Below are 52729 nucleotides of genomic sequence, written 5' to 3'. Positions count from 1 at the left end.
CTTATAATTCGCGTCCTTTTTTAACGGGGAGCCGATTGAGTAACGTGACTCTGCAACGTTACGAGGCGTTAAACCCACAACAGAGGTAACTATCATGGCGAAAAAAGTATCAGCCATTATTAAATTACAGGTAGCTGCTGGTTCAGCTAACCCGTCACCACCGGTTGGTCCTGCATTGGGTCAGCATGGTGTGAACATCATGGAATTCTGTAAGGCGTTCAACGCACAGACTGACAACTTGGAAAAAGGTGCGCCTGTTCCAGTTGAAATTACTGTGTTTGAAGACCGTTCTTTCACGTTCATCACGAAAACTCCACCAGCGTCTTTCTTGCTTAAGAAAGCAGCTGGCATCAAAAGTGGTTCTGGCCGTCCTAACACTGAAAAAGTGGGTACGGTAACTCGCGAACAGTTAGAAGAAATCGCGAAAACTAAAGAACCAGACTTAACTGCTGCTGATTTAGACGCAGCTGTACGCACTATCGCCGGCTCTGCTCGTGCGATGGGCTTGAACGTGGAGGGCTAAGACATGGCTAAATTAACTAAGCGCGCTCGCATGATCCGCGAGAAAGTAGAAGCCCGTGACTACGATGTAAACGAAGCTATCACGTTGTTGAAAGAATTGGCGACCGCTAAGTTTACCGAGAGTGTTGACGTATCTGTTAACCTAGGCATTGATGCACGTAAATCGGACCAAAACGTTCGTGGCGCAACTGTATTGCCAAATGGTACAGGTCGTGACGTTCGCGTTGCTGTTTTCACTTCAGGCGCTAACGCTGATAAAGCGAAAGAAGCCGGTGCCGACATCGTTGGCATGGAAGACTTAGCTGAGCAAGTTAAGAAAGGTGAAATGAACTTCGACGTAGTTGTTGCTTCTCCTGATGCAATGCGCGTTGTTGGTCAGTTAGGCCAAATCTTGGGTCCACGTGGCCTGATGCCTAACCCTAAAACCGGTACTGTAACGCCAGACGTTGCAACGGCTGTTAAAAATGCTAAAGCAGGTCAGGTTCGCTATCGTAACGATAAAAACGGCATCATCCACGCGACGATCGGTCGTGTAGATTTTGACAACGACAAGTTGAAAGAAAACTTAGAATCGTTGTTAGCCGCGCTGAAGAAAGCTAAGCCTTCTTCTGCTAAAGGCGTATACATCAAGCGCATCAGCCTTTCGACTACGATGGGTGCTGGTGTTGCGATTGACCAGGGTACTGTCAGCGCTGGTTAATAAAGGTTTGTGGGTTGGAGCTGCGGTGGATTGCTCAAAAGGCATGAAGCATAGCTCCCATCCAAGACCGTAGGTGTACCGCAGGAATATTGCGGCACTTAATGTCCTACGCAGATGGTGATATCCGACTCAGGCTCTCTGGGTAGAGAATCACCGTGACAACGTGGTGAGTTTAGGCTCACCTAATTGTAACGAGGGGCTTAGGCTCCAAAAGAAAACGAGGTGATATCAGTGGCAATTGGTTTAGCCGGAAAGAAAGCAATCGTTAAAGAAGTTAACGACGTCGCTTCAAATGCGCTAGCCGTCACCGTTGCTGAATATCGAGGCATCGAAGTAGCCGACATGACCGCGTTGCGCAAAAAAGCACGTGAGCAAGGTGTGTTTCTTAAAGTAGTACGTAACACACTTGCAAAACGCGCCTTTGAGGGCACGCAGTTTGAGGATATGAGCGAAGCGCTTAAAGGACCTCTTGTTTATGGATTCTCTTTGGACGCACCGGGCGCATCTGCTCGTTTGTTCAAAGATTTCTCTAAAGAGAACAAGAACCTTCAGGTAACGGCTCTATCTATCGGTAACGGCATCATGGGTCCTGAAAAATTGGACGCAGTTGCTTCACTTCCGACTCGTGATGAAGCATTGGCTAAATTGCTCGCCACCTTCAAAGCACCGGTTAGCAAATTCGTTAAAACAGTTAACGAAGTACCTGCTAAGTTCGTGCGTACGTTGGCAGCAATTAAAGACGCTAAATAAATCGTTGGTTTTAAAACCGTTTTTTGTAATTATCAACCCAGGAGTTTAGAGTAATGGCTCTGACTAAAGAAGATATCTTAAACGCGATCGCTGAAATGCCAGTAATGGAATTGGTAGAGTTGATCGAAGCAGCTGAAGAAAAATTCGGCGTTGACGCATCTGCAGCAGTAGCAGTAGCAGCTGGCCCAGCGGCTGGCGGCGAAGCAGCGGCTGAAGAGCAAACTGAATTCGACGTTATCTTGAAAGGCGCTGGTAGCAACAAAGTTGCAGCTATCAAAGCTGTTCGCGGCGCAACTGGCCTTGGCTTGAAAGAAGCTAAAGCTATGGTTGAGTCTGCACCTGTTGCTGTTAAAGAAGGCATCAGCAAAGACGACGCTGAAGAGTTGAAGAAGCAGCTTGAAGAAGCTGGTGCGGAAGTTGAAGTTAAGTAATTCAACTGTTGCACGAAATCTGGCCTAAGGGCCATAGGCTGGTGGTTAAATAACCACCAGCCTTTTCGCGCTTTAACGCTTGTACGATTTTTGCCCGTATTTCGTTGCAGTCGCGTGAAAAAATAAAACGGGAACGACAGATTTTTGTTATCTGTTTTTAACCATCGAACCACTCGTTGGTTAGGGTCATCAATCAGCTAGCTGAGGAACCCCATGGCGTACTCCTACTCAGAGAAAAAACGTATTCGTAAGGACTTTGGTAAAAGACCTCAGGTCTTAGAAGTGCCTTACTTGCTGTCAATGCAGCTTGATTCATTCAAAAAATTTATTGAAGTCGATCCAGAGGCTAATAATGGCCTTGAAGCGGCTTTCCGTTCGGTCTTTCCGATTGCCAGCTATTCCGGTAATGCGGAACTGCAGTACGTCAGTTACCACTTAGGTGAGCCGGCTTTCGATGTTGAAGAATGTCAAATCCGCGGCATCACTTACTCTGCACCGCTGCGCGTTAAACTTCGCTTAGTGTTGTTTGATAAAGAAGCGGCTGCTGGCACAGTTAAGGACATCAAAGAGCAAGAAGTCTACATGGGCGAGATCCCATTGATGACAGAAAACGGTACTTTTGTCATCAATGGTACCGAGCGTGTGATTGTCTCTCAGTTACACCGTTCGCCAGGCGTGTTCTTTGATCATGATAAAGGTAAATCACACTCGTCAGGTAAAGTCCTGTATAACGCGCGTGTTATTCCTTACCGTGGTTCTTGGCTCGATTTTGAATTCGATCCTAAAGACAACGTATTCGTACGTATTGACCGTCGTCGCAAGTTACCTGCGTCGATCATCTTGCGTGCATTAGAGTATACCACCGAAGAAATCCTTGAGATGTTCTTCGAGACGACATATTTCGAAATTCTGAAAACCAAAGTTAAGATGCAGTTGGTTCCAGAACGTCTTCGTGGTGAGACTGCTAAGTTCGATATTAAAGACAGCAACGGCGAAATCGTTGTTGAGAAAGGTCGTCGTGTAACGGCTCGTCATATCCGTCAATTAGAAAAGTCGGAGATGAAAGAGTTAGAAGTGCCTGTTGAATACATGGTCGGCAAAGTGCTTGCCAAAGATTATGTCAGCAAGGAAACCGGCGAAGTTGTCGCAAAAGCGAACGATGAATTAACACTTGAGCTTATCGCTAATTTAAGCGAAGCGGGCGTGAAGAAGATCGAGACACTGTTCGTCAACGATCTCGATCATGGTCCTTACATGAGCGAAACATTACGCGTTGATTCAACGACCAATCGCCTCGAGGCATTGGTCGAAATCTATCGCATGATGCGTCCAGGTGAGCCGCCCACGCGAGAAGCTGCCGAAGCACTCTTCGATAACCTGTTCTTTAGCGAAGAACGTTACGACTTATCGACTGTTGGTCGAATGAAGTTCAATCGTCGTTTAGGTCGCGAAGACTTATCAGGGAAAAATACCCTGACCAACGAAGATATTATTGACGTCATGAAAAAGCTCATCGAGATCCGTAACGGTCTTGACGAGGTTGACGATATCGATCACTTGGGTAACCGCCGTATCCGTTCAGTCGGTGAAATGGCAGAAAACCAATTCCGTGTTGGTTTGGTACGTGTTGAACGCGCGGTGAAAGAGCGCCTTTCATTAGGTGACCTTGATAATACAATGCCGCAAGACTTGATAAACGCAAAACCTATCAGTGCTGCGGTTAAAGAGTTCTTTGGCTCAAGCCAATTGTCACAGTTCATGGACCAGAATAACCCATTGTCAGAAGTAACGCACAAGCGTCGTATTTCTGCTTTAGGTCCAGGTGGTTTGACGCGTGAACGTGCGGGCTTCGAAGTACGTGACGTACATCCAACTCACTACGGTCGTTTATGCCCAATCGAAACGCCTGAAGGTCCAAACATCGGTTTGATTAACTCGTTGTCGACCTTTGCACGCACCAATGAATACGGCTTCCTTGAGACGCCTTATCGTCGGATTGAAAACGGTGTCGTGACCGATGAGGTTGAATACCTCTCTGCAATCGAAGAAGGTAACTACGTAATCGCTCAGGCTAACGTTGCGTTGAACGACCAAGGTGAGCTCGTTGACGATCTCGTACCGTGCCGTCATAAAAACGAATTCACCTTGATGAACCGTGAACAAGTTCAGTTCATGGACGTTGCGCCACAGCAGATCGTATCGATTGCGGCAAGTATGATCCCGTTCTTAGAACACGATGATGCTAACCGTGCCTTGATGGGCTCGAACATGCAACGTCAAGCCGTACCAACGCTACGGGCTGATAAGCCGTTAGTAGGTACCGGCATTGAGCGTACGATTGCGGTTGATTCAGGCGTTACTATCGTCGCTAAACGCGGCGGTGTTGTAGATTACGTCGATGCTGCGCGTATCGTTGTTAAGGTAAATGAGGAAGAGATGGTACCGGGTGAAGCAGGTATCGACATTTACAACTTAACCAAATACAAGCGCTCGAACCAGAACACATGTATTAACCAAAAGCCAACGGTACGTCTTGGCGAACCGGTAATGCGTGGTGATGTGTTAGCAGACGGTCCATCGACTGACTTAGGTGAACTCGCTTTAGGTCAAAACCTTCGCGTGGCATTTATGCCATGGAATGGTTATAACTTTGAGGATTCGATTCTTCTTTCTGAGCGTGTTGCTCAAGAGGATCGCTTGACCACGATTCACATTCAAGAATTGAACTGTGTAGCGCGTGATACCAAGTTGGGTGCGGAAGAAATTACGAGCGATATCCCGAACGTAGGTGAGTCTGCGTTGGGTAAATTGGATGAAGCCGGTGTTGTTTATGTGGGTGCTGAAGTTAAAGGCGGCGATATCCTCGTAGGTAAAGTAACACCTAAAGGCGAAACCCAATTAACGCCAGAAGAAAAACTTTTGCGTGCAATCTTTGGTGAGAAAGCGTCTGATGTTAAAGACAGCTCATTACGTGTGCCAAATGGTGTTAACGGTACGGTTATCGATGTTCAAGTATTCACCCGTGACGGTGTTGAAAAAGATAAACGTGCAGTCGCTATCGAAGAGATGCAATTGGCTAAGGTTAAGAAAGATTTAACCGAAGAATTCAAGATCCTCGAAGATGGCATTTATGGCCGCGCACGTAGTTTGTTATTGAACAACGGTTTTGACGAAGCCAAGCTGGCAAGCATGGATCGTTCAAACTGGTTAACACAAGGTTTGGCAGACGAGAGTGCTCAGGAACAACTTGAGCAGATCGCTGAGCAATATCAACAGACGCGTGAAGATTTCGATCAGAAGTTTGAGATGAAACGCCGCAAGATTACCCAAGGTGATGACTTAGCACCGGGTGTCCTTAAGATTGTTAAGGTCTACCTCGCTGTACGTCGTCGCATTCAACCGGGTGATAAATTAGCGGGTCGTCACGGTAACAAAGGTGTTATCTCGACTATCATCCCGAACGAAGATATGCCTCATGATGAAGAGGGTAATCCGGTCGATATCGTACTAAACCCGTTGGGTGTACCATCGCGGATGAACATTGGTCAGATCCTTGAGACCCATTTAGGTATGGCAGCTCGTGGTATCGGTACCAAGATCGACAAGATGTTGAAAGCACAACGTGCAATGGCCGAGTTACGTGACTTTATCCAACAGGTTTATGACTTGGGTGAAGGACGCCAGAAAGTAGATTTAGCCGAGTTCAGTGATGACGAAGTACTTCGTCTAGCAGGCAACTTACGTGCAGGTCTACCGACAGCAACCCCGGCATTTGACGGTGCGATTGAAGAAGAAATTAAAGCACTTCTTAAATTAGCGGATATCCCTGAATCAGGTCAGATTCCGTTGATTGATGGTCGTACAGGCGAACGTTTTGAGCGTGATGTAACAGTCGGTTACATGTACATGCTGAAACTGAATCACTTGGTCGACGATAAGATGCACGCACGTTCAACCGGTTCTTATAGCTTGGTTACGCAACAGCCGCTGGGTGGTAAAGCTCAGTTCGGTGGTCAGCGCTTCGGTGAGATGGAAGTATGGGCCCTCGAAGCATACGGCGCAGCTTACACCTTGCAAGAAATGTTGACCGTTAAGTCGGACGACGTAAACGGTCGTACGAAGATGTACAAGAACATCGTGGATAACAACTTGCAGATGGAAGCGGGTATGCCTGAATCCTTCAACGTATTGCTGAAGGAAATCCGTTCACTCGGTATTAATATCGAGTTGGAAGAAGGCTAATCGAGCTTTTTGTTATTGAATTTGGGGAGTGCTTGCACTCCCCGTGGTTGAACTCCGACAGGAGATAAATCGTGAAAGACTTGCTTAAGTTTTTAAAACCGGCTAACCAATCAGAAGAATTTGATGGAATTCGTATTGCGTTAGCGTCACCAGACATGATCCGTAGTTGGTCATATGGTGAAGTTAAAAAGCCGGAAACCATTAACTATCGTACGTTCAAACCTGAACGTGATGGTCTTTTCTGTGCGCGTATCTTTGGTCCAGTTAAGGATTACGAGTGTCTTTGCGGCAAGTATAAGCGCCTGAAGCACCGTGGTGTTATCTGTGAGAAGTGTGGCGTAGAAGTTACTTTGACCAAAGTTCGCCGTGAGCGTATGGGCCATATCGAATTGGCGAGCCCAGTGGCGCACATTTGGTTCTTGAAATCATTGCCCTCACGCATTGGCTTGATGCTTGATATGACTTTGCGCGACATTGAGCGCGTATTGTACTTCGAATCATATGTCGTGACCGAGCCAGGTTTGACGACGTTAGAGCGTTATCAAATCTTGACTGAGGAAGAGTACCTCGATGCACTCGAAGAGCACGGCGATGAGTTCGATGCGAAAATGGGGGCGGAAGGTATACTTGATTTGCTGCGCACTATCGATATCGATGGCGATATCCAGCAATTGCGTGAAGAGTTACCAGAGACAAACTCTGAAACTAAGCGTAAGAAAATCAGTAAACGTCTGAAGCTGCTTGAATCTTTCCAGATGTCAGGAAACAAACCTGAGTGGATGATCTTGCGCGTATTGCCGGTGTTGCCACCTGACTTGCGTCCATTGGTACCACTTGATGGCGGCCGCTTCGCAACATCAGACTTGAACGACCTATACCGTCGTGTCATTAACCGTAACAACCGTCTTAAGCGTCTACTTGACTTAGCCGCACCAGACATCATCGTTCGCAACGAAAAACGTATGTTGCAAGAAGCGGTTGACGCGTTGTTAGACAACGGTCGTCGTGGTCGTGCGATCACAGGTTCTAATAAACGTCCTCTGAAATCTCTTGCTGACATGATCAAAGGTAAGCAGGGTCGTTTCCGTCAGAACCTTCTGGGTAAACGTGTTGACTATTCAGGTCGTTCGGTTATCACCGTAGGTCCTAAACTACGTTTGCACCAGTGTGGTCTGCCTAAGAAGATGGCACTCGAATTATTTAAACCATTTATCTACGGCAAGCTTGAGCGTCGTGGTTTAGCGACCACCATCAAAGCGGCTAAGAAAATGGTTGAGCGTGAAACTGCAGAAGTTTGGGATATCTTGGATGAAGTGATCAAAGAGCACCCGGTGTTATTGAACCGTGCGCCAACACTTCACCGTTTGGGTATCCAAGCTTTTGAACCGGTGCTCATCGAAGGTAAAGCGATTCAGTTACACCCATTGGTGTGTGCGGCTTATAACGCTGACTTTGACGGCGACCAAATGGCGGTTCACTTGCCATTGACGCTTGAAGCGCAGCTCGAAGCGCGCGCGTTGATGATGTCAACCAATAACGTACTATCGCCTGCGAGCGGTGACCCGATCATCGTTCCATCACAAGACGTTGTCTTAGGTCTTTATTACATGACCAAAGAGAAAATCAACGGCAAAGGCGAAGGTATGGCATTCAAGAACCCTAAAGAGGTCGAGAAAGCCTATCGTAGCGGTGCAGTCGAATTGCACACGCGTATTAAAGTGCGTATCGCGGATACAATTATCCATGAAGATGGCACCCGTGAAAAACGCTTGATGTTGCGTGACACCACTGTAGGTCGTGCGATTTTGTCATTGATCATGCCAGAGGGCTTACCATTTGAGCTGATCGATCAGCCAATGGGTAAAAAGCCAATCGCGCGTATGCTTAATCAAGCGTATCGCGATATCGGTTTGAAAGAGACGGTCGTATTCGCTGACCAAGTGATGTATACCGGTTTCCATTACGCGATGATTTCTGGTGCGTCTGTCGGTATAAACGACATGGTGATTCCTGAAGCGAAGAAAGAAATCGTTGCCGCCGCGGAAGAAGAAGTCGCTGAGATTCAAGAGCAGTTCGAATCGGGTTTGGTAACCGCAGGCGAAAAATACAACAAAGTTATCGATATCTGGTCAACGGCGAACGAGAAAGTCTCGAAAGCTATGATGGAGAACCTGTCGAAAGAGGTCGTCAAAAATAAAGAGGGTGACGACGAAGAACAAGCTTCGTTCAACTCAATCTTTATGATGGCAGACTCAGGCGCTCGTGGTAGCCCCGCACAGATCCGTCAGCTGGCCGGTATGCGTGGTTTGATGGCGAAGCCAGATGGCTCAATCATCGAAACGCCTATCGTCGCGAACTTCCGTGAAGGTTTGAACGTACTTCAGTACTTCATTTCAACTCACGGTGCGCGTAAAGGTTTGGCCGATACCGCATTGAAGACAGCGAACTCAGGTTATCTGACACGTCGTCTGGTCGACGTTTCGCAAGACGTGGTTATCATGGAAGAAGACTGTGGTACACACGATGGCTTGTACATGAAGCCGTTGATCGAAGGTGGTGATGTTGTAGAACCACTGCGTGAGCGTGTATTAGGTCGTGTTCTATGTGAAGACGTCATGCAACCAGGCAGCGAAAAAGACGTGTTATTACCACGTAACACGCTGCTTGATGAAAAGAACTGTGATGTTCTCGAAGAGAACTCAATCGACGAAGTTAAAGTTCGCTCGGTAATCACGTGTGATACTGACTTCGGTGTTTGTGCACACTGTTACGGTCGTGACTTGGCGCGTGGCCACATGGTTAACCAAGGTGAAGCTGTGGGTGTTATCGCTGCGCAGTCAATCGGTGAACCAGGTACACAGTTGACGATGCGTACGTTCCACATTGGTGGTGCGGCATCACGTGCGACAGCAGAAAACAACATTCAGGTGAAGAATCCAGGTACCTTGAAGCTGCACAACGCGAAATGGGTTGTTAACAGCGATAATCAACCTGTGATCACTTCACGTTCAACTGAATTAACGCTTATCGACGAGTTTGGTCGTGAGCGCGAGCGTTACAAAGTACCTTATGGTGCGGTGTTGAAGAAAGGCGAAGGCGACAGTGTCGACGGCGGCGAAACCGTTGCAAACTGGGACCCGCATACGCACCCAATCATCACCGAGGTAGAAGGTCGCTTGAAGTTCGTTGACCTGATTGATGGTGTTACCATGACCCGTCAAACCGACGAACTCACCGGTTTATCAAGTATCGTTGTACTGGAGACAGGTCAACGTACCAGCGCCGGTAAAGATATGCGTCCAATGGTTAAGTTGGTCGACGGCCAAGGCAATGATGTAAACATCGCGGGTACAGACATTCCTGCGCAGTACTTCTTGCCGGGTAATGCGATCATTAACCTTGAAGATAACGCTGAAGTTAAAGTGGGTGATACGGTTGCTCGTATCCCGCAAGAAGGTTCGAAAACGCGCGACATCACGGGTGGTCTTCCACGCGTTGCCGACTTGTTCGAAGCACGTCGCCCGAAAGAACCTGCAATTTTGGCAGAGAAAACAGGTACCGTATCCTTTGGTAAAGAAACTAAAGGTAAACGTCGCCTGATTATCACGCCAAACGACGGTACTGATCAGCACGAAGAGATGATTCCAAAATGGCGTCAGCTGAACGTGTTTGAAGGTGAACAGGTCCAAAAAGGTGAGGTGATCGCCGATGGTCCAGAAGCACCGCATGACATCTTGCGTCTACGAGGCGTTAGCGCAGTAGCTAACTACATCGTTAACGAAGTACAAGAAGTCTACCGTTTACAAGGTGTTAAGATTAACGATAAGCATATCGAAACTATCGTTCGTCAAATGCTACGTAAAGCGCTTATCTTGCGCGCCAACGATACCAACTTGCTTGAGGGCGAGATGGTAGAAATGGCAGAAGTGCTAGCAGCCAATGCGAAAGCAGAAGCTGAAGGCAAACAGCCAGCTACCTTCGAGCGTCAGTTGTTGGGTATTACGAAGGCATCATTGTCGACTGAATCATTTATTTCAGCGGCATCGTTCCAGGAAACAACACGCGTGCTTACCGAAGCCGCTGTTGCTGGACGCAAAGATACCTTACGCGGCTTGAAAGAAAACGTTATCGTAGGTCGCTTAATCCCTGCTGGTACAGGTTACTCGTACCACAAGGAGCGTATGGAGCGTCGTCAAGCAGAGCTTGAAGTCGAAGATACAGCACCTAAGATGACAGCTGAAGAAGCCGAACAGCAGTTGGCCGATGCGCTAAATGCAGGCGGTGACAGTGGGTCTACATCTGAGTAATTCACTCGATTAAACCCTCGCTCAGCGATTAAGCCGGTGCTCATTGAGTGCCGGCTTTCTTATATAGCCTTGACAGGTGAAAATATGACCATTAAAATTCCCGCTCCCGAATTTCGGGATCTGGTCCATTTATTGGTCAGAAACCAAGTGATTTTTCACTGGTGTAAGCGACATCAACAAAACTAGGAGTATTTAATGGCAACAGTTAACCAGCTGGTGCGTAAAGGCCGTCAAAAGCCCGTTGTGAAAAGCAACGTTCCGGCTCTTGAAGCGTGCCCTCAAAAACGCGGTGTTTGTACCCGTGTTTACACAACAACCCCAAAGAAGCCGAACTCGGCGATGCGTAAAGTGTGTCGTGTGCGTCTTACTAACGGTTACGAAGTATCTTCGTACATCGGTGGTGAAGGCCACAACTTACAAGAGCACTCGGTTGTATTGATCCGTGGCGGTCGTGTAAAAGACTTGCCAGGTGTTCGTTATCACACCGTTCGTGGCGCACTTGACTGTTCAGGTGTAAACGATCGTAAACAAGGCCGTTCTAAATACGGCGCGAAGCGGCCTAAATCTTAACGGTTCTCCGTTAGTAAGGCCAAACTGTTTGTACGTTTTGGGGAATACCCTGAATTAATCGGAGAATATTGAGATGCCAAGAAGACGCGTCATAGGTCAACGTAAAATCCTTCCAGATCCTAAGTTCGGATCAGAGTTGTTGGCCAAATTTATCAATGTCGTCATGGTAGACGGCAAAAAAGCAGTCGCTGAAAAGATTATCTACGGTGCACTAGACATTCTTGCTGAGAAATCTGGTAAAGACCACTTAGACATCTTCGAGAATGCGCTTGATAATGTTCGCCCAACCGTCGAGGTTAAATCTCGTCGCGTAGGTGGTTCAACCTATCAGGTTCCGGTCGAAGTACGTCCTGTGCGTCGTAATGCACTGGCAATGCGCTGGTTAGTTGATGCAGCGCGCACCCGTGGTGAAAAATCAATGTCGCAGCGTTTGGCAGCAGAAATGCTAGACGCATCTGAAAACAAAGGGTCTGCTGTGAAGAAACGTGAAGACGTTCACCGCATGGCTGAAGCAAACAAAGCGTTTGCTCACTATCGCTGGTAATTTCACAGTTAACCGACTAAGGAGTTTATTGTGGCTCGTAAAACTTCCATTGAGCGCTATCGTAATATTGGTATCTGCGCTCACGTAGACGCTGGTAAAACAACCACCACTGAACGTGTGTTGTTCTACACTGGCCTGTCTCACAAGATTGGTGAGGTGCACGATGGTGCAGCTACCATGGACTGGATGGAACAGGAGCAGGAACGTGGTATCACCATCACCTCTGCCGCAACGACATGTTTCTGGCAAGGTATGGACAAACAGTTCCCTGAGCATCGTATCAATATCATCGATACTCCCGGACACGTTGACTTTACCATTGAGGTAGAGCGTTCATTACGTGTTCTTGACGGTGCAGTCGTCGTATTGTGTGCTTCATCAGGTGTTCAGCCTCAGACTGAAACTGTATGGCGTCAGGCGAACAAATACGAAGTACCACGTATGGTATTCGTGAACAAGATGGACCGTGCAGGTGCGGACTTCTTGTCAGTTGTTCATCAAATGAAAACCCGCTTAAATGCAGAAGCAGTGCCAATGCAACTGCCTGTAGGCGCAGAAGACAACTTCCGCGGCGTGGTTGATTTGATCAAAATGAAGTTCATCAACTGGAACGATGAAGACATGGGTACTTCATTCACATATGAAGATATCCCTGCTGACATGGTTGACGAGTGTGAAGAACATCACAACAACTTGGTTGAAGCTGCGGCTGAAGCTAACGAAGAGTTGATGAACAAATACCTTGAAGAAGGTGAGTTGACTGAAGCAGAAATCAAACAAGGTCTTCGCGCACGCACGTTGGCGAACGAGATCTGCTTGGTTGCTGCTGGTTCAGCGTTCAAAAACAAAGGTGTTCAAGCAGTGCTTGACGCGGTCATCGAGTATCTTCCGTCACCGACAGAAGTTAAGCCTATTACAGGTATCCTTGATGACGAGTCTGAAGGTGTTCGTAAGTCTTCTGACGACGAGCCGTTCTCAGCACTTGCGTTTAAAATCGCGACTGACCCGTTCGTGGGTACACTGACGTTCGTTCGCGTATACTCTGGTGTACTTAATCAGGGTGACGGTGTTGTTAACCCAGTTAAGAACAAGAAAGAGCGCGTTGGACGTATGGTTCAGATGCACTCAAACAGCCGTGAAGAGATCAAAGAAGTGCGCGCGGGCGACATCGCGGCCTTGATTGGTCTTAAAGACGTGACAACCGGTGACACGCTGTGTGATCCAAGCAACAAGATTATTCTTGAGCGTATGGAATTCCCAGAACCGGTTATTTCTGTTGCAGTAGAACCGAAAACTAAAGCCGACCAAGAGAAAATGGGTATTGCCCTTGGTAAGTTGGCCGCAGAAGATCCATCATTCCGCGTTAAAACGGATGAAGAGTCAGGTCAAACTATCATCTCTGGTATGGGTGAGCTTCACCTTGATATCATCGTTGACCGTATGAAGCGTGAATTCAAAGTTGAATGTAACGTTGGTCAGCCTCAGGTTGCATACCGTGAAGCAATCCGTAACGCGGTTGAAGTTGAAGGCAAATTCGTTCGTCAATCAGGTGGTCGTGGTCAATTCGGTCACGTATGGCTGAAGCTTGAGCCAATGGCGATTGAAGAAGATGAAAACGGTGATGACATCACTTACCAATTCGTAAACGAAATCGTTGGTGGTGTGGTACCTAAGGAATACATTCCTGCGGTAGACCGTGGTATCAAAGAGCAGATGGAACAAGGTGTTCTTGCTGGCTACCCAGTATTGGGTGTTAAGGCAACCTTGTACGACGGTTCTTACCACGATGTTGACTCATCAGAGATGGCGTTTAAAATCGCCGGTAGCATGGCTTTCAAAAAGGGTGCATTGCAAGCGCAACCTGTATTGCTTGAGCCTATGATGAAAGTTGAAGTTATCACTCCAGAAGAGTCAATGGGTGATGTTGTCGGTGACCTTAACCGCCGTCGTGGTCTTATCGAAGGTATGGAAGAGGCACCAGGTGGCTTGAAAGCAGTTAATGCTCAAGTTCCATTGTCAGAAATGTTCGGTTACGCGACTGACTTGCGTTCACAAACTCAAGGTCGTGCATCGTACTCAATGGAATTCTTGAAGTATGCTGAAGCACCTAACAACATCGCTGAAAAAGTGATGGCTGAGCGTAACGCTAAATAAGTAAGGTCTGGTCCGGTTTTTTGCGAGACCGGGCTTTTAACTTAAGTTTGAGGAACTATCATGTCTAAAGAAAAATTTGAACGTTCGAAGCCGCACGTAAACGTCGGCACCATCGGTCACGTTGACCACGGTAAAACTACTTTGACTGCTGCTATTACTACTGTATTAGCAAAAGTCTATGGTGGCGCGGCGAAAGACTTCGCAGCCATCGATAACGCGCCAGAAGAGAAAGAGCGTGGTATCACCATCTCAACTTCACACGTTGAGTATGACACGCCAACTCGTCACTACGCGCACGTAGACTGTCCTGGACACGCTGACTACGTTAAAAACATGATCACTGGTGCCGCTCAGATGGACGGCGCGATCTTAGTAGTAGCAGCTACAGACGGCCCAATGCCACAAACACGTGAGCACATCTTGTTGTCACGTCAGGTAGGCGTACCTTACATCGTTGTATTCATGAACAAATGTGACATGGTAGACGATGAAGAGTTGTTGGAATTGGTAGAAATGGAAGTTCGTGAACTGTTATCAGAATACGAATTCCCAGGCGACGACTTGCCAGTCATCCAAGGTTCAGCACTTAAAGCGCTGGAAGGCGACGAAGAGTGGGCGAAGAAAATCGTTGAATTGGCTGACGCACTAGACAGCTACATCCCAGAGCCAGAGCGTGATATCGACAAGCCGTTCATCATGCCAATCGAAGACGTATTCTCGATTTCTGGTCGTGGTACGGTAGTAACAGGTCGTGTAGAGCGCGGTATCGTTAAGACCGGTGACGAGTGCGAAATCGTAGGTATGAAAGATACCATGAAGACCACTGTTACAGGTGTAGAGATGTTCCGTAAGTTGCTAGACGAAGGTCGTGCAGGCGAGAACATCGGTGCGTTGTTACGTGGTACTAAGCGTGACGAAGTAGAGCGTGGTCAAGTATTGGCGAAGCCAGGTACAATCACTCCGCACACCAAGTTCGAAGCCGAAGTATACGTACTGAGCAAAGACGAAGGTGGCCGTCACACGCCATTCTTCAAAGGCTATCGTCCACAGTTCTACTTCCGTACAACTGACGTAACGGGCGCAGTAGAATTGCCAGAAGGCGTAGAAATGGTCATGCCAGGCGACAACTTGAAGTTCGTTGTAGAGCTAATTGCTCCAATCGCAATGGACGAAGGCTTGCGTTTCGCAATCCGTGAAGGTGGTCGTACTGTAGGTGCAGGCGTTGTATCTAAGATCATCGACTAATGTAACTTGCGCCTAAGGCGTAAGCGACAGAGAGTCCAAAACCCGGCTTCGGCCGGGTTTTTTTATGGTGAATTATTTTGCACTGCCGTAAGCCTTGCTTCCGTGATTTGGCCTCGATTATTGACTTTTATCAGGTTTAACCTCAATATATCTGTCCAGTTTCAACGTAAATAAGTGCAGTGAAAAGAAGTTTTTTTCTACTCATAACCTGCTTTCTCGCAAGCGTTTCATTCGTAAAGGATGTAAGCGCGCAAACGCCTGTGTATGTTGCAGCGTACGATTATCCTCCCTATTTTTCTACTGGACTTGAAACTGACGTAACCCGCGAACTCATTCAGATTTTGAATGACTATCAAGATACCTACGACTTTCAACTTCAGGTGATTCCACCGAATGCTCGATATCAAGCATTATCAAAGGATGGGTGTTGCGATGTCATCTTTTTTGAGTCAGAGGAGTGGGGTTGGAAAGGCAAAGCGGTAGATGCAACGATTCCTATTATTCGCGGGCGCGAACGGTTTATCGCAAAGCGAATACCGGGTCGGACGCAGGCATTTTTTAGCTCTTTAGACGATAAAACTGTTGGTGCAGTTAAAGGTTATCATTATAACTTTGATGGTAACGAGCGAACCGCGGATGAACTAGGTAGTAGTTATCGCGCCTACCTTTCTCATTCGGCATTGACCAATCTACGCATGCTCATGGGAGGACGCATTGATATCATGCCGATTAATGATGAACTGCTATCAGCCCTACAAAATGCCGGGGACCAGTATGAAAAAGACTTACTTGTCTCTGATCAAATTTTTGATGACTACATGTTGAGCATGATAGTGGGTCATAACAAACGCCTTACCCGAGAGACTATGCAACAATTGGTGCGTGAACTCGCTCGCCAAGGTCATATCGATAAGTTGCTGCAACGCTTTAATCTGTCTCGCTTCCAAGTTTATCGTATTGGTCTGAGACGCTAGTAGACGCTCAATCCTAAACGATTAGCGAGTTCGCGCACCATGAACATGCCGCGTGCGCTGTTGCCAAATTCATTCAGTTTTGGGCTCCATGCTGAAATCACCCCAAAATCAGGCACTATCGCGACAATACCGCCACCGACACCACTTTTCGCAGGCACGCCAACGGTAAAAGCAAACTCACCACTTTGGTCATACATACCGCTCGTTGATAGCAACGCATTGATGCGTTGAGCATCTCGCTTAGTAATGATTTCGCGCTGAGAGAATGGACATACACCGGCATTTGCGAGGAATGTAAACGAGCGCGCGAGGTTTTCACAGCTCATGCTAATCGCGCATTGCCAGAAATAATGATCAAGGACTTCATCTACATCGGACTCAATGTTGTCGAAGCTTTTCATTAAGTGAGCGGAAGCCGCGTTCCTATGACCATGTTCTTTTTCCGATGCATGTACTGATTCATCAGCATATATTCGGTCATTACCACACAGGCTTCGTACAAGGCTCATTACAGCGTTTTTACTGGTCGAGTAGTGGCTAACTAGCACATCGCTAATTAAAATCGCTCCTGCGTTGATCATGGGGTTACGCGGAATGCCCTTTTCCCATTCTAACTGCACAATGGAATTAAACGCCTGTCCTGAAGGCTCCATTTTGACTCGTTGCCACAAATCGTCACCCAAACGATCCATCGCCATCATTAAGCCAAATATTTTGGAGATGGACTGGATCGAAAACAACGTGTCCGTGTCACCGACGTTGAACACCTCTCCATCCAGTGTCGTCAGAGTCAGCGCACATTGCTCCGGCTCGACAGCAGCAAGCGCAGGAATGTAGTCGGCGACGTTGCCCGACTGGATCTGCATCGCTTGCTGATGAATTTCTTTCAATAACCGGTTGAGATCATCGGGGGCTTTTATTTGCTGGCCACCGCTTACTAAATCACGCGTCAATGGGCTGCTCCGGATGTTGTAGTTCAACTAAGCGCTGTCTCAGCTGTTCGCTTAAAGTGACCGAACGTTGTTGCTCAAAATCGAAATAAACAAGTACGGTTTTGCCCTTCGCGCAGAGCTCGCCCTTTTGCCAGATTTCGGTGCCAATATCAAAAGAACTGCCGCCAAGACGTTGAACAAAAGTCTTCACAGTCACATTCGAGCCAAAGAAAATGGGTCGTGCGAAATCAACTTCAAGACGAGCAACGATCAAACTTTTTGTTTTTGGCGACATTTCACCAAAGAACTCAAATATAGGTAACCGACCGGTCTCAATCCACATAGGCACAACGGTATTGTTTACATGACCTAAGGCATCGGTTTCATAAAAACGAACTTTAAACTGCTCTTCTAACATCCTGTCTTCCTATGACGATTTAAGCATGGGTTTAAGAAAGCGTGCGGTGTGAGACCGCGTTTCATTAACGATTTTTTCAGGAGCGCCCTCGGTGAGGATCTCACCACCGCCCGAGCCCCCCTCAGGACCTAAGTCGACAATCCAGTCAGCGGTTTTAATCACATCTAAGTTGTGCTCGATAACGACCACGGTATTCCCATGGTCACGCAGACGATGAATCACCGCCAGTAATTGCTTGATATCATGGAAGTGAAGTCCTGTAGTGGGCTCATCCAGAATATAAAGCGTGCGCCCAGTATCTCGCTTCGACAATTCTCGCGACAACTTCACACGCTGCGCTTCACCACCTGACAACGTCGTTGCCGATTGACCAAGGCGCACATAAGACAAACCTACATCCATTAAGGTCTGAAGTTTGCGTGCAATCGCGGGAATCGGATCAAAGAACGCGCGCGCCTCTTCAATGGTCATATCTAATACTTCATGGATATTCTTGCCTTTATACTGAATATCCAGCGTTTCACGATTGTAGCGTTTACCCTTACAAATATCACAGGGTACATAGACGTCCGGCAAGAAGTGCATTTCAACTTTAATGACCCCGTCACCCTGACACGCCTCGCAACGTCCGCCTTTAACGTTAAAGCTAAAGCGTCCTGGTTTATAACCGCGTGCTCTGGCTTCTGGTACACCGGCAAAGAGTTCCCGTATTGGCGTGAAGATCCCCGTATAGGTCGCTGGATTAGAACGAGGCGTACGCCCGATGGGACTCTGATCGATATCAACCACCTTATCCAACAGCTCCATACCTTCAACACGTTGGTGTGGAGCTGGCTCACTGGTGGTTGCACCGTTAAGCTCGCGGTGAGCAACTTTGAATAAGGTATCATTAACTAACGTCGACTTACCTGACCCCGACACGCCCGTCACACAGGTCATTAAACCTAAAGGAATGTTTAAATCGACATTTTTTAGGTTGTTACCCGTGGCGCCAATAATTTTTAGCCAACGGCCATCTGGCTCATGCCGTTGACTTGGCACATCGATCAATTTGCGACCCGATAAATAATCACCTGTTAAAGACCGCTCAGTTTTGACGATATCATCGACCGTTCCCTGTGCCACGATCTCGCCGCCATGCACACCGGCACCGGGACCGATATCAATTACATGATCCGCCTGACGAATTGCGTCTTCATCGTGTTCGACGACCAATACGGTATTGCCTAGATCACGCAAATGAATCAGTGTATTAAGAAGACGTTCGTTATCACGTTGATGCAAGCCAATGCTCGGTTCATCCAGTACGTACATCACACCCACCAAGCCGGCGCCAATCTGACTGGCTAAACGAATTCGCTGCGCCTCACCACCGGATAAGGTTTCTGCACTACGTGACAGGCTCAGGTAATTCAATCCCACATTGACCAAGAAGCCGAGCCTATCGTTAATCTCTTTCAATATTTTTTCAGCGATTTTTCCACGCTGACCGTCAAGATCAAGGCTTTGGAAAAAGTCTAATGCATCGCCAATCGAACGCTCTGAGACCTGAGGTAAGTTTGTATTTTCGATAAATACATGACGCGCCTCAGTACGCAAACGGCTACCGTGACAGCTTTTACAGGGTTGTACGGCAATGTATTTTGCCAACTCGTCGCGTACCGCTTGTGATTCGGTCTCACGATACCGGCGTTGCATATTAGGGATAATCCCCTCAAACGGATGCGCACGAACGACCTTATCGCCTCGATCATTCATATAAGTGAACTTGATTTCTTCTTTGCCGCTGCCGTAGAGCAACACTGCACGAGTATCTTCGCTTAATTCATTGAATGGCACCGACAACTTAAAGTCATAGTGCTTAGCCAATGACTGTAGCATCTGGTAGTAATAAAAATTGCGTTTATCCCAACCGCGAATAGCGCCGCCGGTGAGCGATAAGTCGCCATTGACGACCACCTTACTCGGATCAAAAAATTGCTCTACACCCAAGCCATCGCAGGTTTGGCAAGCACCGGCTGGGTTATTGAACGAGAACAAGCGTGGTTCTAATTCTTGCATACTGTAACCACAGTGCGGGCAAGCAAAGTTAGCCGAGAACACCAGTGTTTCACCTTCTTCACCCGGCATTGGTGCAACAAACGCCGTACCGCCGGTCATATCAATAGCGGTTTCAAACGACTCGGCCAAGCGTTGTTCGATACCCTCGCGCACTTTAAAACGGTCAACAACCACCTCAATGGTGTGCTTCTTTTGTAACTCGAGTGTCGGCGGATCGCTTAGATCACAAATTTCACCATCGATGCGCGCCCGGATAAAGCCTTGTAAAGCAAGGTTTTCTAACACCTTGACGTGTTCGCCCTTACGGTTCTGTACGATGGGTGCCAATAACATGCGTTTTGATTCCGCAGGCTCGGTAAGTACTTGGTCAACCATTTGTGAAATGGTTTGCGCCGCCAACGGGACATCATGTGTTGGGCACCGAGGTTCGCCCACACGGGCAAATAATAGACGTAAGTAATCGTATATCTCGGTAATGGTACCCACCGTCGAGCGCGGGTTATGAGACGTCGACTTCTGCTCAATGGAGATCGCAGGTGATAAACCTTCAATGCCGTCTACATCAGGCTTTTCCATCAGTGACAAAAACTGACGAGCGTAGGCGGAGAGTGACTCAACATAACGTCGTTGACCTTCCGCATATAACGTATCAAACGCCAGCGACGACTTGCCTGAACCGGATAATCCCGTAATGACTACGAGCTTATCGCGCGGTATGGTTAGGTTAAAATTCTTTAGGTTGTGTGTTCGCGCACCACGTACTTCGATTTTGTCCATAGTAAACTTTTTTCTCCGCGCATAGGCGTCAATGATTCAACCGAGTGAGCCGAGTATTATCGCACAGACTTGGGTATCTGGTACAATGCCCGCTCGGTCGTTCATAATAGCGAGCATTATGAGTCAGCAACAGTTAAATAGAACAGAAAAGCGCGCAGCGTTCGCACTTGCCTCCGTCTTTGGCATACGCATGTTGGGCCTGTTTTTGATCATGCCTGTCATGGCAATTTATGCCCACGAGTATCCGGATTACACACCCGCGTTGATGGGAATCGCTTTAGGAGCTTATGGTTTAACTCAAGCTTTTTTCCAAATTCCGCTGGGTATGTTATCGGATCGAATAGGGCGTCGTCCTATCATCGTTGGCGGCCTTTTGGTGTTTGCTCTAGGTAGTATGATTGCTGCGCAAGCAGATAGTTTGGTGGGGGTCGTCGTAGGTCGCGCCGTGCAAGGTATTGGTGCCATTGCAGCGGCTATTTTAGCGATGGCTGCCGATGTTTCACGCGATAATCAACGCTCGAAAGTCATGGCGATTATCGGTATGTGTATCGGCTTGGCATTTGCGCTAGCGCTGATTATCGGTCCGTTACTCGCCGACCATATTGGCTTACAAGGCCTATTTTGGTTTACTGCCGCGAGCGCCCTCGTGGGGATTGGCCTATTACTCGTCGCAGTGCCGAAAGCATTGACTAAATCAGCCCGTCGCGAGGCGTTGCCTGTTGCCACGGAACTTAAACATTTGGTGAGACACCGCCAACTTTGGTTACTCAATGGCGGCGTATTCGTACTGCACGCGGTACTCACGTCTTGGTTTATTAGCTTACCCACTTTATTAGCAGCGCATGAGATACGAACGGAATACCATGCCTTATTTTATTTACCGACCTTAGTGCTATCGATCGCGTTAATGGTGCCCATGATAATTCACGGCGCAAAAACCAATCAACATGTCACTTGGTTTAGGTTGTCGATTTTATTGTTGATGGTGGGTGCGACACTGATTACATGGTGGGGGGCTTCGCTGATTGTGATAGCCATCGCGTTGGTGGTTTTTTTCACAGGCTTTAACTTCTTAGAAGCGACACTACCTTCATTGCTTACACGTATTGCCCCTGCAGGCAGTAAAGGGAGCGCCAGTGGCATCTATTCGACCTGCCAGTTTAGCGGGGCGTTCGTCGGTGGCGCGCTAGGCGGTTGGCTCTTACAAACTTATCAGCTTAAAGGGATTGGTGTAGCGAGTTTAGCTATACTAGCGTTATGGTTTGTTTTGAGCCGTTTGATGCAAAACCCTAAAGCCGTAACAAACGTGGTGATTAGTTTGAAAGGGCTTGAGCAACAAACCCTTGATCAGTTTAATGACGCGCTACTTGGAATATCAGGCGTCGAAGAAGTTCGCTACGCGCCTGATGATGCTACAAGCTATTTAAAAGTTGATAAAAAGCAGTATGATGAGCATGCAGTCGAAGCATTGATCGAACGTCACAAATCGGCCCAATAGCGTGTTAAACTATTAAAAGAGAAAATTTTAGAACAGGAGAGAAATATGGCCAGTCGCGGTGTGAATAAGGTAATTTTGGTCGGTAACTTGGGCGCCGATCCTGAAGTTCGGTATACCCAGAACAGTACCGCTATTGCTAATCTCTCAATCGCAACCAGCGAAACGTGGAAAGACAAGCAAACAGGTGAACCCCGTGAACAAACTGAGTGGCACCGTTGTGTTGCTTATCGTCGCTTAGCAGAAATCGCCGGTGAGTATCTTAAAAAGGGCTCAAAAGTGTACGTTGAAGGTCGCTTACAAACACGTAAATGGCAAGGTCAAGACGGCCAAGATCGCTACACGACAGAAATCGTAATTAACGAAATGCAAATGCTCGATTCTCGTGGCGGCTCTGGCATGGGTCAAGGCCAAGGTATGAATCAGGGCATGAACCAAGGCATGCATCAAGGTATGAACCAGGGCATGAATCAAAACCAAGGCGGCAATCAGCCTGCGCCTAATCAGCAGAGCAATCCGAACCAAGGTTTTGGACAGCAGCAAGGTTTTCAAGGTGGCCAGTCAAACCAAGGCAATGCGATGCGTTCTAACCAAAATCAGCAGCCTTCACAACCAGAACCGTTTTCACCCGATAACGATTTTGATGACGATATTCCGTTCTAGGTCACGACTTCACTCGCTGTTTATCGAAAGCCCTCAGTCGAGGGCTTTTTTGTGTCTGTCTCTCCGATTAGACCCATCGAAATCACCTTAATTTACTTAGCTTGCTAACTTTGTTAATATACTTAGCAAGCTAACTAAATGAGATCAGGTTATGACACTCTCACAAGAGCAACTCAAACAACTGTCCGTGCCCGAACGTTTAGGACGGGTGGCACGGCAATGGCAATCTGTCGCAGATCGTGAACTGGCACCCTTAGGCTTAACTTACCCACGCTGGAGTGCGATGTGGAAGCTGGTGCGAATCGGTGATGGCGCAAGTCAAAAGCAATTGGCAGAGGCGTTGGAGATAGAACTCGCATCATTAATGCGAACGTTGACACAGCTAGAGCAACAGTCACTTGTTGTACGGCGCGTATGCCCAGACGATGGCCGCGCTAAGCGAGTTTATCTAACCGACGCTGGTCATGCGTTGGTGAAAAAGATGGAAGCCAAAATCCTAAAGGTACGTCGTACGCTGATGGCTGATATTGCCGACGAAGATATTGAAACGGTTAAGCATGTATTGGCGATAATTTCGCGTAACGCCCACCAAATGTGCAGTGAGCAAAAGAAGCACGACGATAAGCAAGGAGGTGACACACAATGACGGCTGATGAAAAATTCGCGAAGTGGGTTAAGCGAGCGCTTATTGGCTTTATCGCATTGTTTGCTTATTTCCTATGGGCTGATTTAGCGTTACCGCTCACACCGCAAGCAATGGTGACTCGCGTAGTCACTCAAGTTGCGCCGCAGGTTAACGGTACGGTAGAACAAGTGTTGGTTGACAATAATCAGTATGTGGATCCGGGCGACCCTTTATTTACGCTAGATCCTCGACCGTTTCGTTTGCAGTTACAGCAAGCTGAATTAGCTTTGCAACAGGCACAACAGTCGAACCGTCAACTGGATGCACAAATTCGTGCTGCTCAAGCAAAGCTAAAGTCAGCACAAGCGACTGCTGATGAGCAAAGTCGTGAGGCGCAGCGAATCAAAGACTTAGTGCAAGAAGGTAGCACATCGGAGCAAGCGTTTGATCAGGCGCAGAGTGCGGCGCTGCAAGCACAAGCGAATGTCGATGCGGTTAAATCGCAGTTAGAAAGCCTCAAAGTTCAGCGCGGTGACTCAGACAATGCCTACAACCTGCTTATTCAACAGGCTAAAAATGCGGTCGATAATGCCGAGCTGAACTTGAGCTATACCACTGTACGAGCGCAACACGCGGGTCGTGTAAGTAACTTAAAACTCAGCGAAGGTGTATATGCCCGACAAGGTAACCCATTACTGGCGTTGGTATCGCCTCACGCGGATATTGTAGCTGATTTTAGGGAAAAGAATTTGCGCCATGTAAAAAAAGGTCAGCGCGCATTGATTGTCTTTGATGCCGAGCCAGGTACCGTTTATGAGGCGACGATTGATAGCGTTGATGCCGGTGTTAACGCAGGTCAGTTGAGCGCGGATGGCACACTCGCACAACCGATTAACTCGAACCGCTGGGTGCGAGATGCCCAACGTATGCGTGTGCACCTGAGCCTTGCCAAAGGTATTGATAACCCCCGTCCAGCGGGCGCTAAGGCAACGGTACAAATTGTGCCCGATAGCCGCTTTAAAGCCGCCGTTGCACAAGCCCAAGTACGTCTACTGGGTTGGTTACATTACATTTACTAGCATGGGAGCAGCGATGAAACCGCTCGGATTAACTGAAAATGGTCTAAGGCAATGCTTGCGCATTGCCTTCGGGGCGTCCATTGGCTTCTTAGTCACCACGCTGTTTGATTTATCCTATGGTGTGTTCTTTACCGTACTGCCCATGCTCTTGCTGGGTTTAGTGCCGGTCATTAACGGACATGTGGCGCGCCAATTATTGGCCGCATCAGTCATGTGTGGGGTTGAAGTCGGTATCGTGGCGCAGTTATTAGGTGGGCACCCGGTACTCATGACGATGGTCGCATTTTTGTTGTTTCTGTATCGCTTTGCTTTCATGGCACGCGGCACTGCGTTTTTATTTGGCGCCAATGGTGTGTTGATGCTAAGCATCATGTTGCACTATGCGAGCTATCCAACTACCGACGTCAATAACCTCATTGCGAGTAATTTTTTCGCGTCATTGTTGGCTATCGCTATTGCTTTTATGATGCATACATTGATTCCCAACAAAGCAGAGCCCAGTGCGCCTCCCGTAGCGCCTGAAAAATCATCCAACCGCGTCCGTCATGAGGCGATTTTAGGTGCCACGGTGACAACCTTGTCATTTTTAGTCTTTCAGCTGTTTGATTTGCAAGACTCAATATCCGCGCAAGCAACCACTATTTTGGTGTTGTTCCCCATGCATTGGAATGGTGCGCTGACTTACGCGCGTAAACGCGCGATGGGCACGCTGATTGGCGTCATGTTTGGGCTTTCAGTACAGCTATTACTTTATGATTGGTACGACGCATTATGGCTTATTGTGCCCTTATTTTGGATTGGTGTGATGTTGTTTGCTCGGCTTCATGTGCTTGAGGCTTCCGGCGCTGGTGTCGGCTTTGGTGCGCTCACAACGTTAGGTATTCTTTTTGGGCAGTACTTATCGCCTACGCAAGATCTTGTGTATTCAGGTCTCTACCGGCTTAGTAGTACCTTGGTTGCGATTATTGCGGCAATGATGGTGTGTTATATCGTGCATAAGGCTTTGAATCAGTTTGTCGCAACGCGTTTTGGCAGTTAATGAAGAAAAAAGACCGCTGAGTGTTGATTAAATTTAGTGAAGCCGCATAATTCGCGTTAATGATATTTAATATCTGTTTTCAGCGATGGAGCGCCTCCCATGGCATCGATGTCAATTAAGTTTTTTCAACGACTAAGCACCCAAATCTCGTTATTGGTGGGCTTTGTTGGCGTTGCGATGTTTGTCAGTTTAGCAACCTTCACGATTACGGAACAGACGACTGAAAACAGACACGTGGTCGAACAAGAGGTTTTAACGACTGCGCGCATGATGCAGGCAACGTTCGATCGCGTGGTCCGTTATGAGCGCACCGATCTACTCCATGAAATTCTTTCCCAGCTACAAGACCAACCCAATGTTCTAGCCGCGTTTATCTACAACCGAGAGGGGCGTATCGAGTATGCCGCTGATCATCATTGGCTTGATAAACCCTTATATCAAGCATTGAATATCGCGCCGCAAACTTGGCATGAACTCAATGCAAACAGCGATATCACGCTACATCACGTTGAGGACCAAGGTCGCTTGATTGTTTACGTGCCGCTGACGGTATCTTCGGACTTTCCTGAATTTCGACCTTTCTCACTCATGATCGCGTTCGAGCAAAAGCATACCTTTTGGAGTGTGGCTCGGTCACGTATTACCACGTTGACAATTCAGCTCATTATCGTGCTGTTGTTGGTTGCACTTCTGCACCGATATCTGAATTACCGTATTAGTAAACGGCTTGGCTACATGCAAACCGGTGTTCAGGCGATGCGAGATGAGCAACAGCGGGTTGCTATTGACGTACGCGGCAAGGATGATATCGCGGCGCTGGCGCGTCAGGTTGAAGCGATCGCTGCCGAGCGTCATGCGCATTGGTCGAAACTTAAAAACCTAGAAACCGCCGTAGACCAAAGCAATGAGTGCATTATTATTACCGATGCCAAAGGTCAAATAGAGTATGTAAATAAGGCGTTTGAGTGGATTACCGGGTATCAACGAGACGAGCTGGTTGGCAGTAATCCCCGTATTCTCAAATCAGGTCTGACGCAACAATCGGTGTATCATGAACTTTGGGACACCCTTAACCAAGGTAAAACGTGGCGCGGTGAGTTGCTCAACCAACGCAAAGATGGGCGAGTTTATACGGTATATTCGATTATTACGCCGGTTTATAACGAACAGGGTGAATGTACTCATTATATTGCAGTTGAAGACGATATTACCGAGCGAAAAGCCGATGAGCAGCGGCTTCACTATATGGCTTATTACGAAACACTGACCGGCCTGCCCAATCGATTGCATATGACCCAAATCATCGACCAGGCACTCGCATCGTTAGAAGAGGGTGAACTGGGCAACTTGCTACTCGTCGACATTGATCGATTACAACAGATTAATGATGCGCGTGGCCATGAGTTTGGTAATCGCTTGGTCCAAGCTTTTGCTGAGCGAATGAAGCAGTGGACGGAGCAGCAGGGCGTGCAGCTCGCGCATTTGGGCGCTGACCTGTTTGCTGTTCTGTTCCCTCCGCAAGTTTCTAAACGCGAAGTGGCCAAAGAGAAGCTTTATGAGACCTGCGAGGCGTTGCTCACGGTCATCCGCAAACCGATCCCGCTAGACGGTGATGTACTGACCATGTCAGCAACCATAGGCGCGGTCGTCTATCCACAAAAAGGTGGTAATGCAGAACAATTGTTACGTCGTGCCGAAACAGCCCTGCATAAGGCAAAACGATACGGGGGCAATCACTTCGCCGTCTATCGTCAGCAATACGGAGAGGAGATTAAGCGGCAATTCGATGTTGAGAGAATGCTACGGCATGCGCTAAAAAACGATGAGCTTGATTTATATTTGCAGTCTCAGGTGGATGCGACGGGTAAAGTGGTCAGTGCCGAAGGCTTGGTACGGTGGCATCATCCAGAGCAGGGGCTCATTAGCCCGGGTGTATTTATACCGATTGCTGAACGCTCAGATTTGATTCTATCGATTGACCGTTGGGTACTGCAGCGTGCCGCACAGATTCTTGCTTCTAAGGAAATTGCTGAGAACCCCATTGATGCATTGTCAGTGAACATCTCTGCTCGACATTTTGTTCGGGGTGACTTAGTCCATGTCGTGAGTAAGTTGCTAGAAAACTATCATTTTAAGCCCCAGCAGTTGATGATCGAGGTCACCGAGGGCGTATTGATAGAAGATACAGATAAAGTCATCGAAGTCATGCGCGAGTTAAGCAAACTCGGCATCCGTTTCTCGATTGATGACTTCGGAACCGGCTACTCGTCGTTAGCGTATATCCAAAAGCTACCAGTGAGTGAGCTCAAGATAGACCAAAGTTTTGTTCGCAGTATGGGTGAGAAAACGACCCATGATGCGCTCGTTGAGACGATTCTCTCGATAGGTGAACACTTAGACTTACGCATGATTGCCGAGGGTGTTGAAACAGAGCATGAGGCGCGCTTTTTGACCGAGCGCTGCCCCACGATTGTTATGCAAGGGTATTTATTCGCTTATCCTGTTCCCGCTCAAGAGTGGCTGGCGTCTTTTAGTCCAAATTGTTCAACCACACGATCAAAGTAAGCTAAGTTTTTCTTCGCATACTCGCGCTTAGCCACATAGTCGCCTGGGAAGAAGTTCTTTTTAAAACCGTAGGCGACCATGTCTTTTAGACGTTTTAGCGAGATATCAAAATTATCGACAGCTAATTGATATTCGTTGCTGACGGTCGTGCGCGATACCAATCGGTTATCGGTACAAATAACCGTAGCTAGACGGTTGTCGAGCATATGCTTAAAGTTGTGGTTCTCGATACCACCGATGCTTGGGTTGGTTTGAAGATTACTGGTAAGGCAAACCTCAACAGCAATACGGCGATCGGCAATATATGAAGCTAAGTTTTCGCCATACGCTTTAGGATCTTCAATCGACGGATCCTCGGTCATTTCAGGCGAGAATAACGAGTAGCCATGACCTAGACGATCCGCGTGGCACTGTGTGAGCGCTTCGAAGATACTTTCCGCGCCATAGGCTTCACCCGCGTGTACGGTTTTTAACAAGAAGTTTTCGTGGGCGTATTCGTACACATCTTTGAACTGTCTTGCCGGATAGCCGATTTCTTGTCCTGCGATATCTAAACCGACGATAGGTAAGCCTTCATCGTCGCGCATTCTGACGCTGGCGCGTACCAATTCCATCGCCGCCGTGCGAATCACTTGCATCGGTTCAAAGTCGCGTAGATGTTGGAAGAGCTGAGTATAGTAGGGTGAGAAACCTTTCTTACCGAACATGCGCATGGCGCAGTTGATGATGCCATAGTCAAAGGGTGGCTTTTCGCCTTGTTGCACAGTCGGCTGTTGGTTGTATTCGTTTTTAGCTCGCTTTAAACCATCGTTGACCACATGCATGATGGTATCAAAAGTCACACCTGCAGCTGGATTCATTAATAACTGAGGGGCAAAGCGAACCTCGATATAGTTGACACCTTCTTCCTGGTTATCGATAGCAAGCTCGTAGGCGGCTTGTTCGAGGTTTTCGAGGTTGCGGAGCGCTGCACAGGTATATTGAAAGCCGTTTAAGTACTCACCTAAATTGTTGTAGTGAGACTTAAAAACCTGATCAAATAACCCTTCTTCTGTATAACTGGGGAGTTCGATACTGGCGCGTTTAGCCATATCAATGAGGCTTGATGCACGTAAGCTACCATCTAAGTGCAAGTGAAGATCAGCTTTAGGAATGGCCTTGATAAAATCGGCAGGGTATTGCATATCGAAAACTCCTCGGTAACATTTGCTTGGCATTATTTTGGCACAGAATTGACTTGGATAATAAAAAGAATCCCACTATGGCATCACTTTATTTTACCTATTCGGCGATGAATGCCGGCAAAAGCACCTCGTTATTACAGGTGGCACATAACTATGAAGAGCGTGAGCAGCAAGTGTTACTCATGACCCCCGCGATTGATAACCGCGCAGGACAGGGGAAAATTGCCTCACGTTTAGGTATAGCGCGTGATGCCCTCCAGTTTACGCAGGGCTGTGATCTCGTTGAACTGATTTTAAAGCAGTACCATCAGCGTCGAATTGACTGTGTTTTGCTTGATGAGGCGCAATTTTTAACGGAACAACAAGTTTGGCAGCTAACGACCATTGTCGATACACACAATATTCCGGTCATGTGCTACGGCATCCGTACCGACGCTTTTGGTGATGCGTTTCCTGGTAGCGCTGTACTGCTCGCCGTCGCGGATAAACTGGTTGAAATGAAGACGATTTGTCATTGTGGACGCAAAGCAACGATGTCGCTTCGGGTGGACGAGCACGGCAATGCTGTGAAAATGGGTCAACAAATTGCGATTGGTGGCAACGACCGCTATATCTCATGTTGTAGAACCCATTGGAAAGAAGCGATGGGTATTCGTTAACGAGGTTCTGTTGCTGACTTGACGAACACAGTATACTAGGGGTGTGTATTCGCTTCCATGAGGTAACTTGATGAACTCAATTACGATCCGCCGCCCCGATGATTGGCACTTACACTTACGCGATGAAGAAATGCTGGCGACTACAGTGCCGCATTCTGCTGAAGTGTTTCACCGTGCTGTGGTTATGCCCAACTTAGTACCCCCGGTGACAACCGTGTCTGCCGCGTTAAGTTATCGTGAACGCATCATGGCCCAGCTCGGCGCGGATCAGCGCTTTGACCCTCGTATGGCACTTTATTTAACAGGCGAGACGACGGTCGAAGAAGTAAAAAAAGCAGCCACTGAAGACAAAGTCATCGGCTTTAAACTCTATCCTTCAGGCGCAACCACTAACTCAGCCTCTGGCGTAAAATCAGTCGAAGCTTTAGCCCCCGTACTCGAAGCGATGCAGGCGCACGGTGTGCCGTTGCTGGTTCATGGTGAAGTGACCGACGCTGATATCGATATTTTTGACCGCGAGAAAGTGTTCATTGAGCGTCATTTGATCCCGATTACTCAGCAATTTCCTGAGCTGAAGTTGATTTTGGAGCACATTACGACCGGTGACGCAGTCGACTTTGTGACTTCGGCTCATGACAATGTGGCGGCTACGATAACCCCTCAGCATTTGTTGATGAATCGCAATCATCTGTTAGTGGGGGGAGTGCGTCCGCACAACTATTGCTTACCGATTTTAAAACGTCGTGAGCATCAGGAGCGTTTACAAAATGCGGCTTTATCGGGGAGTGCCAAATTCTTTCTAGGAACAGATTCCGCGCCGCATGTAAAAGCCAACAAAGAGACCGCATGTGGCTGCGCAGGCTGCTATTCGGCCCCTGCTGCAATTGAACTCTACGCGGAGTTTTTTAGTCAGCATAATGCGCTCGATAAGTTAGAGAATTTTAGTTCGGTGTTTGGCGCGCAGTTTTATCAACTACCATTGAATGAAGAGCGCTTAACCTTAACGCAGGACACTTGGCAAGTACCTGAGCAAGTCGCAACCGCGACAGGGCCTATTGTACCTTACTATGCCGGTCAAACGTTGCACTGGAAGCGTTCATAATAAGCGCGTTTGACCGCAGCCCTGAGTTTACTATGACATTTCTCAGGGCTGAAGTTATCTTTTGATTGACCGATACTAGATTAAGTATTCTTAATTTTGGTATTGGTCAAGCCCATGAAACTAACCCACAAGCTGTACACGGCATTTGCTGCCATCCTCCTAGTCCTCGTTGTATTGATCACAACGACGCTATTCAGTATTCGATCACTCGTAAACACAACTTCTCAAGCAGAGCAAACGTTTACTGTTATTACTGTTGCGGAAGATTTGGTTAAGCAATTATTGCTGATTCAAAGCGGTCAACGTGGCTATGTCATCAGTGGAAACGACGAGGACAAGGTGCCCTATGATGAAGGAAAGGCACACCTGTCTAAATCATGGGAACAGCTAAAACAACTTAGCCAGAGCTCATCGGCGCAATTAAAACGTTTAGAAGAGTTTAATGAGCTGTACCAGCGCTGGCTAGAAGAAGCGATGGAACCGGTTATCTCAATACGGCTGCAATACGGTCCTGGAGCGATGGGCTTGGACCAGGCTGCATATCTTGTAAAACAAGGTCGTGGCCGCGAAGACATGCAAGCGATGCGTGAGTTAATGGATAGCTTTATCGCTTTTGAGCGCACGCAACTCACGGAACGCCATGCAGAGGCCGATCAGGCGAGCCTATTGGCGGAATGGACAACATTATTGGGTGGTTTAGTGGTGGCACTTGTTGCGATTGGTTCGGCTTGGACATTCAAAAAGCAACTTCAGAATCGTTTGGCCGATGCGCAACAGGCGATTGATGCCATTGCCGACGGGCAATTAAACTATCGAATTACCACGGACGGTAAGGATGAAATAGCGCAGGTGCTCACGACCTTAAAGTCGATGCAAGACAAGCTGAAAGCGATGCTAAATAACATCCGACACGCCGTTAATGAGCTGAATGATTCCAGCGGCGTGGTGGCGAGTACCGCCGAACAATTGTCTGCATCTTCGGATGAACAAACACAAGCATCTGATTCGGTTGCGACTGCGATACAAGAATTAAGTGCGAGTATTGAGCAGGTGTCAAACAATGCCGAGCAAGCACGAAGTATTGCTCATCGCTCGAGTGAGGAAGCCCGCGAGAGCAGTACGGTCATTGAGCAGATGACACAAGCGATGGATCGTATTAACCAAGCTGTCACGCAAGCTTCACAACGACTGACTGAACTTGATGCTCAGTCAGAGAAAATTAACGATATTGTGTCGGTTATCAAAGGTATCGCTGATCAAACAAACTTGCTGGCGTTAAATGCAGCGATTGAAGCGGCTCGTGCGGGCGACCAAGGACGGGGCTTCTCAGTTGTAGCAGATGAGGTCAGAAGCCTGGCACAACGTACTGCAGAGTCAACGGATGAGATTGAACACATGGTTGGAGAGATTCAACGCGGTACGCAAAGTAGCGTTAAGCAAATGAAGCATGGCGTCAGTGAAGTCGAGGAAGGCGTTGAACTTGCGGACATGACTGGACAAGCAATGAGACGGATACGCGACAGTTTTAATGACGTGATGCAGGTCGTACAAGAGATTAGCGAAGCGTTGAATGAGCAGAACCGTGCCAGCGATGAGGTCGCTGAAACCGTTGAGCGATTTGCCGGTATGGCGCAACAAAACCAAGAAGCGACACGCCATTCAAGCGGTACTGCGCACACTTTGCAGTCACTGGCGGCAAAACTCGAACAAACGGTGAAACGTTTTTCTTTAGATTAGTGAGAGGATAATCAAAAAACGGGGAAATAACGCGCATTTTTGTTCCAAAAGGCGTATGTGGTTTGATAACATAAACAAAAAATAAACAAAGGAATGCTCAGTGCGCTTTTTGTTCGGGAAAAAAAACGCTTCAAATTATCAGCTTGTAGTCAGTATTAATGCGACTGAGCTTCGTTTCCTTGTCCTTAAAATAAAAACAGAGCAAGAGCCTGAGTTGATCGTGAATGATGTTGAACCGATCAAAAATAATCACATTGACCATGCGTTAAATGCCTTTAACGAACGTTATAAAAAACTGTCTTTAGAGCATGCACCCGTTACTGTTGTGCTGCAGCCCGCTCATTATCAATCAACCACTGTTGAACGTCCCGACGTACCTGAACAGGATCTTGCCGCAAGTTTACGGTTTCAATTAGATGAGCTGACCGATATGAGTCCCGATGAGATGGTGACCGATTATTACGATCTGCCATTAAATGCGAGTGGACAAGATAAAATAACGGCCGTTGTTGCCTCCAAGACATTGCTGAGTCAAATCGTTGAGGCGGTCGCTTCGCAGTCGTGGCAACTCGATAGCATTACCGTCAGTGAAGTGGTGTTGAAGAATTTATTTCAAACCACCGACAATGCTTGCTTGGTGCTTTACGGTTTGAGTAAAAGTCGCTACGTGGTGCAAATATATCGCGCTGGAGCGTTGGTGTTCACACGTGAACTGAGAGGCGTCCGAGACTTGTCTAAGTATTCAGCGCAAGAGATTGAACTCGGCGCCTTGGAACCTTTGGCGACAGAAATACAGCGCTCGATGGATTACTATGAAGGGCAGCTCCGTCAAGCGAGTCTACGCCGAATTGTGTTAGCGATAGCCGGTCCACAACGAGAGGCCATGGCAGAATCATTGCGTGACTTGCTAGCAGCTGATGTTGAGTTGTTTGAGTATCCGAGCTGGATGAGCGAGCTATGTGAGGGAGACTTCTCGGACTTAGAAGCGCTGGGTGCTAGCTTATCCTCACGGATAGAGGGGGCGGCACAATGAAGCAGTTCATAAATTTATATACCGATGAGCTCAAACCCATTGTTCTCCGACTCTCGCTTGCTCGCAGTTTAGTGGTAGCTGTAGCACTGGCTATTTTATTACTTGTTGCGTGGATAGTGTTAAAGAGCTTAGCCAGCGAACGGCAAGCGACCGCTGATGAGATGAATCAGCAGTTACAGCAGTTGCAGCAGCAACAAACACAACTTCAGGCGCAAGTTCAGCAGAAAAGCCCCAATCAACAATTGATCGATCAGTCCGATAAATTATCTCGTCAGATCCAACAGCAAATGGAGCTTAACGACCGGCTCACTAATCTCGAATCGCGTCAATTGATTGCGCCTCAGCAGTTGATGTCGGAATTAAGCGCCATTGATATGGATGGACTCTGGTTAACCGAGTTTGGTATTGAAGAGGGTCGGATTAACTTGCACGGTAAAGCTATAAAGGGGCACCTCATTCCGAAGTGGATGGCGCGTTTTGAAGGAAAGCCTGTACTCGAGAATAGTCGCTTCTCGGTCGTCGATTTGTCTCAAGATGAACAAGACAATCAAAGCTTTAGCCTAGCGAGTGAGCGAGGTTCAGATGAATAAGCGCTGGCAACAGTTAAATCAATGGTTTCAGCAACAGCCTCGGGATAGACGCATTTTAATTGCGATATTAGTGTGGGTGCTTATTGCCGTATATATGGGGAGTACATTATTACTTCCAAACATTAAAGCAATGAATTCCAGCAAATTACGAACCGAACAGTTGGCTCAGCAGTTGAGCCAAGTACGCGCGTTGAACGAGCAATTGAAGTCACAGTTACAACAGGATGTAAACCAGCCGATTCGTGATGATATTGAACGTAAGCAGGCGCGTTTGACGCAACTAGTAGAGCGCGCAAGCGGCTATAGCGTATTAGGCGCGGCACAACGGAAAGCGTTTTTACGCGCCGCATTGAATTATCCTGATGACATGCAACTGGTTTCGTTGACGACACCTCAGCCTGAACGCATCACAGATGAGCAGAGTGGTGCTTTGTATCAGCATCGCGTCGATGCCGTATTCAAGGGTGACTTCGAACATATCATGGGCTATGCAGAGCAACTTCAAGCTGAGTTTCCTGAAGTTGAATGGCTGAAGTTTAATTATCGTGTGGATAGCTATCCCGAAGCTGAACTGAGTATCGCATGGCGTATTATCAGTATGGATAAGGAGTTTATCGGTGCAAACTAGTCCTTATCGTTTGACGTGGCTACTGGCGACCGTCGTATCAGTCGCTTCATTTACAGCGCAAGCTCAAGATCCAACTCAACCATACGGTTGGACTGCAGGGCGTGGGGTAAGTTCTCAGCAGGATACGAACTTAGTATTAGCGCAAGTCGTTGTCTCGGCTACGTCGCAGCGTGCCCTAATAAACAATCAATGGCTAAGTCTCGGTGACACTATTGCAGGGTTTCGTGTTGAGGACATCGGTTCGAACAGTGTTACCTTAAGCAATGGCTCGGTTCAACGAATACTTAAATTATTTCAGCCATTGAATATAAAGAATATCGAATCTCAGGGAGATCAACAATGAGAGTGCTTTGGATAGCAGCGGTGGCAACGTTGCTGACGAGCTGTGCCTATCAGCCCGATGAAAAACCGCGCGAGGCTTATAAGGCGATGCAGCAAGATACCCCTGTGCAAGGAAAGCAACCCGCATCATCAGCGGTACCGGACGATGTGGCCGCTTTCTTGAACCAGTCAGTAGAGCGCCAAGCAGGCGAGTCCCGTGCTCTCGTTGGTAGCGAACCTCGCTTTGTATTACAGGCTGATGGTGTGGCCGCAAAGCAATTTTTTTACAGTCTTACAGTGGATACACCTTACAATATCGTAGTTCACCCAGATGTCTCAGGTGATATTTCGCTTGATCTAAAAGATGTGACTATCGATGAAACGCTCGATGTTATAAGCGATATCTATGGTTATGAGATTCGTCGCGATGGTCGTATGATCCAGGTATACCCTGCCGGTGTTCGCACGCAAACCTTTACGCTCGATTATCTTTCGTTGAAGCGCTTTGGCTTATCGCAAACGCAAATTACGAGCGGCGGTGTTAGCCAAGAGCGAAATAACAATAATACCTATGGAAACAATAACAGCTACAATAATAGCGGTTCATCCAACATGGGTGGATTAGGTGGTCTCAACGGTGGCGGCCAAAATCAGAACTTCGGCAATATGAATGCCGGCGGTGCTAATGGCGCATCGGTCAATACGCAGTCAGAAACGGATCTTTGGGGTAGTTTGGAAGATATGATCCAAGGCATTGTCGGCGGTAATGGCAGCGTCGTGCTCTCGCCACAAGCTGGGCTTGTAAGTGTCACTGCACAACCATCAAAACTGCGTGCAGTGGGTCAGTTTCTCGACAATTTACAGTCCCGTTTACAAAGACAAGTGATTTTAGAAGCACGCATTGTTGAAGTAACACTAGGCGACCAATATCAACAGGGTATTCGCTGGAATGAATTAAACATGAGCGGGCGATTTGATTTCGGATTTAATGGCTCTGTCCCGAACGATATCGCTGCCGCGACGGCGGATGGTGTGTTCGGTTTAACCTTTAACTCTAATCGCTTTACCGGCTTTCTTGAATTGCTGCAAACGCAAGGCAGCGTGCAGGTGCTTTCAAACCCGCGTGTCACCGCATCAAATAATCAAAAGGCGGTGATAAAGATTGGTGAAGACGAATATTACGTCACGGATGTAACGTCGCAGACCAATACCACGGTCACACAAGACGCGTTGACGAGTTCAAATGTTGATTTGACGCCCTTTTTCTCGGGTATTTCGCTTGATGTCACACCGCAAATAAGTGACGACGGCGAGGTCACACTGCATGTGCATCCGTCAGTCGTTGAGACGAAGGAACAAGAAAAAGTAATTACGATTGGCGATGAAACACTGCGTTTGCCATTGGCGCGCAGTAATATTCGTGAATCTGATACGATTGTACGAGCGCGCAGTGGCGAGATCGTTGTACTCGGTGGTTTGATGCAAAACTCAACGTCAGAAAACGTAGAAAAGGTACCATTGCTCGGCGATCTGCCGCTGGTAGGGAACCTATTCAAAAACAAGAGTAACGATGCATCGAAAAAAGAGTTAGTGATATTGATCAAGCCAACAGTTATTGGCGCCGATACGTGGCAGAAGGAGTTAGAGCGCTCACGTGAACTGTTGGAAACCTGGTTTCCAGATATCGCGCATGAACAGTAGGTGTCAGGCGCGCTATGTACTTGTATCACTACGGGCTAAATCAACTGCCGTTTACCATTACGCCCAATACACAGTTTTATTGTGAGCTAAAGAGTCACGATCAAGCTGCTAAAGTGGTATTAACGGCATTGAATACCGGTGAAGGCTTTATCAAAGTGACCGGTGAAGTCGGTACGGGTAAAACGTTGCTATGCCGCCGTCTGTTGGAAGAAATTCCCGATTATTTTTACACGGCTTACGTACCAGACTCCTATCTTAATCCCGATCAATTACGTCGTGCTGTTGCGCAAGAACTTGGAGTTGAAACTGCGGATATTGAAAGTGAGCATCCTTTAGCTCGCGCACTGCAGGATAAACTGCTCGAAATTAATCACGCGGGACGTGCAGTGGTACTTATCGTGGATGAGGCGCAAGCGCTACCAGAAGATAGTTTAGAAGCATTAAGATTGCTATCTAATTTAGAAACTGAATCACGTAAATTGCTTCATATTATTTTGGTCGGACAGCCCGAACTTGATGAACGGCTAGCCCAGCATAACTTTCGGCAGCTCAGGCAGCGTATTTCGTTTTCGCATCGACTTACGGCAATGAACGCACGAGAAACTGCACAGTACATCGGCCACCGAATGCGCATTGCTGGCTATAAGGGGGAACCGATATTTTCAGCAGGTTTGGTTTCAGCCTTGTATGAGAGTAGCCGAGGTATTCCGAGACTCGTTAATGTGCTGGCGCACAAAATGCTCTTATTAGCCTATGGTGAAGGTCGTCGAAAGTTGTCACATAAAGATTTGAGGTTGGCAACGAAGGATACGTCAGATACGCGTTATCGTTCGCCGATGGTCAGACTGATCATTTGGTCCATTCTACTGGTGTGTGTGGCCGTTTCAGCGATCGTTAGTTTAACTTTTGAACATCCAGCGTGGCCGTGGAACTCTGTCGCATGAGTATATTGAATAAGGTATTAAAAGATTTAGATAAACGCGGTCAAAAGCCCGGCGAAGCAGAGAGTGTCGGCGGTTCTGCTGTTGCGGGTCCCTCTTCGCGTACCCCTTGGGTGGTTGCAATCGTTGCCGTAGTGCTACTTGTGATTGCATTAATTTTCGGCGCCCTAAGTTGGGATCGCTGGGTCGAAAATGAGACGGTAAATACACCTCAACCGGTGCAAAAAGTGAGTGAGCCGGAGCCAGTTGAGTCGACTAATAATTTCGCACGTCCAGCGCAAACCGAGACGCAAACTGAAGCGCAAGCGGTGACACAATCATCGAGCAGGCAACAACCGGCTGAACAGCATTCCCCTGCGGCTGAGCAATCTAAAGCGGACCAGTCGACGCATGCCGCACAAGTACCGCCCGCGTCTTCTAGGGCAGAACAGCCGCAAGCAACAGAGTCAACGGAGGTTGATGATGAGCAGGAAGCAGTCCCTGAGAGCGAAGTAGAGCCCGCGCCAACACTCGTGCGAAAAACGGTACAACTGTCACCGGAGCAAGTCATCACGCGGGAAATAAATGCTGCAAAACAGACCGCCGAGCAAGGCTTATTGAGCGAAGCGGTGAAACATTGGCAGAAAGTGCTCAGTATCGATCCGGGTCACATCGAAGCGCGGCGACAACTGGCCGCGTTACAATTTGGCCGGAACCGCTGGCAGGAAGCATTAGCCGTGCTTACTCGCGGTTTGGAAGTTAATCCCCAAGCCCATGAATTAAGACTGCTCGCGGCTAAGATGCTCGATAAGCGGCAGCAACCACAACTCGCGTTGACCATGCTTAAGCAAGCGCAACCGCAGGCTAGTCGTCATTTGGAGTATTACCGGCTTAAGGCTCAGCTAGCCCAACAACTGAACCAGTGGACGCTAATGGCCGACAGTTATCAGTCGCTGGCACAGGCTCAACCGACAGAGGGGCGTTGGTGGTTAGGGCGGGCAATAGCTGCGCAACAATTGGCTCAAAGGGATGCGGCGATTCGTTTCTTTAATCGAGCAAAAGAATTAATCCAACATGCACCCACGCTCGAATTTATCGAGCAACAACTCAACTTATTGGTAGATCAAGATGAAGCGACCTCGTCTTAAAATGCGATTGGGTGACTTGCTGGTTCACGAGCAAGTCATCAGCGAAGCACAACTCGAAAGTGCGCTTAAAGAACAGCAAATCAGTGGGCGCAAGTTGGGTGCGACGCTCAGTGATCTTGGCTACATTACCGAAGAGCAACTGCTCGACTTTTTGGCTCAGCAGCTGAAACTAGAGCGTGTGAGCGTTGCTGACCGTAAAATTAATCCAAAGGATGTTCAGTTACTACCTGAAGTTCAAGCACGACGCTATCGAGCGCTGGTGATCGAAGCGAACGATGAAAGTGCGCTAGTCGGGATGAGTGATCCCGCCGATCTTGCAGCGGTCGATGCGGTGACTCAGCATTTGTCGCCCCGTGAAGTGACCTTAGCGGTCGTATCCGAAGCTGAGCTCTTATCGGCATTCGACTCTCTATATCGTCGCACTAAAGAAATAGAAACCTTCGCAAGTCAACTACAAACCGAATATGAAGAAACCGCTGATTTTACACTCGGGTCAGATAGCTTAGATGACGACGACGATGATGCGACCGTCGCGAAGTTATTAAAGTCGATTTTTGAGGATGCAGTACAAGTTCGAGCGTCTGACATTCATATCGAGCCTGATCAAAAAATGCTGCGTATTCGCCAGCGTGTTGATGGCGTATTACAGGAAAATGTGCTTGATGAAACGAACATCGCTAATGCGCTCGTTTTACGATTAAAGCTAATGGCGGGGCTCGATATTTCGGAGCGACGGCTACCGCAAGATGGCCGCTTTAATATCAAAGTCAAAAAGCACAGTATTGATGTGCGGGTATCAACGATGCCAGTGCAGTATGGTGAAGCCTGTGTCATGCGTTTGCTCGACCAATCGAGTGGTATCTTATCGCTGGATCAAGTCGGTATGCCGCCTGATATTCTCAAGCGCGTCCGCCATCTAATTCATCGACCACACGGTATGTTACTTGTCACGGGGCCAACGGGCTCGGGTAAAACGACAACGCTTTACGGTGCTCTAAGTGAACTTAACACGGAAGAGAAGAAGGTGATCACTGTCGAGGATCCCGTTGAATATCGTTTACCGAGGATTTCGCAGGTCCAAGTGAGTAATAAGATTGGACTTGATTTCGCTCGCGTGTTGCGCACGACACTTCGACAAGATCCAGATATCATCATGGTGGGTGAGATGCGTGACCACGAGACGGTAGAAATTGGTCTACGTGGAGCAATTACAGGTCACATGGTGTTATCGACGCTACACACTAACGATGCGATTACCAGTGCCATGCGGTTGATTGATATGGGGGCGCCATCGTACCTAGTAGCGGCTGCCTTGCGGGGTGTGATTGCGCAGCGACTTGTCAGACGAGTATGTGAGCGGTGTGCGCATGACGATACGCCCGATGAGGCACAGCGCGCGATTCTCGAACATTTAGAAAAGGGTAGTTGCAACCAAACCTTTAAGAAAGGTGTCGGCTGCCAGAACTGTAACCATACGGGCTATCGAGGTCGAATCGGTGTATTTGAATTGCTTGAGATGAATAGCGCGATGATGGACGCTTTGCGGCAAGAGGACACCCAACGCTTTGCTGAGGCGGCCAAACATGCGCAGGGCTACCGATCGATGGCCAATGTCGCACTGGACTTTGCCAAGCAGGGCGTTACCAGTATTGATGAAGTATTGTTCTTGGCAGAAAGTGTCGAGGAAAATTTTGCGGCTACCAACGTGAGCGAAATCGCACAACGTAGCGAGAGTGATGACTAACCATGCAGTTTAGCTACAAAGCCAGAGACAAAGCCGGCGCGCTTCAACAAGGCACAGTAGAGGCAAATGATGCCAAAAGTGCCGCGCAAGCACTCATGCAGCGTGGCCTGATCCCGGTTGATGTAGCGGTTAGTAAAGGCAAACTTCAAGGCGGTAAAGCGAGCGCGCCGAGAGGTTCATTATGGATGCAACTGAAAGCATTAACCGAGCCGAGCGTCGAGCTGGATCAACTCATTATATTTTGCCGTCAGATGTATTCATTGACCAATGCCGGTATCCCCATTCTGCGCGCCATCGAGGGACTCGCCGATACCACCCAAAATAAGCGCTTGGAGCGAGCCTTACGTGATGTTCATAGTCAATTGGAGCGCGGCCGCACTTTGTCAGCAGGTATGGCGCAACATCCTAAAGTCTTCTCGCGTCTTATTGTCGCTATCGTGCACGTTGGCGAGAATACCGGTCAACTAGAGGAGTCATTTGAGCAACTCGCCCTCTACCTCGAAAAAGAGCAAGATACGCGTAAGCGTATCAAGGCAGCGACACGCTACCCGACCTTTGTGATGATTGCGCTTGTGGTTGCATTATTCGTTTTAAACATATTTGTTATTCCAACGTTCGCCAATATGTTTAGCCGTTTTAACGTCGAGTTACCTTGGGCGACGCGAGCACTGCTGGGGACTTCGGAATTTTTTGTGGCCTACTGGCCGTTGATGCTTGTCGCAATGGTGGCGGCGTTTTTTGCTGTGCGCGCCTATGTGAATAGCCCTTCCGGTCGGCTATTTTGGGACCGTTGGAAATTAAGAATGCCGATTATCGGCTCGATTCTTGAGCGTTCGATACTGTCTCGCTTTGCACGCAGTTTCGCGGTTATGCTGTCGGCGGGAGTCCCCTTAACGCAGGCGCTTTCATTGGTGTCTGAAGCCGTTGATAATGCCCACATGGAGCGCAAAATTTTAGACATTCGGCGCACTATTGAGCGTGGCGAGAATTTGTCTCGTGCCGCACGACAGTCCAAACTTTTTACGCCGCTGGTATTACAAATGATCGTAGTCGGCGAGGAAACGGGTCGAAGCGATACGCTGTTAAAAGAGGTCGCTGATTATTATGAACGAGAAACGGATTACGATTTAAAAACGCTGACTGCGCGTATTGAACCCGTCATGATTGGTTTTGTGGCGGTGTTAGTATTAATTCTTGCGCTGGGTATCTTCACGCCGATGTGGGATATGATGAATGCGTATCAGGGGCGGGGATGAAAAGCCAAGCGCAAAGCGAGCAGAGTTTTCGCAGTTTGTTACAAAACGTTGTTGTTATAATCAGCGTATTGGTGCTATCCGCAGTCGCGTTATGGATTTGGTTCGCGCCGAGCGACGACAATGGGTGGCAAGAAACACAACGAGATATGGAACTGCGGCGTTTTAATGACACCTTATTACTGGCTCGGGCGGAATGGATGCGGCGGGGTCGTCCGACACATGTATCACTTAACATAAGTAGTAGTGAAGAAACTATACAAATGAATGCGCGTGGCTGGCCTGCCGTGCAACAAGGTTGTGTAACACTTTGGCAACGTCTTGCTGATGTGCCACGCCAGCTAACTGCACGGGTTGAGGGCAATCGATGTATTTTCAGTATTAATGAAAAACCGTGGCAAGTATATGACGCTGAGACAGGTCAAATTCGTCCAAAAAATGTCGGATCTGACCTATGAATTGTAAAAATGTCGTTATACAATATCACGAGAAATGATAAAGGACGCTGACTATGGATAAACGGCAACACGGTTTCACAATCATCGAGTTAATCATCGTTGTGGTGATTCTTGGCTTGCTCGCCGCATCGGCACTGCCGCGCTTTACCGATGTGACAGCGGATGCGGAAGACTCTGCTATCGAAGGCGTCGCGGGTGGTTTTGCCAGTGCTGTCGGCATCGTACGTGGCGAGTGGGAGCTACGAGGTCGCCCTAAAGGCGGCACAAACGGCGCAGGCGCTCAGTTGCAGATGGATGGTGTTCCCGTGTATGTCGACGGTGATACCGGCTATCCGGTGAGTGGTAATAATAGTTCGGCAACTGATGCAACGTTAACCAATGCCGATTGCCGTACTGTGATGACCGCAATCTTGCAAGGGTCACCGACCGTGATGGCAGAAGGTGATAGCGGTTCTATCGATGAGTATCGATACTATACGTATGCAACCGATGATCCGAACGGTAGTGCAGCACAAGGACAGGCTGCCAATCAAGTTTGTGTTTATTATTTAGTGAACACGATAAAAGGAGTTAGCCCTTTACCCACGGGTAACGACTTTCAGACAGTTGGAAACTCGTTTGTATATAACCCTAGGAATGGTGGTGTAAACGTGTTCAGTAATAATAACTAACACCGCACCTGAATATTTTTTTAATGGAGAAAGTAATCATGCGTAATCAAAAAGGCTTCACGCTCATCGAGCTTATTATCGTTATTGTGGTGCTCGGTATTCTTGCCGTGACTGCTGCGCCTCAGTTCTTTAACTTCTCGGGTGACGCTCGCGAGTCTGCAGTTAAAGGTTTGAAGGGTAATATCCAAGGCGCTTACCAAACGGTTTATGCGAAAGCGGCGGTTGATGGTGACTTTTCTACCGCTATTGGCGATGTAACAATCTCTAATGGCTATCCTACAGCTGACGCTAGTGGAATTGTCGAAGCGGCTAATTTGGGTACAAATGGTGAGGATTGGGTGTTTGCTTCAGGCGATGGTAATGGAACGGCGGTAGCGGACACGTTCTATATTGCGCCTGCTGGATTTGACTCTTTGAGTGATACATCAACTGCAGATGACATTTTTGATGCATCTTGCTACGTATCATATGTGGCTGCTGAAAACACAGACACACCACCAACAGTCACAATCGACGTTAGCGGCTGTGGTAACTAATCCAACCATCTTTTAATGGTCGAATCTCGGCTCGCCGTCTCGGCGGGCCGAATATTTAAGGTCTCTCCTATGAAAGGCTTCACCCTAGTAGAACTCATTATTGTTTTAGTAGTGGTGGGTATCCTTGCGGTTGGCGCCTCACCGTTATTCATTGGCTCGGGCGGCACCGAAAGCTTAGTATTACGCGAGCGAACCTTGTCTATTCTGCGTAATAGCCAGCTCAAAGCAATGCAGAATACCTCATTGGTCTGTACCGCGGTTGTTTTGCAACCCAACTCTCTTGGACAAGCGACTTCTACAAACTGTGGCGTTGTCACCTCGACATTCAGCCTAGATCCCGACGACGTACGTCAAATCGCAGATTTTCAAGGAAAAACGTTTACGGTCACCAACAGCGCGAACACGAATGTCGCTTTACCGACAGAAATAGAGTTCGACTCACTGGGTCGCCCCCGTGATGAATCTGGCTTAGTCTGTAGCGGCGCACAACCGTGCCGATTCACCTTCACCGAAACCAGTGGTGCAAGTCAGTCAGTCTGTATCAACCGCGAAGGTTATATCTATGGCTGTTAAAGAGCTCAAGCCACAGCATGGGTTCACGCTTATCGAGATTATCGCCGGCATTGTTGTCGTGGGCATTATCACGCTGGTCGTAACGGCGGGCATGGGACCGCTGTTTAAACAAAGCGTTAATCCGTGGCAGCAAGTGCGCGCCGCCGAGCTGGGTCAAAGTTTGATTAATGAAATTCTATCGCGCCGTTTTGATGAAAACGGGTCTAGTGCCGTTGGCGAGGCTCGTTGCGGCGAAACAGGTGGACCGAGTTGCACGACGATCCCCAATGACTGCAGTAATACAAGTTATCGAGAGGAGGCGTCACGAGAGAACTTTGACGATGTGGACGACTATCACTGCCTGGAACTCTCGGGAAACCAAGTCGCTGATACGTTAGCGAATGACCTGACCGACGATTATCGACAGTTTCGTTTGCAGGTGCGCGTCGCGGTCGAGCAACCAGATAGACTCAAGCGTATCGAAGTTACTGTCATTACGCCACAAGGGCAGAATATCGATTTCTCGGCGTTCAGAGGCAATTGGTAATGCGTAATAGAGGCTTCACGCTCGTTGAGTTAGTCATTGTCATTTTGCTACTGGCAATTATCGCCATTTTCTCGTTTCAGTTTGTGGGTTTCGGCTCACAGATGTTTGTCAGTGGAGCCGAGCGAGTACGCGTACTCGATCAAAGTCGATTTGTGATCGAACGTCTAACACGAGAACTGAGAAATTCGGTACCGAATAGTGCACGGGTTACCCCGACAAATATCGGCAATAATACCGCAACACAGTGTTTAGAGTTTGTCCCGACACGCGTAGCAGGTACCTATTACGACGCACCGTTTCGTAATAACCAACCCAATACGTTAACCTTTGTTTCATTGGCCAACTGGTCCGTTATCGAAGTGACTGACAGACTCTATATTTACGCGACGCGTACTAATCATGTTTACGCCAATAATTCGAATCGATACGAGCAGGTCAATGCACAAACAACTCGTTCTGGCAATGTGACTGAGCTAACGTTGGCGAGTAGCAACGCGCGCTATGGTCAGCGTTCGCCGCGTCAACGACTGTATATCGGACGTACGCCCGTCAGCTATTGTGTTGAGGGACAAAACATATATCGTTACGCTAATTATGGCTGGTCGCAGCAGCAGCCTACGCCAGCCAATGGGCGATTTGCGGGTGTCACAGGCACGCTAATGGGGAATGGTTTGGCGAATTTAGTTAATAACGCGCCGGCTTTTCAAGTAGATGAAACCACCCTGTTGCAAAATAATATTGTGCATCTGTTCCTGCAATTTAATAGTATAGATAATGAACAGTTGTTTTTTAGTCAAGAGGTTCATATTCCCAATGCGCCCTAGTTATCAATCACAACGTGGCAGTGCGTTGATAGTGGCTATATTCGTGATCGTGGTAACTAGTCTGCTGGTGGCAACGCTTTCGGGTCTCTTACGTACCAGTAACGAAAGTGTTGTAACTGAGGTGTATGGCACACGGGCATTCACCGCAGCGCAAAGTGGTTTGCAGCAGGGGATGAATCAATTATTCCCGTTAGATAGCGAGATGCAAGCTTGCCCTGCCGTAGACACGTCTATGGATTTTAGCGATGCCAAGGGCCTGCAGAACTGCGAAGTTAGTATTCAATGCATGAGTGATAATTACGAATCTGATACACATTATCGGTTGATAGCAACGGGAGAGTGCACAGTCGGAGCACAAGTCACGACACGTGTGTTAGCAATGGAAGCGAGGACATTAGAATGAGACGGATGAGTTTATGTTTGCTGATGTTTTCGTTGTTTGCGGCTTCTGCGGTGTCACACGCCAAACAGTATGAGCTTCCAAAAGATATTGGGAAGAAGAACAAGCCTTTTGAGCAATGCACGGCTGTTAATGCAAATTCAGGTGGAGTAAGCATTACTTGTCCAGGGAGTGTTTTTACCGCGCTGAATGGCTCGGATGAAATAAGGTTCAAGAAGACCTCTAAGGCAGAGCTTATCATTAAGGGAATTACCGTCATTAAGTCAACTATTAACAACAAACAGTCAATTCCTCTGTTGCTCCGCTTTCAAACACAGAATTCGGTAAAGATAGATGCCTCATCAACCATCAAAGCGGATATTTTTGCTGACGGGAGTATTACTTCTGACGGTGTAATCGATGGCAACCTCTATACTGACAAGGATCTTATTAACAACCGCGTTATCAACGGTAATGTCGATGCTGAGGGAAACATTAGAAATAATGGCAGTGGTGTCATTAACGGAAGCATAAATGTCGATGGCGATCTTTGGAACGATGGTCAAATAAACGGTACTTATGTCAACGCAAAGTGTACCGATAGTAGTCAGAGTAATGCTTGTGGCAATAAACCACTCAATGTCGACGAAACCTGTAATATCAATGCAAATGAAGGACCGTGCACAGGCGGAAACAATGTTGGCTATCAACTTGTTGGTGACTGGCACTTTGATGAATCGAGTTGGACAGGCAAGCCGGGCGAAGTTCTTAACAGTGCTTCGAGTTCCTTGTCGGGAACCGCTGTCGGTCAGCCTACGACGAGTTCATTTTCGCCGGCGATTGCTGGGAATATCGGAACGTGTCGTTATGGGCGTTTCGGGGGCGATGACTTTGTAAGAGTTCCACAACCCCAGCAGCTTTCAGCTTCTGAAAGTGTCAGTCTTTCCATGTGGTTTAATATCAACGCATCAGCACAACGCTCATCGTCCGAACGATATCAAACACTATTGATTTATGGTGAAGGACCCACCGAAGGACCTAACGGGCGTTTTGAAGTTTATAGACGGGTGTCTGATGGCGCGTTGTACTTTGAGATTCGCGATAGTTTAGGCTGGATTCACAACGTCTCGGTATCTGGTCAACAGGTATTTGATGGCAACTGGCATCATATAGCGGCAACCTACAATGCGCAGTCGAGCGATATTAATCTCTATATTGATGGCGTACTTAAAGCAACCGCTGGAGTGAGTAATAGATCGCTTAACCCACTGTCATCCCGTGCTAATTTATATATTGGCGGGCAGTCATTTGCTGGCCATGGCGTCAACGGCTCAATTGATGAGGTCACAGTGGCGACCGGCGTGTATTCCAGTCAAAAAGTGAATCAACTCTTTAATCGTAGCCGCCCGTGCGGAGCTGTAGATACGCTTAAACAGTGTTCAGATATTTGGGACCAAGCGCTAACGTCCGGAAATAATAGTCTGGTAAATATTCGTCCCGATGTTCCCCCATACGGACAGCAGTTACCAAGAACGCTAGATCCCATCGATTATTTACGTCAAGGCTCATTTGCAAACGTAGGCGAAGACTACCAGGCACCTGCGCCAACTTCTCGGGTATACATTGATGGTTCCCTGACCATAGAACAAGGCGCTCGATTAAACCAGAACGATGATGCTGATAATTTCATGCTGATCGTTAACGGCGATTTAACCATTGAACGCGATGTGCGAATTAATGGCTATATCTACGCAACGGGCGATATTTTTCTTGCGAATGCCGGCGAACCTTTGCTTATATTATGTTTCGAGGCGAATACATCGATCGTAAATGGCGCCCTTGCGGCTGCGGGGGATATCTACCAGACAGGTTGTGGTCAACCCGCACAGATTAACTATCAACAACCTAGTGTAGATATTCAAGGTGGAGGCTATTGTACTGTCGGCACCGCAGCGCCTCTTCAGCCGATATTGAAGTGGTCAATGAATGACGGTCCATGGACGACAAATACAGACGTGCTTGATGGCTCGAAGAATTTACTCAATGGACAAGCAAAACAGGGACTTGAATGGCAACAAGCAAGCGCAAGTTCTGCCTTACCAGTCGACGAAAACGGCATGGGTACGTGTGGGTATGGATATTTTAAACGCTCCGCCAAGCAGTATATAGAGCTGCCCGATGATCCGGTTCTGGACTTGACCAACGAATATACGATAGCGCTATGGGCTCGGTATAGCACGACACCAGACTCCGGGTTAATGACTCTGGTGAGTAAAGATACTAATTACGAGTTGCACGTAACGTCTTCTGGTAAAATTAACTGGTGGTGGCAAGGACAAAGTGGTGTCCATTCCCTAACCAGCACGCAACGGTTTGATGATGGTGAATGGCATTACGTCGTCGCTCGTTTTAAATCAGGTAAGCAAACGTTAACCGTCGATAACGAACTCATTATCGACGCCTCGATTAACGATAAACCAACAACAAACAATAGCTCGCTTCGGTTAGGAGCGGACAAAGAAGGAGATGGTAACCGCTTTTTTGATGGCGCTATTGATGAGTTCCAAATGTTTGATAGCTATTTATCTGGCAACGATATAAAACGCTTGATGGACCAACGGAGTGTTTGCCAAGCAAGTGGCAATCAATGCTATTCATTGAATATGGCTGGGCAAGTGTTTGGCAATGACTGGCTGAGTTATTCCAAGGACGAAAATTACTCACCTAAGTTAGTTGAAGCTCACAATGAGCAATATTTAGAACTGACTGATAATCAGAATAATCGAGCGACTGCGGTAACGTTACAGAAGGCATTTCCGGGTAAAGGGCATCGCATTGAAATTGAGTTTAAACTATACGCTTGGGGCTCGCAGTCGCCAGGCTTCACCGGTGCAGATGGTATTGCTTTAGTACTGTCTGATGCGAGTCGTATTAGTAATGGCAATCCTCGTGCGGGCAGTTATGGTGGCTCTCTAGGTTACGCTCAACGTAATGGTGGTGTGCCCGGTTTTCAAGCCGGTTGGCTTGGTATTGGCTTTGATGAATATGGTAACTTTTCACAAAGCAACGAGGGTCGAGTTGGCGGGTTTGATCGACTGGTTCCTAACCGGGTTGGCGTTCGTGGGGCTGATTCAACGAATTACAAGTTCTTAGACGCTTCAAATGAACTTGAACCCGCAATTGATTCGCCAGCGAACCAAAACCCAAATTCTGTGTTTAACCCTAAACCGGGACATACCTATAAAGTCTTGATCGATGGAACGGGTGATAATCCAAGTATCGAGGTACTACGTAAGCTGGACGAAAACGGCGCGAACAATAATTTTGTCAGTATTTTGAAGCTCGATAATATTCAAGATCAGCCGCAGATGCCCGAACAGGTGTATTTAAGTTTTACCGGTAGTACTGGAGGCGAGACGAATTATCATTGGATTAAGGACTTGTCAGTTTGCTCAATTCCTGGCTCTCCAAACGAGCAGGACGTGCATCATTATCAACTGGCATTCAACCAAAATGCAGTTTTATGCAACGGTGCCGAAGTAGCGGTTAAAGCGTGCGCTAATGCCGATTGCTCGGAAACGTTTAATCGTCCTGCATCAATTGAGCTTGGTACTGATAACGGAAACTTCTCACCGTCTTCGCTGAGTTGGCAGGCGACGAGTTCGCAGTTACTAACGCAGTTGAACCCTACTCAGGCGGGCGTTGCCAACCTATCTGTAACCAATCAAAGCTCGCCACAACCGGCTAACCCGACAGTGTGCTTAGTGGATGGCGTGGTAGACGATTGTCAAATCGCAATAAGCAATGCTGGGTTTGTATTCTATGATGCTGGTTTACAGAGCACGCAAATACCACGGCAAACGGCGGGAATTCAATCTGAAGGTGTTACAATTCGCGCTGTAGAAACGAACACCAATACACTGCAGTGTCAAGCGCTGACAAATAACTTAACGCAAGTTGAAATGCAGTTGGAGTGTGTGGATCCAAACCAATGTCGTTCAGAAAGCGAGTATTTGGTAAGCGGCCAAGTGGGCTCCGAGCTTACGGCTGCAAATGCAACCGACTTAATTGCGGGTAACTATCAAAATGTAGCGGTTGAATTTAATGACAGTAGAGCGAATTTAGCGATGCGGTATGATGATGTAGGCGCGGTGAAGCTCTCGGCGAAAGCAACTTTGAGCAACGGTGTTACGCTGCGCGGCGATTCAAACACTTTTGTTTGGCAACCGCACCATATCAATATGCAATCGAGCCAGCTAGATACTGATTTATCGAGTTCAACTGAGATTTTAGCTAAAGCAGGCGATCCGTTTAAGGTCGTGTTAACGGCACGTAATGCGCAAGATCAGATTACCCCGAATTTTGGCCTTGAACAGGTGGCTGAACGACTGATTATACAAGAGACAGCGACCGCTGCGCCGCCAGTAGCTAATAACGACGGCTCGTTGGAAAATGGAGTACAATTTTCGCGTTCAGCATTAGGTACCTTTACTAATGGTCAGGTTACCTACTCTGAAGTCGGTAATGCTAATATTACAGCACAAGTAGCCCAACAGAATGGCGGCGGGTATCTATCTCAGTGGCAAGATACTAGCGACTTGCTTGAAACCCCGTTTGTTGTCGGTCGATTTATTCCGCACCACTTTACGCTTGAGGCGGGCACTGGCTTTGCAAATACCTGTGGAGCGCAACCGTCGTATTACATTGGTGAGCCACAAAGCTTGCTACCTATCCAACTCGTGGCACGTAACGCTAGCGGTAATATCACTCGTAATTATGCGAGTGATTTGGCAAAAGCGTTCTTGGAGTTTGCAGCGTTTAATGTCAATGGCCAATCGTTTAATTTGCGAGTTACGCCAAACGCTCAAGAGTCGAGTTTAGTGGGTCCAATTGACTGGGACGATTCGGCTGGCAACTGGGGCTACGGGTTGTTAAACAATGCTCAAGCAACGTTTTTACGTAGTGACGCTGAAGAGGGACCTTACGAGAACTATACCCTTGGGATTCGCATAAACGATGGGGAAGGGGATCATTATTATAGCCAACTTGAGAACACCGGTTTATCGGCACCCGCAGACGATGATTACGTAGATGCGGATTATGCTGCTTTTGATTCGGCGCGGCTGGTGTTTGCTCGTATGGTACTCAACAATGTCGCATCAGCAATCAGCGACCCACTACTCATTCAGGGACACGTTGAGTTCTGGAATGGCAACGAGTACCAACTCGACGAAAACAATAACTGCTATACCGTTGCAAACAATGCGTTTTCGGAAGAGAGGTATGTGGTAGAAGAGGGTGCAGAAACACCGGGTGTTGACCTTGAACTTGGTCCTATAGCGGATACTGCTGATAACTCAGTAACGCTGAGCGGTGGTCGAATTCAGTCAGTGGAGCGGGGAGATGACGAAAGTTTGCGCTGGTTGCCGGCAGACGAAAACCTCCAATTTGAATTTGACTTAGAGGTTCCCCCCCATTTGCAGTACGACTGGACGGGTGACGGTGTTTATGATGAGAACCCAACTGCACTTGGCATTTTTGGTATTTACAGTGGCAGTGATCGGCAAATCTATTGGCAAGAGGTCGGTTTGTAAGTAGCTACTTACTCATTTGTAGGCAATTTACCGAGATTCTTCCTTGCGCTTTTGTTGACAAGCAAATAGCATAAGACAAAGTTGTTACACATGCGCGACGTTAACGACGTTTACCAATAAATATTCGAATAAAGAGCGCTGGTAAGGCTTAACGTCTCTACCGCTTTATTACTTTCAAGCTTGGAATGGGAACATGATGCGACTGGCTCAACTGGCCTTAGTGATGGCCTCGACTTTGACAATCGCTTCGCCGGCTTATGCTCTGCAAGAGCAACAGCAGTCAATGACGGTGGAGCAGATCTCCGACAAGATCACGAGTTTGCAAAATGAATACGATAACTATACGCAAACGGTGCAACGTCTTAAAGACGAAGCCGAGCAGCTGGAACAAAAGCTAACCTCGCTGCGCGAACGCAATCAAACGCTCGAGAAACAAAGACAAACTGCGTTGCAAGAAATGAACAACCGCTATCAACAGCTGGTGGATGATCCGACAATTGATATTGCGGGTGCTCAGCAAGCGTATAAAGAAGCCGTTATGGCTCATCAGCAAAACAAGAAAGATATAGCAACACAGATTCAATTAGTTGATGACAAACAGCAAGAAGTTGAGGAAGCGCGAGTTAGCCGTCACGCACTGCTCAATGAGATCGAGTCGCTGAAAGATCAGCGCGAGGTGGCTCGTGTAGAGCGTTTGGAACGTGAATTCAACCAAACGGGTGAGCTCGAAGTGAGTCAGTCGATTGTGTGTGACCGTGAGGAAACACTCAGCCAATGCGAGACGCGTGGTAAATTATTAGCCAAACAAAAGGCCTCGAAGCAATACCTCAACGAAATCGTAAGTGGCTTGAGCGAGGCCGAGCAGGCTCGTCAAAACCTTGAGCAAGTGAGCCCCAATGTTCAGATCCTAGGCTCCAAGACAGTCAGTAATGGCTTTAGTGGACAAGGAAACTACGTGTAAAATTGCTGTTGAATTACGTGGACAGCTTCCTCGTGCACAAGCTTGCCGATTGCTTGAAATCGACGCGCGATACTGTGTCGTTGAAATGCCGAAC

42 protein-coding genes are annotated in these 52729 nt (G+C 47.8%); 38 read left to right on the top strand and 4 right to left on the bottom strand.

All coding sequences use genetic code 11. From position 1 onward, the window contains the following. The first annotated feature begins 94 nt into the window (after positions 1-94). From rplK to OS145_RS12260, 11 genes are all read left to right on the top strand, one after another. Complete coding sequence (rplK, locus tag OS145_RS12310; RefSeq protein ID WP_006956851.1) at positions 95-523, top strand: 50S ribosomal protein L11; 429 nt, start codon at positions 95-97, stop codon at positions 521-523. A 3-nt stretch (positions 524-526) separates the two neighbouring features. Then, the gene (gene rplA / locus OS145_RS12305; protein ID WP_006956850.1) at positions 527-1222 is read left to right on the top strand and encodes a 50S ribosomal protein L1; all 696 of its coding nucleotides are present in this window, start codon (positions 527-529) and stop codon (positions 1220-1222) included. Positions 1223-1453: 231 nt separating this feature from the next. Further along, positions 1454-1972: a 50S ribosomal protein L10 gene (gene rplJ / locus OS145_RS12300; protein WP_006956849.1), complete on the top strand. Its 519-nt coding sequence runs from the start codon at positions 1454-1456 to the stop codon at positions 1970-1972. A gap of 53 nt (positions 1973-2025) precedes the next feature. Beyond that, entirely contained in the window at positions 2026-2403 is a 378-nt protein-coding gene (gene rplL, locus OS145_RS12295; RefSeq protein WP_006956848.1) for a 50S ribosomal protein L7/L12, read from the top strand. A 213-nt stretch (positions 2404-2616) separates the two neighbouring features. Next, positions 2617-6645 carry a DNA-directed RNA polymerase subunit beta gene (gene rpoB / locus OS145_RS12290; protein ID WP_006956847.1) on the top strand — a complete coding sequence of 1343 codons (4029 nt, stop codon included), beginning with the start codon at positions 2617-2619 and terminating at the stop codon, positions 6643-6645. A gap of 71 nt (positions 6646-6716) precedes the next feature. After that, positions 6717-10952 (top strand): DNA-directed RNA polymerase subunit beta', encoded by a 4236-nt coding sequence (gene rpoC / locus OS145_RS12285; protein WP_006956846.1) that lies wholly within the window; start codon positions 6717-6719, stop codon positions 10950-10952. A 195-nt stretch (positions 10953-11147) separates the two neighbouring features. Next, positions 11148-11522: a 30S ribosomal protein S12 gene (gene rpsL / locus OS145_RS12280; protein ID WP_006956845.1), complete on the top strand. Its 375-nt coding sequence runs from the start codon at positions 11148-11150 to the stop codon at positions 11520-11522. Between the two features lie 73 nt (positions 11523-11595). After that, complete coding sequence (gene rpsG / locus OS145_RS12275; RefSeq protein ID WP_006956844.1) at positions 11596-12066, top strand: 30S ribosomal protein S7; 471 nt, start codon at positions 11596-11598, stop codon at positions 12064-12066. Positions 12067-12096: 30 nt separating this feature from the next. Then, on the top strand, positions 12097-14220 hold the full coding sequence (fusA, locus tag OS145_RS12270) for an elongation factor G (protein WP_006956843.1): 2124 nt from the start codon (positions 12097-12099) through the stop codon (positions 14218-14220). Between the two features lie 60 nt (positions 14221-14280). Beyond that, entirely contained in the window at positions 14281-15465 is a 1185-nt protein-coding gene (gene tuf / locus OS145_RS12265) for an elongation factor Tu (protein ID WP_006956842.1), read from the top strand. Between the two features lie 260 nt (positions 15466-15725). Beyond that, entirely contained in the window at positions 15726-16439 is a 714-nt protein-coding gene (locus OS145_RS12260) for a substrate-binding periplasmic protein (protein ID WP_006956841.1), read from the top strand. Here the strand turns inward: OS145_RS12260 and OS145_RS12255 are convergent. Genes OS145_RS12255 through uvrA form a run of 3 tightly spaced genes read right to left on the bottom strand, consistent with a single transcriptional unit; the run spans position 16436 to position 20627 of the window. Next, positions 16436-17392 carry a glutaminase gene (locus OS145_RS12255; RefSeq protein ID WP_006956840.1) on the bottom strand — a complete coding sequence of 319 codons (957 nt, stop codon included), beginning with the start codon at positions 17390-17392 and terminating at the stop codon, positions 16436-16438. The two genes, OS145_RS12260 and OS145_RS12255, sit on opposite strands and share 4 nt — an antisense overlap. Further along, entirely contained in the window at positions 17382-17789 is a 408-nt protein-coding gene (locus OS145_RS12250) for an acyl-CoA thioesterase (protein WP_006956839.1), read from the bottom strand. The genes OS145_RS12255 and OS145_RS12250 overlap by 11 nt, the downstream gene beginning before the upstream one ends. Before the next feature lie 9 nt (positions 17790-17798). Beyond that, complete coding sequence (uvrA, locus tag OS145_RS12245; RefSeq protein ID WP_006956838.1) at positions 17799-20627, bottom strand: excinuclease ABC subunit UvrA; 2829 nt, start codon at positions 20625-20627, stop codon at positions 17799-17801. Positions 20628-20658: 31 nt separating this feature from the next. On the opposite strand from uvrA, the gene OS145_RS12240 reads away from it, so the two are divergent. The 6 genes from OS145_RS12240 to OS145_RS12215 all read left to right on the top strand — a co-directional run bounded on the left by OS145_RS12240 (position 20659) and on the right by OS145_RS12215 (position 28093). After that, entirely contained in the window at positions 20659-22125 is a 1467-nt protein-coding gene (locus OS145_RS12240) for an MFS transporter (protein ID WP_006956837.1), read from the top strand. 45 nt (positions 22126-22170) lie between these two features. Next, positions 22171-22785: a single-stranded DNA-binding protein gene (gene ssb / locus OS145_RS12235; protein ID WP_006956836.1), complete on the top strand. Its 615-nt coding sequence runs from the start codon at positions 22171-22173 to the stop codon at positions 22783-22785. Positions 22786-22936: 151 nt separating this feature from the next. Continuing rightward, positions 22937-23431 (top strand): MarR family transcriptional regulator, encoded by a 495-nt coding sequence (locus tag OS145_RS12230; RefSeq protein WP_006956835.1) that lies wholly within the window; start codon positions 22937-22939, stop codon positions 23429-23431. Then, entirely contained in the window at positions 23428-24489 is a 1062-nt protein-coding gene (locus OS145_RS12225) for an HlyD family secretion protein (protein WP_006956834.1), read from the top strand. Before OS145_RS12230 ends, OS145_RS12225 begins: the two co-directional genes overlap by 4 nt. Before the next feature lie 13 nt (positions 24490-24502). Next, positions 24503-25528, top strand: coding sequence for a DUF2955 domain-containing protein (locus tag OS145_RS12220; protein ID WP_006956833.1), 1026 nt, complete (start codon positions 24503-24505; stop codon positions 25526-25528). 99 nt (positions 25529-25627) lie between these two features. Next, complete coding sequence (locus tag OS145_RS12215; protein WP_006956832.1) at positions 25628-28093, top strand: putative bifunctional diguanylate cyclase/phosphodiesterase; 2466 nt, start codon at positions 25628-25630, stop codon at positions 28091-28093. Here OS145_RS12215 and OS145_RS12210 read toward each other — a convergent pair. After that, positions 28039-29277, bottom strand: a complete 1239-nt coding sequence (locus tag OS145_RS12210) for an adenosine deaminase family protein (RefSeq protein WP_006956831.1) — start codon at positions 29275-29277, stop codon at positions 28039-28041. The genes OS145_RS12215 and OS145_RS12210 overlap by 55 nt on opposite strands. Before the next feature lie 77 nt (positions 29278-29354). On the opposite strand from OS145_RS12210, the gene OS145_RS12205 reads away from it, so the two are divergent. The 21 genes from OS145_RS12205 (at position 29355) to OS145_RS12105 (ending at position 52635) form a co-directional block, all read left to right on the top strand. After that, complete coding sequence (locus tag OS145_RS12205; protein ID WP_006956830.1) at positions 29355-29936, top strand: thymidine kinase; 582 nt, start codon at positions 29355-29357, stop codon at positions 29934-29936. A 70-nt stretch (positions 29937-30006) separates the two neighbouring features. Further along, positions 30007-31038, top strand: a complete 1032-nt coding sequence (pyrC, locus tag OS145_RS12200) for a dihydroorotase (protein WP_006956829.1) — start codon at positions 30007-30009, stop codon at positions 31036-31038. A 114-nt stretch (positions 31039-31152) separates the two neighbouring features. Next, entirely contained in the window at positions 31153-32775 is a 1623-nt protein-coding gene (locus OS145_RS12195) for a methyl-accepting chemotaxis protein (RefSeq protein ID WP_006956827.1), read from the top strand. Positions 32776-32875: 100 nt separating this feature from the next. Then, positions 32876-33808, top strand: coding sequence for a hypothetical protein (locus tag OS145_RS12190; protein ID WP_006956826.1), 933 nt, complete (start codon positions 32876-32878; stop codon positions 33806-33808). Then, positions 33805-34398 (top strand): PilN domain-containing protein, encoded by a 594-nt coding sequence (locus OS145_RS12185; RefSeq protein ID WP_006956824.1) that lies wholly within the window; start codon positions 33805-33807, stop codon positions 34396-34398. Before OS145_RS12190 ends, OS145_RS12185 begins: the two co-directional genes overlap by 4 nt. Beyond that, the gene (locus OS145_RS12180) at positions 34391-35026 is read left to right on the top strand and encodes a hypothetical protein (RefSeq protein ID WP_006956821.1); all 636 of its coding nucleotides are present in this window, start codon (positions 34391-34393) and stop codon (positions 35024-35026) included. Before OS145_RS12185 ends, OS145_RS12180 begins: the two co-directional genes overlap by 8 nt. Beyond that, positions 35016-35369, top strand: coding sequence for a hypothetical protein (locus tag OS145_RS12175; protein WP_006956820.1), 354 nt, complete (start codon positions 35016-35018; stop codon positions 35367-35369). The genes OS145_RS12180 and OS145_RS12175 overlap by 11 nt, the downstream gene beginning before the upstream one ends. After that, positions 35366-37048: a pilus (MSHA type) biogenesis protein MshL gene (gene mshL, locus OS145_RS12170; RefSeq protein WP_006956818.1), complete on the top strand. Its 1683-nt coding sequence runs from the start codon at positions 35366-35368 to the stop codon at positions 37046-37048. Before OS145_RS12175 ends, mshL begins: the two co-directional genes overlap by 4 nt. A 14-nt stretch (positions 37049-37062) precedes the next feature. Then, a complete protein-coding gene (locus OS145_RS12165) occupies positions 37063-37992 on the top strand; it encodes an ExeA family protein (RefSeq protein ID WP_006956816.1) in 930 nt (309 codons plus the stop codon). Beyond that, positions 37989-39116: a tetratricopeptide repeat protein gene (locus OS145_RS12160; RefSeq protein WP_006956814.1), complete on the top strand. Its 1128-nt coding sequence runs from the start codon at positions 37989-37991 to the stop codon at positions 39114-39116. Before OS145_RS12165 ends, OS145_RS12160 begins: the two co-directional genes overlap by 4 nt. After that, entirely contained in the window at positions 39097-40860 is a 1764-nt protein-coding gene (locus tag OS145_RS12155) for a GspE/PulE family protein (RefSeq protein ID WP_006956812.1), read from the top strand. The genes OS145_RS12160 and OS145_RS12155 overlap by 20 nt, the downstream gene beginning before the upstream one ends. Positions 40861-40862: 2 nt before the next feature. Further along, a complete protein-coding gene (locus OS145_RS12150; RefSeq protein ID WP_006956810.1) occupies positions 40863-42116 on the top strand; it encodes a type II secretion system F family protein in 1254 nt (417 codons plus the stop codon). Beyond that, entirely contained in the window at positions 42113-42571 is a 459-nt protein-coding gene (locus tag OS145_RS12145) for a hypothetical protein (protein ID WP_006956808.1), read from the top strand. Before OS145_RS12150 ends, OS145_RS12145 begins: the two co-directional genes overlap by 4 nt. A 53-nt stretch (positions 42572-42624) precedes the next feature. Continuing rightward, positions 42625-43242, top strand: a complete 618-nt coding sequence (locus OS145_RS12140) for a prepilin-type N-terminal cleavage/methylation domain-containing protein (protein ID WP_006956806.1) — start codon at positions 42625-42627, stop codon at positions 43240-43242. A 38-nt stretch (positions 43243-43280) separates the two neighbouring features. Next, positions 43281-43778: a prepilin-type N-terminal cleavage/methylation domain-containing protein gene (locus OS145_RS13670; protein ID WP_006956803.1), complete on the top strand. Its 498-nt coding sequence runs from the start codon at positions 43281-43283 to the stop codon at positions 43776-43778. 69 nt (positions 43779-43847) lie between these two features. Continuing rightward, complete coding sequence (locus tag OS145_RS12130; protein ID WP_006956801.1) at positions 43848-44351, top strand: prepilin-type N-terminal cleavage/methylation domain-containing protein; 504 nt, start codon at positions 43848-43850, stop codon at positions 44349-44351. Further along, on the top strand, positions 44341-44877 hold the full coding sequence (locus OS145_RS12125; RefSeq protein WP_006956799.1) for a type IV pilus modification PilV family protein: 537 nt from the start codon (positions 44341-44343) through the stop codon (positions 44875-44877). Before OS145_RS12130 ends, OS145_RS12125 begins: the two co-directional genes overlap by 11 nt. Continuing rightward, positions 44877-45701 carry a PilW family protein gene (locus OS145_RS12120; protein ID WP_006956798.1) on the top strand — a complete coding sequence of 275 codons (825 nt, stop codon included), beginning with the start codon at positions 44877-44879 and terminating at the stop codon, positions 45699-45701. Before OS145_RS12125 ends, OS145_RS12120 begins: the two co-directional genes overlap by 1 nt. Further along, on the top strand, positions 45691-46104 hold the full coding sequence (locus OS145_RS12115; RefSeq protein ID WP_006956797.1) for a hypothetical protein: 414 nt from the start codon (positions 45691-45693) through the stop codon (positions 46102-46104). The genes OS145_RS12120 and OS145_RS12115 overlap by 11 nt, the downstream gene beginning before the upstream one ends. Further along, positions 46101-51674 (top strand): LamG-like jellyroll fold domain-containing protein, encoded by a 5574-nt coding sequence (locus OS145_RS12110; RefSeq protein WP_083773280.1) that lies wholly within the window; start codon positions 46101-46103, stop codon positions 51672-51674. Before OS145_RS12115 ends, OS145_RS12110 begins: the two co-directional genes overlap by 4 nt. Before the next feature lie 193 nt (positions 51675-51867). Next, the gene (locus OS145_RS12105; protein WP_006956795.1) at positions 51868-52635 is read left to right on the top strand and encodes a coiled-coil domain-containing protein; all 768 of its coding nucleotides are present in this window, start codon (positions 51868-51870) and stop codon (positions 52633-52635) included. The last annotated feature ends 94 nt before the right edge of the window (positions 52636-52729 follow it).

It is taken from the genome of Idiomarina baltica OS145 (assembly GCF_000152885.1).
GTDB lineage: Bacteria > Pseudomonadota > Gammaproteobacteria > Enterobacterales > Alteromonadaceae > Idiomarina > Idiomarina baltica.
This window is presented reverse-complemented; position numbering and strand designations above follow the sequence as displayed.

Excerpts from the sequence above, each read along its gene's own strand:
- rplK (WP_006956851.1), top strand. The coding sequence starts at position 95 with ATGGCGAAAAAAGTATCAGCCATTATTAAATTACAGGTAGCTGCTGGT.
- rplA (WP_006956850.1), top strand. The coding sequence starts at position 527 with ATGGCTAAATTAACTAAGCGCGCTCGCATGATCCGCGAGAAAGTAGAA.
- rplL (WP_006956848.1), top strand. The coding sequence starts at position 2,026 with ATGGCTCTGACTAAAGAAGATATCTTAAACGCGATCGCTGAAATGCCA.
- rpoB (WP_006956847.1), top strand. The coding sequence starts at position 2,617 with ATGGCGTACTCCTACTCAGAGAAAAAACGTATTCGTAAGGACTTTGGT.
- rpsL (WP_006956845.1), top strand. The coding sequence starts at position 11,148 with ATGGCAACAGTTAACCAGCTGGTGCGTAAAGGCCGTCAAAAGCCCGTT.
- rpsG (WP_006956844.1), top strand. The coding sequence starts at position 11,596 with ATGCCAAGAAGACGCGTCATAGGTCAACGTAAAATCCTTCCAGATCCT.
- tuf (WP_006956842.1), top strand. The coding sequence starts at position 14,281 with ATGTCTAAAGAAAAATTTGAACGTTCGAAGCCGCACGTAAACGTCGGC.
- OS145_RS12250 (WP_006956839.1), bottom strand. The coding sequence starts at position 17,789 with ATGTTAGAAGAGCAGTTTAAAGTTCGTTTTTATGAAACCGATGCCTTA.
- uvrA (WP_006956838.1), bottom strand. The coding sequence starts at position 20,627 with ATGGACAAAATCGAAGTACGTGGTGCGCGAACACACAACCTAAAGAAT.
- OS145_RS12240 (WP_006956837.1), top strand. The coding sequence starts at position 20,659 with ATGATTCAACCGAGTGAGCCGAGTATTATCGCACAGACTTGGGTATCT.
- ssb (WP_006956836.1), top strand. The coding sequence starts at position 22,171 with ATGGCCAGTCGCGGTGTGAATAAGGTAATTTTGGTCGGTAACTTGGGC.
- OS145_RS12230 (WP_006956835.1), top strand. The coding sequence starts at position 22,937 with ATGACACTCTCACAAGAGCAACTCAAACAACTGTCCGTGCCCGAACGT.
- OS145_RS12225 (WP_006956834.1), top strand. The coding sequence starts at position 23,428 with ATGACGGCTGATGAAAAATTCGCGAAGTGGGTTAAGCGAGCGCTTATT.
- OS145_RS12220 (WP_006956833.1), top strand. The coding sequence starts at position 24,503 with ATGAAACCGCTCGGATTAACTGAAAATGGTCTAAGGCAATGCTTGCGC.
- OS145_RS12215 (WP_006956832.1), top strand. The coding sequence starts at position 25,628 with ATGGCATCGATGTCAATTAAGTTTTTTCAACGACTAAGCACCCAAATC.
- OS145_RS12210 (WP_006956831.1), bottom strand. The coding sequence starts at position 29,277 with ATGCAATACCCTGCCGATTTTATCAAGGCCATTCCTAAAGCTGATCTT.
- OS145_RS12205 (WP_006956830.1), top strand. The coding sequence starts at position 29,355 with ATGGCATCACTTTATTTTACCTATTCGGCGATGAATGCCGGCAAAAGC.
- pyrC (WP_006956829.1), top strand. The coding sequence starts at position 30,007 with ATGAACTCAATTACGATCCGCCGCCCCGATGATTGGCACTTACACTTA.
- OS145_RS12195 (WP_006956827.1), top strand. The coding sequence starts at position 31,153 with ATGAAACTAACCCACAAGCTGTACACGGCATTTGCTGCCATCCTCCTA.
- OS145_RS12185 (WP_006956824.1), top strand. The coding sequence starts at position 33,805 with ATGAAGCAGTTCATAAATTTATATACCGATGAGCTCAAACCCATTGTT.
- OS145_RS12180 (WP_006956821.1), top strand. The coding sequence starts at position 34,391 with ATGAATAAGCGCTGGCAACAGTTAAATCAATGGTTTCAGCAACAGCCT.
- mshL (WP_006956818.1), top strand. The coding sequence starts at position 35,366 with ATGAGAGTGCTTTGGATAGCAGCGGTGGCAACGTTGCTGACGAGCTGT.
- OS145_RS12165 (WP_006956816.1), top strand. The coding sequence starts at position 37,063 with ATGTACTTGTATCACTACGGGCTAAATCAACTGCCGTTTACCATTACG.
- OS145_RS12160 (WP_006956814.1), top strand. The coding sequence starts at position 37,989 with ATGAGTATATTGAATAAGGTATTAAAAGATTTAGATAAACGCGGTCAA.
- OS145_RS12155 (WP_006956812.1), top strand. The coding sequence starts at position 39,097 with ATGAAGCGACCTCGTCTTAAAATGCGATTGGGTGACTTGCTGGTTCAC.
- OS145_RS12150 (WP_006956810.1), top strand. The coding sequence starts at position 40,863 with ATGCAGTTTAGCTACAAAGCCAGAGACAAAGCCGGCGCGCTTCAACAA.
- OS145_RS12145 (WP_006956808.1), top strand. The coding sequence starts at position 42,113 with ATGAAAAGCCAAGCGCAAAGCGAGCAGAGTTTTCGCAGTTTGTTACAA.
- OS145_RS12140 (WP_006956806.1), top strand. The coding sequence starts at position 42,625 with ATGGATAAACGGCAACACGGTTTCACAATCATCGAGTTAATCATCGTT.
- OS145_RS13670 (WP_006956803.1), top strand. The coding sequence starts at position 43,281 with ATGCGTAATCAAAAAGGCTTCACGCTCATCGAGCTTATTATCGTTATT.
- OS145_RS12130 (WP_006956801.1), top strand. The coding sequence starts at position 43,848 with ATGAAAGGCTTCACCCTAGTAGAACTCATTATTGTTTTAGTAGTGGTG.
- OS145_RS12125 (WP_006956799.1), top strand. The coding sequence starts at position 44,341 with ATGGCTGTTAAAGAGCTCAAGCCACAGCATGGGTTCACGCTTATCGAG.
- OS145_RS12120 (WP_006956798.1), top strand. The coding sequence starts at position 44,877 with ATGCGTAATAGAGGCTTCACGCTCGTTGAGTTAGTCATTGTCATTTTG.
- OS145_RS12115 (WP_006956797.1), top strand. The coding sequence starts at position 45,691 with ATGCGCCCTAGTTATCAATCACAACGTGGCAGTGCGTTGATAGTGGCT.
- OS145_RS12110 (WP_083773280.1), top strand. The coding sequence starts at position 46,101 with ATGAGACGGATGAGTTTATGTTTGCTGATGTTTTCGTTGTTTGCGGCT.
- OS145_RS12105 (WP_006956795.1), top strand. The coding sequence starts at position 51,868 with ATGATGCGACTGGCTCAACTGGCCTTAGTGATGGCCTCGACTTTGACA.